The organism is Microbacterium sp. Beta (assembly GCF_005502545.1).
In the GTDB taxonomy this organism is placed as follows: domain Bacteria; phylum Actinomycetota; class Actinomycetes; order Actinomycetales; family Microbacteriaceae; genus Microbacterium; species Microbacterium oxydans.
This window is the reverse complement of record NZ_SCOG01000008.1, coordinates 111,265-166,243: the sequence shown is the minus strand read 5'-3', so window position 1 is coordinate 166,243 and position 54,979 is coordinate 111,265. Positions and strand designations below refer to the sequence as shown.

General features: G+C 68.7%; 59 protein-coding genes (2 of these 59 running past the window's edge). 24 read left to right on the top strand and 35 right to left on the bottom strand.

Annotation, left to right across the window (positions count from 1 at the left end):
- The 5 genes from FFS56_RS10650 to FFS56_RS10630 form a co-directional block, all read left to right on the top strand.
- A protein-coding gene (locus FFS56_RS10650) for an ABC transporter substrate-binding protein (RefSeq protein WP_046747310.1) crosses the window boundary here: on the top strand, nt 1-936 show its 3' portion. Its footprint begins 204 nt before the window's first position; only the last 936 of its 1,140 coding nucleotides appear in the window; its start codon lies off the left edge, out of view; its stop codon occupies nt 934-936.
- Nucleotides 933-1,871 carry an ABC transporter permease gene (locus FFS56_RS10645; protein ID WP_249352974.1) on the top strand — a complete coding sequence of 313 codons (939 nt, stop codon included), beginning with the start codon at nt 933-935 and terminating at the stop codon, nt 1,869-1,871. The genes FFS56_RS10650 and FFS56_RS10645 overlap by 4 nt, the downstream gene beginning before the upstream one ends.
- Nucleotides 1,868-2,662 (top strand): ABC transporter permease subunit, encoded by a 795-nt coding sequence (locus FFS56_RS10640; protein WP_046747309.1) that lies wholly within the window; start codon nt 1,868-1,870, stop codon nt 2,660-2,662. The genes FFS56_RS10645 and FFS56_RS10640 overlap by 4 nt, the downstream gene beginning before the upstream one ends.
- A complete protein-coding gene (locus FFS56_RS10635; RefSeq protein ID WP_046747308.1) occupies nt 2,659-3,750 on the top strand; it encodes an ABC transporter ATP-binding protein in 1,092 nt (363 codons plus the stop codon). The genes FFS56_RS10640 and FFS56_RS10635 overlap by 4 nt, the downstream gene beginning before the upstream one ends.
- A gap of 88 nt (nt 3,751-3,838) precedes the next feature.
- Entirely contained in the window at nt 3,839-4,018 is a 180-nt protein-coding gene (locus tag FFS56_RS10630) for a YegP family protein (RefSeq protein ID WP_021198051.1), read from the top strand.
- A gap of 98 nt (nt 4,019-4,116) precedes the next feature.
- Here the strand turns inward: FFS56_RS10630 and FFS56_RS10625 are convergent, their stop codons facing one another.
- From FFS56_RS10625 to FFS56_RS10585, 9 genes are all read right to left on the bottom strand, one after another.
- Nucleotides 4,117-4,872 carry an amino acid ABC transporter ATP-binding protein gene (locus FFS56_RS10625; RefSeq protein ID WP_046747307.1) on the bottom strand — a complete coding sequence of 252 codons (756 nt, stop codon included), beginning with the start codon at nt 4,870-4,872 and terminating at the stop codon, nt 4,117-4,119.
- The gene (locus tag FFS56_RS10620) at nt 4,869-5,666 is read right to left on the bottom strand and encodes an amino acid ABC transporter permease (protein WP_046747306.1); all 798 of its coding nucleotides are present in this window, start codon (nt 5,664-5,666) and stop codon (nt 4,869-4,871) included. Before FFS56_RS10620 ends, FFS56_RS10625 begins: the two co-directional genes overlap by 4 nt.
- A 34-nt stretch (nt 5,667-5,700) precedes the next feature.
- A complete protein-coding gene (locus tag FFS56_RS10615; protein ID WP_046747305.1) occupies nt 5,701-6,519 on the bottom strand; it encodes a basic amino acid ABC transporter substrate-binding protein in 819 nt (272 codons plus the stop codon).
- A 172-nt stretch (nt 6,520-6,691) separates the two neighbouring features.
- Entirely contained in the window at nt 6,692-6,994 is a 303-nt protein-coding gene (locus FFS56_RS10610; RefSeq protein WP_046747304.1) for a Dabb family protein, read from the bottom strand.
- Complete coding sequence (locus tag FFS56_RS10605) at nt 6,991-7,290, bottom strand: glutaredoxin family protein (RefSeq protein WP_046747303.1); 300 nt, start codon at nt 7,288-7,290, stop codon at nt 6,991-6,993. Before FFS56_RS10605 ends, FFS56_RS10610 begins: the two co-directional genes overlap by 4 nt.
- A complete protein-coding gene (locus FFS56_RS10600) occupies nt 7,287-7,589 on the bottom strand; it encodes a rhodanese-like domain-containing protein (protein ID WP_058630462.1) in 303 nt (100 codons plus the stop codon). Before FFS56_RS10600 ends, FFS56_RS10605 begins: the two co-directional genes overlap by 4 nt.
- Nucleotides 7,590-7,667: 78 nt before the next feature.
- On the bottom strand, nt 7,668-7,766 hold the full coding sequence (locus FFS56_RS10595; protein ID WP_003792170.1) for an AURKAIP1/COX24 domain-containing protein: 99 nt from the start codon (nt 7,764-7,766) through the stop codon (nt 7,668-7,670).
- Between the two features lie 156 nt (nt 7,767-7,922).
- Nucleotides 7,923-8,114 carry a helix-turn-helix domain-containing protein gene (locus tag FFS56_RS10590; RefSeq protein WP_017204627.1) on the bottom strand — a complete coding sequence of 64 codons (192 nt, stop codon included), beginning with the start codon at nt 8,112-8,114 and terminating at the stop codon, nt 7,923-7,925.
- 282 nt (nt 8,115-8,396) lie between these two features.
- Nucleotides 8,397-8,813 carry a metalloregulator ArsR/SmtB family transcription factor gene (locus FFS56_RS10585; protein WP_046747430.1) on the bottom strand — a complete coding sequence of 139 codons (417 nt, stop codon included), beginning with the start codon at nt 8,811-8,813 and terminating at the stop codon, nt 8,397-8,399.
- A gap of 107 nt (nt 8,814-8,920) precedes the next feature.
- Between FFS56_RS10585 and FFS56_RS10580 the strand changes: the two genes are divergently transcribed.
- From FFS56_RS10580 to FFS56_RS10565, 4 genes are all read left to right on the top strand, one after another.
- Nucleotides 8,921-10,351, top strand: a complete 1,431-nt coding sequence (locus FFS56_RS10580; RefSeq protein ID WP_046747301.1) for a potassium transporter TrkG — start codon at nt 8,921-8,923, stop codon at nt 10,349-10,351.
- A complete protein-coding gene (locus FFS56_RS10575) occupies nt 10,344-11,015 on the top strand; it encodes a TrkA family potassium uptake protein (RefSeq protein WP_021198064.1) in 672 nt (223 codons plus the stop codon). Before FFS56_RS10580 ends, FFS56_RS10575 begins: the two co-directional genes overlap by 8 nt.
- Nucleotides 11,016-11,092: 77 nt before the next feature.
- The gene (locus FFS56_RS10570) at nt 11,093-11,869 is read left to right on the top strand and encodes an ABC transporter ATP-binding protein (RefSeq protein WP_046747300.1); all 777 of its coding nucleotides are present in this window, start codon (nt 11,093-11,095) and stop codon (nt 11,867-11,869) included.
- A 47-nt stretch (nt 11,870-11,916) separates the two neighbouring features.
- Complete coding sequence (locus FFS56_RS10565; protein WP_233437385.1) at nt 11,917-13,443, top strand: hypothetical protein; 1,527 nt, start codon at nt 11,917-11,919, stop codon at nt 13,441-13,443.
- A 69-nt stretch (nt 13,444-13,512) separates the two neighbouring features.
- Here the strand turns inward: FFS56_RS10565 and FFS56_RS10560 are convergent, their stop codons facing one another.
- Complete coding sequence (locus tag FFS56_RS10560) at nt 13,513-13,800, bottom strand: DUF1905 domain-containing protein (RefSeq protein ID WP_127011838.1); 288 nt, start codon at nt 13,798-13,800, stop codon at nt 13,513-13,515.
- A gap of 3 nt (nt 13,801-13,803) precedes the next feature.
- A complete protein-coding gene (gene proC / locus FFS56_RS10555) occupies nt 13,804-14,643 on the bottom strand; it encodes a pyrroline-5-carboxylate reductase (RefSeq protein WP_127011837.1) in 840 nt (279 codons plus the stop codon).
- 59 nt (nt 14,644-14,702) lie between these two features.
- Here proC and FFS56_RS10550 point away from each other — a divergent pair, with 59 nt between their 5' ends.
- On the top strand, nt 14,703-15,674 hold the full coding sequence (locus FFS56_RS10550; RefSeq protein ID WP_058630457.1) for a cation diffusion facilitator family transporter: 972 nt from the start codon (nt 14,703-14,705) through the stop codon (nt 15,672-15,674).
- Between the two features lie 28 nt (nt 15,675-15,702).
- Here FFS56_RS10550 and tadA read toward each other — a convergent pair whose 3' ends face one another.
- Entirely contained in the window at nt 15,703-16,158 is a 456-nt protein-coding gene (tadA, locus tag FFS56_RS10545; RefSeq protein WP_046747295.1) for a tRNA adenosine(34) deaminase TadA, read from the bottom strand.
- An 80-nt stretch (nt 16,159-16,238) separates the two neighbouring features.
- On the opposite strand from tadA, the gene upp reads away from it, so the two are divergent.
- A complete protein-coding gene (gene upp / locus FFS56_RS10540; protein ID WP_021198071.1) occupies nt 16,239-16,871 on the top strand; it encodes a uracil phosphoribosyltransferase in 633 nt (210 codons plus the stop codon).
- 216 nt (nt 16,872-17,087) lie between these two features.
- Here the strand turns inward: upp and FFS56_RS10535 are convergent, their stop codons facing one another.
- The 3 genes from FFS56_RS10535 to nadE form a co-directional block, all read right to left on the bottom strand.
- A complete protein-coding gene (locus FFS56_RS10535; RefSeq protein ID WP_233437384.1) occupies nt 17,088-17,684 on the bottom strand; it encodes a hypothetical protein in 597 nt (198 codons plus the stop codon).
- On the bottom strand, nt 17,681-21,151 hold the full coding sequence (locus tag FFS56_RS10530) for a bifunctional RecB family nuclease/DEAD/DEAH box helicase (protein WP_137771921.1): 3,471 nt from the start codon (nt 21,149-21,151) through the stop codon (nt 17,681-17,683). The genes FFS56_RS10535 and FFS56_RS10530 overlap by 4 nt, the downstream gene beginning before the upstream one ends.
- Before the next feature lie 83 nt (nt 21,152-21,234).
- The gene (gene nadE / locus FFS56_RS10525; protein ID WP_061015528.1) at nt 21,235-22,053 is read right to left on the bottom strand and encodes an ammonia-dependent NAD(+) synthetase; all 819 of its coding nucleotides are present in this window, start codon (nt 22,051-22,053) and stop codon (nt 21,235-21,237) included.
- A 107-nt stretch (nt 22,054-22,160) separates the two neighbouring features.
- Here nadE and FFS56_RS10520 point away from each other — a divergent pair, with 107 nt between their 5' ends.
- Nucleotides 22,161-22,718 (top strand): nucleoside phosphorylase, encoded by a 558-nt coding sequence (locus FFS56_RS10520; RefSeq protein WP_046747291.1) that lies wholly within the window; start codon nt 22,161-22,163, stop codon nt 22,716-22,718.
- 30 nt (nt 22,719-22,748) lie between these two features.
- On the opposite strand, the gene FFS56_RS10515 is transcribed toward FFS56_RS10520, so the two are convergent.
- The 4 genes from FFS56_RS10515 to FFS56_RS10500 form a co-directional block, all read right to left on the bottom strand.
- Nucleotides 22,749-25,733 carry an SMC family ATPase gene (locus FFS56_RS10515; RefSeq protein ID WP_127011835.1) on the bottom strand — a complete coding sequence of 995 codons (2,985 nt, stop codon included), beginning with the start codon at nt 25,731-25,733 and terminating at the stop codon, nt 22,749-22,751.
- A complete protein-coding gene (locus FFS56_RS10510; RefSeq protein ID WP_127011834.1) occupies nt 25,734-26,903 on the bottom strand; it encodes an exonuclease SbcCD subunit D in 1,170 nt (389 codons plus the stop codon). It abuts the gene before it with no gap.
- A gap of 255 nt (nt 26,904-27,158) precedes the next feature.
- The gene (locus FFS56_RS10505; protein WP_046747288.1) at nt 27,159-27,641 is read right to left on the bottom strand and encodes a DIP1984 family protein; all 483 of its coding nucleotides are present in this window, start codon (nt 27,639-27,641) and stop codon (nt 27,159-27,161) included.
- Between the two features lie 52 nt (nt 27,642-27,693).
- Nucleotides 27,694-28,002 carry a GNAT family N-acetyltransferase gene (locus tag FFS56_RS10500; RefSeq protein ID WP_127011833.1) on the bottom strand — a complete coding sequence of 103 codons (309 nt, stop codon included), beginning with the start codon at nt 28,000-28,002 and terminating at the stop codon, nt 27,694-27,696.
- A gap of 333 nt (nt 28,003-28,335) precedes the next feature.
- Here FFS56_RS10500 and FFS56_RS10495 point away from each other — a divergent pair, with 333 nt between their 5' ends.
- Genes FFS56_RS10495 through FFS56_RS10485 form a run of 3 tightly spaced genes read left to right on the top strand, consistent with a single transcriptional unit; the run spans nt 28,336 to nt 30,270 of the window.
- The gene (locus tag FFS56_RS10495) at nt 28,336-29,046 is read left to right on the top strand and encodes a winged helix-turn-helix domain-containing protein (protein WP_046747429.1); all 711 of its coding nucleotides are present in this window, start codon (nt 28,336-28,338) and stop codon (nt 29,044-29,046) included.
- Nucleotides 29,047-29,090: 44 nt separating this feature from the next.
- A complete protein-coding gene (locus FFS56_RS10490) occupies nt 29,091-30,050 on the top strand; it encodes a 3-methyladenine DNA glycosylase (RefSeq protein WP_046747286.1) in 960 nt (319 codons plus the stop codon).
- 22 nt (nt 30,051-30,072) lie between these two features.
- Nucleotides 30,073-30,270 (top strand): hypothetical protein, encoded by a 198-nt coding sequence (locus tag FFS56_RS10485; RefSeq protein ID WP_021198082.1) that lies wholly within the window; start codon nt 30,073-30,075, stop codon nt 30,268-30,270.
- Nucleotides 30,271-30,286: 16 nt separating this feature from the next.
- Here the strand turns inward: FFS56_RS10485 and FFS56_RS10480 are convergent, their stop codons facing one another.
- From FFS56_RS10480 to FFS56_RS10465, 4 genes are read right to left on the bottom strand one after another with little or no spacing between them, the layout of a single operon-like run.
- Nucleotides 30,287-31,042: an ATP-binding cassette domain-containing protein gene (locus FFS56_RS10480; RefSeq protein ID WP_046747285.1), complete on the bottom strand. Its 756-nt coding sequence runs from the start codon at nt 31,040-31,042 to the stop codon at nt 30,287-30,289.
- Nucleotides 31,039-32,067 (bottom strand): iron chelate uptake ABC transporter family permease subunit, encoded by a 1,029-nt coding sequence (locus tag FFS56_RS10475; RefSeq protein ID WP_127012933.1) that lies wholly within the window; start codon nt 32,065-32,067, stop codon nt 31,039-31,041. The genes FFS56_RS10480 and FFS56_RS10475 overlap by 4 nt, the downstream gene beginning before the upstream one ends.
- 7 nt (nt 32,068-32,074) lie before the next feature.
- Nucleotides 32,075-33,061: an iron chelate uptake ABC transporter family permease subunit gene (locus tag FFS56_RS10470; RefSeq protein ID WP_046747284.1), complete on the bottom strand. Its 987-nt coding sequence runs from the start codon at nt 33,059-33,061 to the stop codon at nt 32,075-32,077.
- A gap of 48 nt (nt 33,062-33,109) precedes the next feature.
- Nucleotides 33,110-34,105 carry an ABC transporter substrate-binding protein gene (locus tag FFS56_RS10465; RefSeq protein ID WP_127011832.1) on the bottom strand — a complete coding sequence of 332 codons (996 nt, stop codon included), beginning with the start codon at nt 34,103-34,105 and terminating at the stop codon, nt 33,110-33,112.
- A gap of 99 nt (nt 34,106-34,204) precedes the next feature.
- Between FFS56_RS10465 and FFS56_RS10460 the strand changes: the two genes are divergently transcribed.
- From FFS56_RS10460 to FFS56_RS10440, 5 genes are all read left to right on the top strand, one after another.
- Complete coding sequence (locus FFS56_RS10460; RefSeq protein ID WP_046747282.1) at nt 34,205-34,972, top strand: siderophore-interacting protein; 768 nt, start codon at nt 34,205-34,207, stop codon at nt 34,970-34,972.
- A gap of 33 nt (nt 34,973-35,005) precedes the next feature.
- On the top strand, nt 35,006-35,410 hold the full coding sequence (locus FFS56_RS10455) for a VOC family protein (RefSeq protein ID WP_046747281.1): 405 nt from the start codon (nt 35,006-35,008) through the stop codon (nt 35,408-35,410).
- Nucleotides 35,411-35,685: 275 nt separating this feature from the next.
- Complete coding sequence (locus FFS56_RS10450; protein WP_046747280.1) at nt 35,686-36,855, top strand: RtcB family protein; 1,170 nt, start codon at nt 35,686-35,688, stop codon at nt 36,853-36,855.
- A gap of 150 nt (nt 36,856-37,005) precedes the next feature.
- Nucleotides 37,006-37,317 carry a hypothetical protein gene (locus tag FFS56_RS10445; RefSeq protein WP_231589660.1) on the top strand — a complete coding sequence of 104 codons (312 nt, stop codon included), beginning with the start codon at nt 37,006-37,008 and terminating at the stop codon, nt 37,315-37,317.
- A gap of 2 nt (nt 37,318-37,319) precedes the next feature.
- The gene (locus FFS56_RS10440; RefSeq protein WP_137771922.1) at nt 37,320-38,144 is read left to right on the top strand and encodes an acyl-CoA thioester hydrolase/BAAT C-terminal domain-containing protein; all 825 of its coding nucleotides are present in this window, start codon (nt 37,320-37,322) and stop codon (nt 38,142-38,144) included.
- 3 nt (nt 38,145-38,147) lie between these two features.
- On the opposite strand, the gene FFS56_RS10435 is transcribed toward FFS56_RS10440, so the two are convergent.
- On the bottom strand, nt 38,148-39,608 hold the full coding sequence (locus FFS56_RS10435; protein ID WP_046747277.1) for an MFS transporter: 1,461 nt from the start codon (nt 39,606-39,608) through the stop codon (nt 38,148-38,150).
- 55 nt (nt 39,609-39,663) lie between these two features.
- A complete protein-coding gene (locus FFS56_RS10430; RefSeq protein WP_127011830.1) occupies nt 39,664-41,010 on the bottom strand; it encodes a M20/M25/M40 family metallo-hydrolase in 1,347 nt (448 codons plus the stop codon).
- 112 nt (nt 41,011-41,122) lie between these two features.
- On the opposite strand from FFS56_RS10430, the gene FFS56_RS10425 reads away from it, so the two are divergent.
- The 3 genes from FFS56_RS10425 to FFS56_RS10415 all read left to right on the top strand — a co-directional run bounded on the left by FFS56_RS10425 (nt 41,123) and on the right by FFS56_RS10415 (nt 42,714).
- A complete protein-coding gene (locus tag FFS56_RS10425) occupies nt 41,123-41,863 on the top strand; it encodes an SDR family oxidoreductase (RefSeq protein ID WP_127011829.1) in 741 nt (246 codons plus the stop codon).
- Between the two features lie 85 nt (nt 41,864-41,948).
- On the top strand, nt 41,949-42,215 hold the full coding sequence (locus FFS56_RS10420) for a thioredoxin family protein (protein WP_127011828.1): 267 nt from the start codon (nt 41,949-41,951) through the stop codon (nt 42,213-42,215).
- 85 nt (nt 42,216-42,300) lie between these two features.
- The gene (locus FFS56_RS10415; protein WP_127011827.1) at nt 42,301-42,714 is read left to right on the top strand and encodes a VOC family protein; all 414 of its coding nucleotides are present in this window, start codon (nt 42,301-42,303) and stop codon (nt 42,712-42,714) included.
- 12 nt (nt 42,715-42,726) lie between these two features.
- Here FFS56_RS10415 and FFS56_RS10410 read toward each other — a convergent pair whose 3' ends face one another.
- The 8 genes from FFS56_RS10410 to FFS56_RS10375 form a co-directional block, all read right to left on the bottom strand.
- Complete coding sequence (locus tag FFS56_RS10410) at nt 42,727-44,241, bottom strand: helix-turn-helix domain-containing protein (protein ID WP_127011826.1); 1,515 nt, start codon at nt 44,239-44,241, stop codon at nt 42,727-42,729.
- Nucleotides 44,238-45,266 (bottom strand): DUF917 family protein, encoded by a 1,029-nt coding sequence (locus FFS56_RS10405; RefSeq protein WP_127011825.1) that lies wholly within the window; start codon nt 45,264-45,266, stop codon nt 44,238-44,240. Before FFS56_RS10405 ends, FFS56_RS10410 begins: the two co-directional genes overlap by 4 nt.
- Nucleotides 45,267-45,276: 10 nt before the next feature.
- A complete protein-coding gene (locus tag FFS56_RS10400) occupies nt 45,277-46,395 on the bottom strand; it encodes a DUF917 domain-containing protein (protein WP_137771923.1) in 1,119 nt (372 codons plus the stop codon).
- The gene (locus tag FFS56_RS10395; RefSeq protein ID WP_127011824.1) at nt 46,392-47,492 is read right to left on the bottom strand and encodes a DUF917 domain-containing protein; all 1,101 of its coding nucleotides are present in this window, start codon (nt 47,490-47,492) and stop codon (nt 46,392-46,394) included. The genes FFS56_RS10400 and FFS56_RS10395 overlap by 4 nt, the downstream gene beginning before the upstream one ends.
- A 1-nt stretch (nt 47,493) precedes the next feature.
- Nucleotides 47,494-49,041: a hydantoinase/oxoprolinase family protein gene (locus FFS56_RS10390; RefSeq protein WP_137771924.1), complete on the bottom strand. Its 1,548-nt coding sequence runs from the start codon at nt 49,039-49,041 to the stop codon at nt 47,494-47,496.
- A 42-nt stretch (nt 49,042-49,083) separates the two neighbouring features.
- A complete protein-coding gene (locus tag FFS56_RS10385) occupies nt 49,084-50,424 on the bottom strand; it encodes a cytosine permease (RefSeq protein WP_127011822.1) in 1,341 nt (446 codons plus the stop codon).
- A gap of 254 nt (nt 50,425-50,678) precedes the next feature.
- A complete protein-coding gene (gene thrC, locus FFS56_RS10380; protein WP_046747267.1) occupies nt 50,679-52,082 on the bottom strand; it encodes a threonine synthase in 1,404 nt (467 codons plus the stop codon).
- A gap of 88 nt (nt 52,083-52,170) precedes the next feature.
- Nucleotides 52,171-52,677 carry a methylated-DNA--[protein]-cysteine S-methyltransferase gene (locus tag FFS56_RS10375; protein WP_046747266.1) on the bottom strand — a complete coding sequence of 169 codons (507 nt, stop codon included), beginning with the start codon at nt 52,675-52,677 and terminating at the stop codon, nt 52,171-52,173.
- 169 nt (nt 52,678-52,846) lie between these two features.
- On the opposite strand from FFS56_RS10375, the gene FFS56_RS10370 reads away from it, so the two are divergent.
- Complete coding sequence (locus FFS56_RS10370; protein WP_127011821.1) at nt 52,847-53,659, top strand: alpha/beta hydrolase; 813 nt, start codon at nt 52,847-52,849, stop codon at nt 53,657-53,659.
- A gap of 57 nt (nt 53,660-53,716) precedes the next feature.
- On the opposite strand, the gene FFS56_RS10365 is transcribed toward FFS56_RS10370, so the two are convergent.
- Both FFS56_RS10365 and FFS56_RS10360 read right to left on the bottom strand, forming a co-directional pair.
- On the bottom strand, nt 53,717-54,481 hold the full coding sequence (locus FFS56_RS10365) for an rRNA adenine N(6)-methyltransferase family protein (RefSeq protein ID WP_046747264.1): 765 nt from the start codon (nt 54,479-54,481) through the stop codon (nt 53,717-53,719).
- A gap of 226 nt (nt 54,482-54,707) precedes the next feature.
- Nucleotides 54,708-54,979: the final stretch of a response regulator transcription factor gene (locus FFS56_RS10360; RefSeq protein WP_046747263.1), read on the bottom strand. 331 nt of this gene lie beyond the right edge of the window; only the last 272 of its 603 coding nucleotides appear in the window; the start codon falls outside the window, past its right edge; it ends in the stop codon at nt 54,708-54,710.

Genomic DNA, 54,979 nt, shown 5'->3' with positions numbered 1-54,979 from the left:
AACGTCATCGCGCTGCCCCGCGACTGGGCCAACTACGGCGAGATCCTCGACCTCTTCGCCGAGAAGTACCCCGAGATCACGATCAACGAAGCCTCCCCCGATGTCTCCAGCGCCGAGGAGATCCAGGCCGCCAAGACGAACGAGGGTCTCGACACCGCACCCGACGTCTTCGACATCGGCCTCACGGTCGCCCTGCAGAACACCGATGTCTTCGCGCCGTACAAGGTGCAGACGTGGGACGACATCCCCGACGAGCTGAAGGAGCCCACCGGCCTCTTCGTGGGCGACTACGGCGGGTACATGTCGATCGGCTACGACTCGTCGAAGTTCGAGGCTCCCGCCGAGCTCTCCGACCTGCTCTCGGCCGACTACAAGGGCGCCGTCGCGATCAACGGCGACCCGACCCAGGCCGGTGCCGCGTTCGCCGCTGTCGGCCTCGCCACCGTGCAGTCCGACGGCACGCTGGACGACTTCCAGCCGGGCATCGACTTCTTCTCCGAGCTGCAGAAGGCCGGAAACCTGCTCAAGGTCGACGTGACCACCGCGACCATCGCCAGCGGCGAGACCCCTGTCGTCTTCGACTGGGACTACCTCAACGCCTCGCACACGGCGGACAACAAGGACTGGAAGGTCGTCGTGTTCGACGGCACGGGCTACGCCGGGTACTACAACCAGGCCATCAACGCCGACGCCCCGCACCCGGCGGCTGCCCGCCTGTGGCAGGAGTTCCTCTACAGCGACGAGGTGCAGAACCTGTGGCTGAAGGGCGGCGCCCGTCCGGTGCGCATGGAAGCGATGACCGACGCCGGCACGATCGACGCCGACCTCGCCGCCGCGCTCCCCGAGGCTCCGGAGGAGACCGTGGTCCCGACCGAGGAGCAGTCGACGAACGCCGGCACGCTGCTCGGCGAGAAGTGGGCCGCGGCGGTCCAGTGACCACCCTCACCGCAACGGGGGCGGACGCTGCGGCGTCCGCCCCCGCCACCCCCGCCGGGTCCTCGCAGCACGCGAGGGCCCGGCGGTCCGCTCCGTCCCTCGCCTGGCTCGGGCTCGTGCCCTTCGCCGCCTATGTCGTGCTCTTCCTCGCGGTGCCGACGATCCTGGCCATCGGCTCCGGCTTCTTCGCCAAAGACGGCTCCTTCACCTGGACGAACATGTCGGCCCTCGTCGACCCGGTCGTGCTCGACACCTTCGCCAACTCGGCCGGCCTCTCGTTGCTCACCGCCGTGGTCGGGGCGCTCGTCGGCGCCCTCGTCTGCTACGCGCTCCTCGGCATGGACCCCGAAGGCCGCACCCGCTCGGCCGTGGATGCCGCCGCGGGTGTGCTCGCGCAGTTCGGCGGCGTCATGCTCGCCTTCGCCTTCATCGCGACCATCGGCATCCAGGGCGTCGTCACCGTGTTCCTGAAGGACACCTTCGGCATGAACATCTTCGAGAACGGCACCTGGCTCTACGAGCTGCCCGGCCTCGTACTCCCCTACTTCTACTTCCAGATCCCCCTCATGGTCATCACCTTCATGCCGGCCCTCGCGGCCCTCAAGCCGCAGTGGGCCGAAGCCAACCTCACTCTCGGCGGTACCCGCGCGAGCTTCTGGCTCCGCATCGGCATCCCCGTGCTCGCGCCCTCGTTCCTCGCCAGCCTGCTGCTGCTGTTCGCGAACGCGTTCTCGTCGTACGCCACCGCCGCCGCTCTCGCGAGCCAGGGTGCCCAGATCGTGCCGCTGCAGATCCGCACGGCGCTCACGAGCGAGACGGTGCTCGGTCGGGAGAATCTCGCCGGCGCGCTTGCGCTCGGCATGATCGTGATCGTCGGAGTCGTGATGGCCCTGTACTCCCTCGTGCAGCGACGCGCGGCGAGGTGGCAGTCGTGAACCGGCTCGGCCCCTCCCGCACGACCCGGTGGGTGATCGGCGTCCTCGTGGGCGCGTTCTTCGCGGTGCCCCTGGTGTCGACGTTCCTCTTCACGCTGCGCGACCCCGCCGGCGGACTCTCGTTCGCCCGCTGGATCGCGTTGTTCGACCCGGCGGCCGCAGCCACCCTCAAGCCGATCTGGACCGGTCTCGGCAACTCGCTGGTACTCGCCGTGGTGACTGTCGCCATCGTGCTGCTGCTGCTCGCCCCGACCATGATCCTGGTGAACCTGCGCTTCCCGAAGCTCAAGCCCGCCTTCGAGTTCGCGGTGCTGCTGCCCATCTCGATTCCCGCCATCGTGCTCGTGGTCGGCCTCGCGCCGATCTACCTCCAGATCGGGCGGGCCCTCGGCACGGGCACCTGGACTCTCGCCTTCGCCTACGGGATCACCGTGCTGCCGTTCGCGTTCCGCTCCATCCAGGCGTCGATCGATGCGGCCGATCTCCGGACGCTCTCCGAAGCCGCGCGGTCCCTCGGCGCGAGCTGGCCGACCGTGGTGCTGAAGGTGCTCGCCCCGAACCTCCGACAGGGGCTGCTTGCCGCGTCCCTCATCTCCATCGCCGTGGTGCTCGGAGAGTTCACGATCGCCTCGCTCCTGAACCGCCAGGTGTTCCAGACGGCCATGGTCGTGGTGAACAAACAGGACCCCTACGCGCCGGCCATCTTCACGCTGCTCGCGCTGGTGTTCGTCTTCCTCCTGCTCCTCGTCATCGGTCGCGTCGCCCGCGGCACCGGAAAGGCCCGCTCATGACCGTCGACCACGCGCTGCCGCGCACCAAGGACAATCTGCTGCTCGCCCAGGCGGGCGAAGGCACCCGTGTCGAGCTGCAGGGCATCGTCAAGAGCTACGCGGGCAACCGTGTGCTCCACGGGGTCGACCTCGACATCGCCCCCGGCGAGTTCGTCTCACTCCTCGGGCCCTCCGGGTGCGGCAAGACCACGTTGCTGCGTGTGCTCGCCGGTCTCGAAGGCGCGGACGAAGGCGCCGTGCTGCTGGGTGGCGGCGATGTGTCGCGAGTGCCCACGAACAAGCGCGACATCGGCATGGTCTTCCAGTCGTACTCGCTCTTCCCGCACCTACGGGTGGCCGAGAACACGGCATTCGGCTTGCGGCGACGCGGCGTCGGCAAGGCGGAGGCCTCACGGCGCGCGGTCGACGCCCTCGCCCTGGTCGGCCTCGCCGACTTCGCGGATCGGTTCCCCCACCAGCTCTCCGGCGGCCAGCAGCAGCGCGTGGCACTCGCACGAGCGCTGGTGACCGAACCCAAGGTGCTGCTGCTCGACGAACCGCTCTCGGCGCTCGATGCGAAGGTGCGCGTGCAGCTGCGCGACGAGATCCGCCGCATCCAGCTGAGGCTCGGGATCACGACCGTGTTCGTCACGCACGATCAGGAAGAGGCTCTGGCCGTCTCGGATCGGATCGCGGTGATGAACGCCGGCCGCATCGAGCAGATCGGTTCACCGGAGCAGCTGTACACGATGCCCTCCACGGCCGGGGTGGCGGCGTTCGTCGGCCTGTCGAGCGTCGTGTCGGGCGTCGCCGAGGGCGATCACGTCATGGTGTGGGGACAGCGGCTTCCGCTGCAGTCTCCGGCGGACGGACCGGTGGACGTGTACCTGCGCCCGGAGAACGTCTACTTCGCCTCCGAAGCCGACGCCGCAGCCGAGGCCCTGGTCGAGGAGAGCACCTTCCTCGGCAGCATGCGTCGCACGCTCGTGCGCACCGAGTCCGGCGAACTCGTCCGGGTGCAGCATGCGCCAGGAACTCATCCGGCCTTCGGCGACCGGGTGCGCATCGCGATCGCCCCGGAGCCCGTGGCCGTGCATCCGCGCGGCTGACTCACCGCTCTTCCCCTGACATACCCCGGGCGCTAGCGTGAGGGCCGAGGGGCGGGGTTCCCTCCATCCGAGAGAGAAAGGACGCCTCATGGCAGGCAAGTTCGAGCTGTACACCGACAAGTCCGGCGAGTACCGGTTCCGCCTGAAGGCCGGCAACGGCGAGGTCATCGCCATCAGCGAGGGCTACTCGTCGAAGTCCGCCGCTCTGAACGGCATCGACTCCGTGCGCCGCAACGCCGCGGACGCCGAGGTCGTCGAAGCCGACTGAGCTCGAGACCCACGTTTCACGCCGAGACCCCCTGTTGCAGACGTCTGCAACAGGGGGTCTCGGCGATTGCGATGGGTCTCGGCGAACCGGATCTCGTGTCAGAGCACGCGGGAGAGGAAGTCCTTCGTGCGCTGATGCTGCGGGTTGCCGAGCACCTCACGCGGGTCGCCCTCTTCGACGATGTAGCCGCCGTCCATGAAGATGAGCCGGGATCCGACCTCGCGGGCGAAGCCCATCTCGTGCGTGACGACGAGCATCGTCATCCCCTCGTCGGCCAGCGAGCGCATGACCTGCAGCACCTCGCCGACCAGTTCGGGATCGAGTGCCGATGTGGGCTCGTCGAACAGCATCATGTCGGGGTTCATGCACAGCGCCCTGGCGATCGCCACGCGCTGCTGCTGCCCTCCCGAGAGGTGCCCGGGGTAGGCGTCGGCCTTCTCCGCCAGACCGACCCGCGTGAGCATGGCATGGGCGATCAGCTCGGCTTCCTTCTTCGACCGCTTCTTCACGCGCTGCTGAGCGATCGTGAGATTGCCGAGCACGCTGAGGTGCGGGAAGAGGTTGAAGCTCTGGAAGACCATGCCGATGCGGGTGCGCACGCGGTCGATGTCGACGTCGGGGTCGGTGATGTCGATCCCCTCGATGAGCACCTTGCCGCCGGTCGGCTCCTCCAGCAGGTTCACCGAGCGCAGCAGCGTCGACTTCCCCGATCCCGAAGGTCCGATCACGCACACGACCTCTCCCTTGGTGACTGTGAGGTCGATGCCCTTGAGCACCTCGTTGTCGCCGAACGACTTCACGAGCCCCTGCACATCGATCGCGGGGGCGTGGACATCAATCAGGTCGGTGATCATCGCTGCCTCGACATCCGTCGCTCCAGCCACGCGCTGAATCGCGTGAGCGGGATCGTCACGATCAGGTACAGGATCGCCGCCATGATCAACGGCGTTCCGTTCGCGTTCTGCGTGCTCGCATCGCGGGCGAACGTGGTGAGCTCCTTCGACCAGATGAAGGAACCCGCCACGAACAGCAGCGACGTATCCTTCAGCAGCAGCACGAACTCGTTGGTCAGGGGCGGGATGATGATCCGGAACCCTTGCGGCACGATGATCCAGAACGTCGTCTTCATGGGCGACATGCCGAGCGAGCGGGCCGCCTCGGTCTGCCCCTTCGGAACGGCCTGGATACCCGCGCGGATCGTCTCGGCCATGTAGGCCGAGGCGACCAGGACGAGACCGATGAGCCCGAGCACGACCGGCCCACCGAGCTTCGTCCCAGGCACGCCCAGGGCGATCGGCAGGATGAAGGCGATGCCGAAGATCGTGAGGATCGCCGGCAGACCACGGAACAGCTCGATCCAGACCGTCGCGATCCAGCGGAACGGCGCGATGGTCGACAGTTTCATCAGCGCCAGCACGACGCCGAGGACCAGGCCGCCGGCGAAAGCGACGGCCGTGAACCATAGCGTGTTGACCAGGGCCGTAGTGATGATCCCGGGGAACATCTTCGCCGCGACTTCAGGATTGAAGAACAGCGGTCCGATCTTCGCCCAGTCGGTGCTCACGATCGCCCAGACGGCGATCGCGATCAGCACGACGTAGACCGTGTAGCGATACAGCTTGCTCTTGGTGGTACGCCTCAACGCCATCGTCGAGGTCCTCCCGCTCTACCGATCCCGCCGGTCACTTGGCCGCGAGGTACTCGTCGTAGATCTTCTGATAGCCGCCGTCGTCCTGGAGCTCCTTGAGCGCCTTGTTGACCGCATCGCGCAGCTCGTCCTTCTCACCCTTGGCGAAGGCGAAGCCGTACGACTCGTCGGTCGGGTACGTCTCGACGATCTTGTAGTCGGGGTCGTCCTGCTCGTGCACGTAGTTGACGGGCTGGTCCTGCAGGATCGCGTCGATCTGCCCCGCCTGCATGGCGGGCCACAGCTCGCCATCCGAGGGGTACTGCACGAGCTGCGCGCCCGGTGCGTTCTCGCCCGCATAGGTCTCGCCGGTGGTGCCCTGCTGCACGCCGACGTTCTTCCCGTCGAGGTCGTCGATGGACTTGATGTCCGAGTCGGCGCGCACGAGCAGCGACTGCAACGAGTCGACGTACGGGTCGGAGAAGTCGATGTTCGCCTTCCGCTCATCCGTGATCGTCATCGCCGAAGCGCCGATGTCGCACGTGCCCGCCGCGAGAGTCGTGCCCGACTGCAGGGCGTCGAAGCCCACGTCCTGCACGGAGAGCTTCAGGTCGATCTTCTCGGCGATCGCACTGAGCAGGTCGATGTCGAAGCCCGAGTAGCCGGTCTCGCTGGAGGGGTCCTCGACCTCGAACGGCGGGTAGGGGACGTCGGAGCACACGGTGAGCGTTCCGGCCTCGACGAGGCCGTACTTGTCGTCGGCGGCGGGAGCGTCACTGCTGCCCGCGTCGGACGATCCGGTGGCGCAGCCGGCGAGCGCGAGGGTGGCCGTCGCCACGAGGGCGAGACCGGCGATGAGGTTGCGACGAGGCATGTCGGCTCCTGTGAGTCGAGGGCACGGAGGCCCGCTGACGGGTAGGAGTTCATCTAAACATGCGGCTCGTCGCGTGACCAATGACATCCACGTCCGCGCACATTACGTTTGTGTTGCGAGTAGGCCCCGATCACACGTGGAAACCGAGTTTCTGAGCCGGCGCGACGCGGTCTCAGACCTCGAAGTCGACGGCGACTCGGGAGGCGACCACCGAGCGGATGTACGTGGCGACCTCGGCGTGCGCGGGATGCACCTGATACTCGTCGATCGCTTCGACCGACGCGAAGTCCGCGACGAGCGTGACGTCCCAGTTCGCCTCCGGGTAGGCGACGTTGGCCCCTGCCGAGATGGTGAGCAGCTGCGGCACGACGCCGTCGAGCGCGTTGAGGCGGCGGGCGACTTCCGCAGCCTGCGCCGCGCGCTCGGCAGCATCTTCGGAAGCGAGCTTCCAGGTCACGACGTGGCGGATCGTCATAGCGCTTCCTTCACTCCGGTCTTCGCCGCCCCGTCACGGAGAGCGCCCTCGAGCGCCTCACGCAGTCGATCGGGTGCCACGCGCCAGTGCGCATGCAGCTCGCCGTCGATCAGGACCACGGGGATCTTCTCCCACCACAGCTCGTACAGTGCGGGGTCGTCCTGGATCGACGCCTCGACGATCTCGATCTGCTCGGCTGCGGCGTCTGGCAGTTCGGCGACCACCGCGTCGATGACGTCGGAGGCGACGTCGCACAGGTGGCAGTCGGGCTTGCCGATCAGAGTCAGCGTGGTCACGCCGACGGCACCTCGACCGCGCGGCCCTGGGCGATCCACTCGCCGGTCCCGCCCTCGACGTTCGTGGCGTCGTAGCCGCGCGACTCGAGCGCCTCGACCACACGCGCCGATCGACCGCCGGCCTGGCAGATGACGTCGAACGCCTCGCTCGGCAGCTCCTCGAGACGGTTGCCGATCTCCGACATAGGGATGTTGACGGCGCCGGGGACGTGTCCCGCGGCGAACTCGTCCACTTCCCGTACATCGATGAGCGGGGTACCGGTGCGCTCGGCGAGCTCGGTGACGGTGATCGACTTCATGACAACCTCTCGGCAGGACGGAGATGGGGCCGGAGACACAAAGCGCCCGTCCGAAGACAGGCGCTCGTGTCTGGTCGCTTACTTCTTGTTGCGACGCTGGTGGCGAGTCTTGCGAAGCAGCTTGCGGTGCTTCTTCTTCGCCATGCGCTTGCGGCGCTTCTTGATGACAGAACCCACGGAAACCTCACTAAGTCAGTGGCTGGGTGTCTCCGAAATCGGACACCCGGGTACGGGCACGGAAAATGCCTCGGGTCAGTCTAGCAAACCCGAAGGCGTGGGCTGTCACACGCGCCTTCCGCCCGAGGGCGGCCGAGCATGGGACAGCCTGCGACGTCAACCGACGTCGGCTATGGGTCGCTGCAGCGCATCGGCCACAGCGGACTCCGGAACACGATAGCTGCGGCCGAAACGGACGGCGGGCAGCTCCCCAGCATGAACCAGCCGGTACACGGTCATCTTGGACACGCGCATCAGCTCGGCGACCTCAGCAACCGTGAGGAATCGGACGTCAGGAACCTCGGGCATCCCACGTACCCCTTTCTCGATGTGCACACTCTATGTGGTAGCTGGGACACGTGTAAACCTCTGTGACCCGTGTGATCAGTGAGGCATCGCGGGACTCTGTGAGGCGCCCAGCCGGCGCATAGGCATTCTGCGGGCTTCGCTCAATCGCGACTGGCAGAGTCATCGCAGGTCTCGTGCGGCACCGCCGAGTCCGCCCCCCCGGGTGTGGGGACCCGCACCTCTCCCCTGACGGCAAGCCCCCCGTGTCGTCAGGGGAGAGTCGTTGCGGGGATCGCCCGAACGTCAGGCGCCGAGGCGCTTGAGGGCCGACGCGACCACATGCTTCGCGGATGCCGCCGCGCGTCCGACGACCTCGGCCGCGTGGGCGGCGCTGTCGGGAAGCGAGGCACCCGGGTATGCGATGTCGGGCGCACCGTCTCCGAAGGCATCCACCAGGAACGGCACCAGCCAGTCATCGACGACCTCGAGCGGCTCGACCGCGAGGCTGTAGAAGCGACGCTGTCCGTCCTCGCGCACGGTGACGAGTTCGGCATCGCGGAGCACCTTGAGGTGCTTCGACACGGTGGGCTGGCTGATACCCAGATCGGCGACGATCTGGCTGACGCTGGTGCCGGTCTCTCCTTCGGTCGTGCGCCGCAGCAGGAGCTGGAGGATGTCTCGCCTCGTACCGTCTGCGATCACGTCGAAGATGTCCGTCATGAGTTCAGGGTAGTCGTCCCCGGCACGGAGTACCATGACGAAGGCTCGGCGACAGGCGCCGTGCCGCCGCCCGAGGCAGGGCGTGCGACGACACACAGGGGGCAGCGATGTCGGGCATCGTTTCGGCGTCGTCCCCGCGCGAGAGCCTGAAGAGCGCAGCCGGCTGGGTCAAGCACCTCGTGACGTCATCGCCGTCGCGCTTCGCGATCGTGATCTTCGCCCTGCTGATCCTCGTCTTCACGGTGCTGCTCTCCCTGCCCATCGCCTCCGCGTCCGGCAGGGTCACCCCCCTCAGCGATGCGCTGTTCACCGCCGTCTCCACGATCTGCGTGACGGGACTCGCCACCGTCGACATGGCCAACTACTGGTCGCCCTTCGGACACGTGCTGATCTTCCTCGGCGTGAACATCGGCGCGCTGGGGGTGCTGACCCTCGCATCGCTCATGGGAATGCTGATCTCGAAGCGTCTCGGTCTGCGAGCCAAGCTGATGGCGGCAGGCGACACGAACCCGATGCGCGCGCACGGCGGTGTCGTCAACGAGAGCCAGACCGTGCGACTCGGCGAGGTCGGCCAGCTGCTCACCACGGTCGCCGTCTCGGCGCTGATCATCGAGGCGTCGCTCGCGATCCTCCTCTACCCCGCCCTCGTGATGGCCAAGGTCGACCCGATCGCGGCGCTCTGGGAGGCGCCCTACTTCGCGGCGATGGCGTTCACGAACACCGGATTCGCGCCGAACGACGGCGGCGTCGCCGTCTTCGCCGACGACTACCTGGTGCTCTCGCTCCTGATGGTCGGCGTCTTCCTCGGCAGCATCGGCTTCCCGGTCATCTACACCCTCGCCAAGCATGTCTGGCATGTGAAGCGTTGGTCCCTGCACTCCAAGCTCACCATCGTCACCACCGTCCTGCTCTTCATCCTGGGTGCGGCCGTCTTCGTGATCCTCGAGTTCAACAACCCGAAGACCTTCGGCTCGATGGATGCCACCGACACCACGTTCCAAGCCTTCTTCCTGTCGGCGATGACACGCTCCGGCGGCTTCAACGTGATCGAGATGGACGACCTGAACGGCTCGTCCCTGCTCGCGGCGAGCATGCTCATGTTCGTCGGCGGCGGCTCCGCCTCGACCGCGGGCGGGATCAAGGTGACCACCCTCGCCGTCCTCGCCATCGCCGTCTGGTCCGAGGCCAAGGGACGCCAGTCCGTCGAAGCCTTCGGTCGCCGCATCCCCAGCGACGTGCAGCGCGTCGCCCTCAGCGTCGTCGCGTGGGGAGCGACGATCGTCGCGCTGTCGACCATTGTGATCGCGCAGATCACCAAGGCCGATATCAGTCACGTGCTCTTCGATGTGATCTCCGCGTTCGGTACCGTCGGTCTCTCGACAGGCCTCACCGGCGAGCTGCCGGATTCCGCCTCCTACGTCATGGCCGCGACGATCTTCATGGGCCGCGTTGGTACAGTGACTCTCGCCGCGGCGGTCGCCGCGACATCGCGAACGCAGTACTACTCACTGCCCGTGGAAAGGCCGATCGTTGGTTGAAGTCCTCCGGGGCGACGCTCCCGTCCTCGTCATCGGCCTCGGCCGGTTCGGTGCCGCCTGCGCCGGTGAGCTCGACCGCCTCGACCGCGAGGTGCTCGCGATCGACGACAACCTCGAGCTCGTGCAGAAGTGGTCCGACCGCGTCACGCACACCGTCCAGGCCGACGCCAAGAACATCGACGCCCTGCGGCAGATCGGCGCGCAGGACTTCCAGGTGGCCGTCGTGGCCGTCGGCTCCTCCATCGAGGCTTCGGTGCTCATCACGGCGAACCTCGTCGACCTCAAGGTCCCGCAGATCTGGGCCAAGGCGGTCTCGCAGTCGCACGGCAAGATCCTGGCGCGCGTCGGCGCCAACCACGTCATCTACCCCGAGCGCGAGGCCGGCGAGCGCGTCGCGCACCTCGTCTCCGGGCGCATGCTCGATTTCATCCGCTTCGACGATGACTTCGTGCTCGCCAAGATGTACCCGCCGAAGTTCATCCGCGGCGTCGGCCTGAACGAGTCCGGTGTGCGCTCGAAGTACAAGGTGACCGTCGTGGGCGTGAAGAGCCCGGGCAAGCCGTTCCGCTACGCCGAGGCGAACACCATCGTGACCAACCACGACCTGATCATCGTGTCCGGTACGAACAGCGACATCGAGCGGTTCGCCGGCCTCGACCGCTGACGTCTCCCTCCCGCCTTCCGAGCGACTCCCCCTCGCGGCGGATGCGCGACGCCCGGCGGCCGTGGTGGGATGGGGCCATGACCGACCCCACAGCGGCCCCGCCCGTCCTCGCCCTTCGCGGGCTTCGCAAGCAGTTCGGGCAGAAGGTCGCCGTCGACGGTCTGTCCCTCGACGTGCCGCCCGGATCCATGCTGGGCCTGCTCGGGCCGAACGGCGCAGGCAAGACCACGACGCTCGCGATGGCCACCGGGCTGCTCCGCCCCGATGCCGGCACGGCGTGGGTGCTGGGCGCCGACGTGTGGCAGAACCCCGCCGAGGCGAAAGCCCGCATGGGTGTGCTCCCCGACGGCATCCGCATGCTCGATCGTCTCAGTGGAGCAGAGCTGCTGCGATACACCGGACTGCTGCGCGGCATGGCAGAGGCCGACGTCGTCTCGCGGACGGGTGACCTGCTCGAGGCGCTGGGGCTCGCAGAGGCGCGAGACACCCTCGTCGTGGACTACTCCGCCGGCATGCGCAAGAAGATCGGGCTCGCCTGCGCGCTGATCCACGCTCCCCGCCTGCTCATCCTGGATGAGCCGCTGGAGGCCGTCGATCCCGTCTCGGGCGAGACGATCCGCCAGATCCTGCGCTCGTTCGTCGACGGCGGCGGCACCGTGGTGCTGTCGAGCCACGTGATGGAGCTCGTCGAGTCGATGTGCGACCGGGTGGCCATCGTCGCCGAGGGGCGCCTGCTCGCGCACGGTCCGCTCGACGAGGTGCGAGCCGGACTCTCGCTTCAGCAGCGGTTCCTCACGCTCGTCGGGGCGCACGATCTCGGGACGGAGACGCTCGCATGGTTGCGCTCCTCGTAAGCCTGCGCTGGCGGCAGCTGCGGCATCAACTGTCGCGGAACCCGTGGATGATCGTCACCCTGATCATCACGGGGATGATCGCCCTCGGGCTCCTCGCCGGACTCGCTGCGGGTCTGGTCGCTCTGCGCTTCGCCGCACCGGAGGGCGCTGTCACCGCCATCGTGCTCACCGGGTCCGTGCTCGTCCTCGGATGGTGGATCGGCTCCATCCTGGTCAGCGCCGACGACTCCCTCGCCCCCGAGCGCTTCGCCCTGCTGCCGGTGACCGCCCCCTCCCTGTTGCCGGGCTTCGTCGTCGCCGGAGCCACGACCATCGGCGGCATCGGGACCACGGTCGCCCTGCTGCTGATGCTCCTCGGCTGGTCGGTGAGCCTTCCCGCACTGCTCACCGCGGTGATCATGATCCCGGTGGCGGTCGTGACCTGCGTGCTCGGTGCCCGCGTGGTGAGCGGACTGCTCGCCGGATGGCTGGCCCGACGCAGCACCCGCGACCTGGTGCTGACCCTCGGGGTGCTGCTCGCCGCCTCGTCCGGCCTCATCCTCAACCTCGGGATCGGGGCGCTCACCACCGTGACGGACGCCGGGAGTGCCTTCGCCTCGGCTGCCGACATCGCCGCCTGGACGCCGTTCGGCGCCGTGTTCGGGGTGTCGGCATCGGCAGCGCAGGGCGACGTGCTCACCGCGACGCTGCGATTGCTGATCGCCCTCGCGACGGTCGTGGTCCTGTGGTGGGCGTCTCAGCGGCTGCTCGCCGCCCGGCTCGTCTCCCCCATCCAGAGCAGCGGGGGTGGACGGGTGCGCTCCGGCGGTCTGCTCGATCGACTGCTGCCGGCGAACCCGATAGGTGCGATCGCCGCACGATCTCTGCACTACTACCGCCGCGACCCGCGGCAGCTCGTCAACATCGTGATGCTCCTGCTGCTGCCCGCGATCTTCATCGGCATCGCGCTCATGAACGGCCTGCAGGAGGAGTCCCTCGGTTTCGCCCCCGCGATCACACTGATCCCGGCGATCAACGCTCTCCTCGCCGGGACGATCGTGCAGATGTCGATCGCCTATGACAACGATGCCGTCGCGGCGCACATCCTCACGGGTGTGTCCGGGGCGGCGGACCGTGCCGGGCGCCTGCTCGGCTTCGGGATGATCGCAGTGCCGGTGACGCTCGCCCTGTGCGTGGCGACCTGCCTCCTCGCCGGGCGGCCGGATCTGCTCCCCGGCAGCATCGGCGCATCCCTCGGTCTCACGGCGATCGCTGCAGGGGCCGGCGCCTGGGTGGGGAGCTTCCTTCCGGGCCGTGCGCCCGCTCCGGAAGCCAATCCCTTCGGGCGCGGATCATCCGGCGGGGTGCAGTCGCTGCTCGCGATGATCATCATCGGACCCATCACGCTCGTCCTCGGAGCACCCGCATTCGGGTTCGCCATCGCGGCGATCTGGAGTCCCACGCTCGGCTGGATCAGCCTCGCGTGCGGACTCGCGTTCGGCGGCCTCGCGCTCTGGGGAGGGACCGTGCTGGGCGGGAAGATCCTGGATCGCCGCTGGCCCGAGGTGCTCGCCGACGTGTCCAGCGAGAGTTGAGCGCGGACGGATCCCACGCGACACGCAGGCCCCGGGCGCCAGGCCTCCCGCGACATCAGGCCCGACGGGTCAGGCGTCGATGTCGAGGACGACCTCGATCACGTCGTCCACCCCGAGGCCCTCGCCGTCCTGCAGCGTCTTCTTGATCGGCACGATGTAGCCGCCGTCCTTCGGCCACAGCGCCGTGGCCACGGTGGTGGTGCCTACGGAAACCCTGGCCGGGATCATGCCCCAGCCATAGGTCACGACAGAGGCGATCTCGTGGATCATCTCGCTCTCGGCAGGCGGCACGGTGACGAAGTGGAAAGGCGCGGGCCCGCGCCAGTACCAGATGGGTCCCTCGATCCTCAGCCGCATGGTTCAGGCTCCGGCGGCGAGCTCCCTGGCACGCGCGAGTGCGGCGTCCGCAGCCTCCGCGAAGGTGCGATCGAGGCGTGCTTCCTGCAGCACGGCGACCGCCCGCTCCGTCGTCCCCTTCGGGCTCGTGACCCGACGGCGCAGCTCTGCAGGAGCCTCGCCGGAGGCGTCGAGCAGGGCCGTCGCCCCGATGAACGTCTGCTCGACCATGAGCCGCGCATCCGCATCGGTGAAGCCCATGCCGACGGCGGCCTTGGTGAGCTCCTCGATCAGCAGGTACACGTAGGCCGGTCCCGATCCCGAGATCGTGGACAGCGCGTCGATCTGCGACTCGGGAACCTCGACGACGGCGCCGACGGTCTCGAACAGACGACGGACGAGGGCGATGTCTTCGGCGGGAACCGCGGCACCGGCGGCGAGCCCCGTCACTCCCTTGCGCACCGTCGACGGCGTGTTCGGCATCGAGCGGATCACCCTCGCCTCCGAACCCAGCACATCGGCGAAGGTCTGCAGCGTGACCCCGGCGGCGACGCTCACCACGATCGCATCAGCGGCGAGGTGCGGGGCGATCTCGCGGAGCAGGTCCGGCACCATCGCCGGCTTCACGCCGACGAGCACGATCCGCGCACCGGCAGCCGCCTCGACGTTGCCCTCCGGCCGATCGGCGAGCGCGATGCTGGTGACCTCGTCGAGGCCGGCGAACGCCTCTGCCTTCTCCGCCGTGCGGTTGGTCGCGGTGATCCCGCCATCGATGCGGACGCCCGAGGCGACCACTCCGCGGAGGATCGCACCGCCCATCGAGCCGGCACCGAGGAAAGCGAGCGAAGGAAGCGAGTCAGACATGTCGTCATCCTACGGCGGGCACTCCGACATCCCCGGGCGGGCGGTTCTAGACTCGTCCCATGAGTGCATCCGGAGGCAACAAGGCCATCGTCGCGGCGTTCCTGGCGAACATGGGAATCGCCCTCGCGAAGTTCATCGCCTGGGCACTCTCCGGCTCCGCCTCGATGCTCGCCGAGGCCATCCACTCCGTCGCGGACTCCGGCAACCAGCTGCTCCTGATGCTGGGCGGACGCAAGGCTCGGCGCGAGGCCGACCGCGCGCACCCGTTCGGCTACGGTCGCGAGCGCTACGTCTACGCATTCGTCGTGTCGATCATCCTGTTCTCGGTCGGCGGTCTCTTCGCGATCTACGAGGGCGTCGAGAAGCTCACGAATCCGCATGAGCTCGACAAGACGTGGTGGTGGCTCCCGCTCGTGGTGCTCGTCATCGCGATCGGGCTCGAGTCGTTCTCGTTGCGCACAGCCGTGCGGGAGAGCAACCTCGTGCGGGAGAAGGGGCAGTCGTGGGTGTCGTTCGTGCGCCGCTCCAAGGCACCCGAGCTCCCCGTCGTGCTGCTGGAGGACGTGGGCGCCCTGACCGGCCTCACGTTCGCCCTACTCGGCGTCGGCCTCACGCTGCTCACCGGCAATCCGATGTTCGACGCACTCGGCACCGTGATGATCGGTGTGCTGCTGGTGCTGATCGCGATCGTGCTGGGTGTCGAGACGAAGAGCCTCCTGGTCGGCGAGGGCGCGACCCAGGCCGACCACGACCGCATCGTGGATGCGATCAACGCCGGCGACGAGATCGAGAAGATCATCCACATGAAGACCCTCTACCTCGGCCCGGACGAGCTGATGGTGGCGGCGAAGATCGCCCTCAACGCGGACAAGCCGCTGCGGGAGGCCGCCGACGACATCGACGCGATCGAGGCTCGGATCAGGGAGGCCGTGCCTGTCGCGCGGGTCGTCTACATCGAGCCCGACGTCTACCGCCCCGCGATCGACCCGGAGCCCTCGACCGACGTCTTCGTGCTGAAGTCGTCGGACTGAACGTCGTCGGACTGAACGGGGACCGCGTTCAGCGCCGCTGCTCGAAGAACGAACGCAGCAGCGCGGTCGCAGCCTCAGCCTCGACGCCGCCGACCACCTCGGCACGATAGGGCAACCGTCGATCGCGCAGCACGTCGTACATCGATCCGGCAGCACCGGCCTTGTCGTCCCATGCTCCGAACACCACACGACTGATGCGTGCCTGCAGGACGGCGCCGGCGCACATGATGCAGGGTTCGAGGGTCACCACGAGTGTGTGCTGCTCGAGATTCCAGGACCCGACCACTGCCGCCGCGCGACGGAGCGCCTCGACCTCGGCGTGCCCCGTCGGGTCATGGGTCTCCTCGCGAGTGTTGCGTCCCTCCGCGATGACCCGGCCTTCGGGATCGAGGACCACCGCTCCGACCGGGATCTCGGATGCCATGGCCGCTTCGGTGGCGAGCTCGAGGGCACGCGTCATCGCGCGTCGGTCGGCTGCGGTCATGCGTCGAGCCTACGACAGCCGTCGAGCCCGGCCCGAGTCCCGATGTCGTGCCTGACCGCGTGGCGCATTACCCTGTATTCATGCGTGTTCACGTGGCCGACCACCCTCTCATCACTCACAAGCTCTCGGTGCTGCGCGATGCGCGCACGCCCTCACCGGTGTTCCGGCAGCTCACGGAGGAGCTCGTGACACTGCTCGCGTACGAGGCGACCCGCAACGTGAAGGTCAGCCCGATCGAGATCACGACTCCGGTGACCACCACGACGGGTGTGAAGATCTCGGAGCCCCGCCCCATCGTGGTGCCGATCCTGCGCGCCGGTCTCGGCATGCTCGAAGGCCTCGTGAAGCTGCTTCCGACGGCTGAGGTCGGCTTCCTCGGCATGGTGCGCGATGAGACCACCTTCGAGCCGACCACCTACGCCGAGCGGTTGCCCGACGACCTGAGCGACCGCCAGTGCTTCGCGATCGACCCCATGCTGGCGACCGGTGGTTCGCTCGCCGCCGCGATCCAGTTCCTGTTCGACCGCGGCGCCAAGGATGTCACGGCCATCTGCCTGCTCGGCACTCCCGAAGGCGTCGCCGCGATCGAGGCGATGGCCGGCGACCGCGACGTGACCCTCGTGCTCGGCGCGCTCGACGAGCGTCTCGACGAGAAGGGCTACATCGTGCCCGGCCTCGGCGACGCGGGCGACCGGCTCTACGGCACGGTCTGATCCTCGGCAGCGTACGACCTCTTCGGTGCGTCTTCCGCCTCAGATGGTCAGGCGGTAGGCGCGCTCATCTCCGTGGTGCGTGAAGCCCGCGCGGGCGAGGATGGGCGCTGACGTCGAGACGCGACCCTTCACCAGGGCCGTCTTCGCTCCCCAAGCCGCACCCTGCCGCAGTCTCTCGGCCAGCACTGCGCGGTAGGCGCCGCGACCGCGGTGGCTCTACAGTGTGGATGCGCCCCAGAGCCGCACGAACCCGTCCTCGATCGTGCATCCTCCGGTGCTGAAGGCGCGTCCATCGATGCGCGCGAGCACACGGAACCCGGTCTGCGCCTCGAGCGCCGCGGACACCTCGTCGAGTTCTGCCCGCAGACCCTCCTCATCGAGGGGCTGCTGGTGCCACACGGGCACATTGACGCCGTCGAGGTCGCGTACCTGATCGAGGGTACGCACGATCTCGGTGGACACGTCGGACGGCACCTCGACCTCCACCTCGTCGACGGGTCGTGCGAACACCGCCACCGTATCGATGTGCTCTGCCCCGCGTCGCCGAAGCTCGTCCTCGACGTCGGGCCGGTCGGAAGGATTCGTCCAGAACGTGAACTGCGAGGCGCCCCATGCTCTCGTCCGCGCCAGTGCGCCATCCACCACGTCGACGGCCGACAGTGCGGAGTCGACCTGCGAACCTCGCACTCCCCCGCCGAACCGTGCAGGATCCCGCACGAGGAGCAGATGCTCGCGCTCGTGCTCACTGTCGCGGGGGAACCACACCCACGCTGCCGCGGCGCGCATGATCTGGTCAGTGGTGTGGGCGCTCACTCGGCCGCTCCGACGAGCCGGGCGAACGCGCTGAGCCTGGTGACGCCCTCAGGCGTATAAGGCAGGTCGTCGAGCAGCGCGGGCGAGTGGATCAGGTAGGCGACGACCTGTGCTCGGGAGATCGCGACGTTGAGGCGGTTCTGGAGCAGCAGGAACTCCGGCCCGCGCGGCGCATCCCGACCGCTCGACGCCGCGAGCGAGGTGATGGAGACCACTGCCTCCTTGCCCTGGAAGTTGTCGACCGTGCCGACAGGGACGTCGGGGAAGCCGGCGTCGGCGAGCGCGTCGAGCACCAGCTGACGCTGCGCGTTGTAGGGCGTGACCACGATGATGTCGGACTGCGCGAGTGGTCGCGTCGACGCCTCGGGGTCGTTGTCGGTGAAGACCCGGCCGACCAGATCGGCGACCAGGCGGACGACCTCCGCCGCTTCCTCGGGCGATTGCGTCGCGTTTCCGCGGTGGCGCAGCGGGACGACGTGGAGACCCGCGTCGACACCCTCGAGCGACCGGAGTTCGGTTCCGGGTGCCGAGGCGAGCTGTCCCGCGTAGGCGAGCTTCGACACCGGAGCGGCCACGAAGGGGTGCATCCGCCACGACCGAGCGAGGAAGTAGCCGTACTCGGGCCGCACGACCGGATCGCCGTCCATCACCCAGCCGAGAGCGGACGTGTCCACCGGTTCGGGGTGGGCGCCCTGGCTCACCTGCGGGAGCTGCTGCGGGTCGCCGAGGAGCAGCAACCGTTTCGCTCCGGCCGCGACCGCGATCGTCGAGGCGAGCGAGAACTGCCCCGCCTCGTCGATCACGAGGAGATCGAGCCCGGCCCGTTCGACGCGCTGGGTGTTGCTGAAGTCCCAGGCCGTACCGCCCACGACCGCGCCCTCACCGGAGTGCTCGGCGAGGAAGGAGGCCATGCCGTTCTTCGGGATCACGGTGTATGACGGGGCCGCATCGGGATCCTTCGGCGCCTTCGCCACCTGGGCGGGCGAGACGCCGTCGGCGACGATCCGCTCGAGAAGCGTGTCGATGATGGCGTGCGACTGCGCCACGACGCCGACCTTGAAGCCGTGCTCGTTGACCAGACGCGCGATCGCGCGCGAACCCGTGTAGGTCTTCCCCGTCCCCGGAGGGCCCTGCACGGCGAGGTAGCTGTGATCGAGGTCGAGCACTCCCCGCACGATCGCATCGATCGTGTCATCACCTGCTTCCGGGAGCGCGCCGCCCGAGAAGGTGCGCGGGGGCAGTCGGCGCAGGATGTCGGTGGCCGCATCCTGGGGGAAGCCCGGCGCGGCCAGGTGCACCGCGTCGGCCCACTCGTCGATCGCGCCCTGCAGCGACACCACCCGAGGCGGAGCCGCCGGAGTGAGCGCAAGCGGCAGCTCATCCCAGGTCTGTCCCTGCACAGCCGCTTCTGTGACGAGGTAGCCGTCGTCGAGCACCTCGGCGATCGTGACCGTGTGCGGTACGTGGACGGCGCGTGAGGGCACCTCGGTGTCGAACGGGGCTGGCACCTCGTACAGCGCGAACGGCTGGGCACCGGGTCCGAGCGTGGTGCCGGGTGACACCTCGCCGCGGATCTCGATGTCCCTGGACATCACTCTCCGTCCCTCGATGATGCTCCACTCCCGGACGACCGATGACGACGGACGGTCTACCCGCACCACATCACGCGTGCCGTCCCACATCGTGACCGGTTCGCGCAGCCTCTGGAAGTGCGACACCCAGAAGCTCTTCGCTTCACGGGGGAAGTAGTCGATGGCCGCGGCCGCGATGCGGTGCACCTGTCCGTCGCCGCCTGCCTCCACGGCGCGCTCCGCATCGGCGAGGAGCGCGGCCGATCGGGGAGACGGCTCATAGATGACCTCGTCCGCGTCGTCGGGCGGCGCCGGCGTGACGCCCTTCTCCCTCGCGATGTCGATCAGCCAGTTGCGCAGGCGCCGTGTCGAGACGCAGTCGTAGCGGTTGTAGTCGGCGAGGTCGGCGAGGACCGCGTCTGCTTCGGACCGCTGCCCGGCCGCGGCGAGCTCGCGGGCCGCGACGTACTGCACGATCGAGTCGTCACCCTTCTGCACGTCGCTCGTCCGGACGTCGTCGCCCATGTAGAGCGGCTCGAGCTTCTTGATCGAGTACGACCGGGAGCCCACCCTGACCGTCCGCAGCACGAGCGGATACAGATCGACGAACACTCCTTCACGGAGCAGCCGATCGACCTCGCCCTCGCGCACTCCGTGCCGCGCTGCCATGGCCACGAGATGCGAGGTCTCGTACGGGGCATAGTGATAGATGTGCATTCCCGGATGTGCCGCTCTGCGGGCATTGACGAAGTCGAGGAACGTCTCTAGCGCCCGCTTCTCTTCGGCGAACGTATGCGCCCACAGTGCCGAGTACTGGTCGGCGTTGTCCACCCAGCCGAAGAGGTAGTCGATCCCCCAGTGCGCCTCACCGTCAGGAGCAGGCTCGGTGTACAGCGGGTCGCCCTCGAAATCGAAGAAGATGTCGCCGTGGCTGGGGAGCGGGAGGGTGTGGATGGCCTGCGCGTAGTGCACGTCGAAGGTCGGCACACCCTCGCTGTCAGCCCGCAGCTGCAGACGGGCCTGGGCACGGAGCGTCTCGAACGTATCGGCGTTCATCCCCGTCGGCGCCTCGATCGCACCGGCCAGGGCGTCGATCGTCTCGATGCCTGCAGCCCGGAGCCGAGCTCGCTGCACCGGACGCATCCGCGCCACCATCAGCAGGTCCCGGTGTGCGAGCACCTGCTCCTCGCAGGTCGCGCAGCGCCCGCAGGCGACCACCTGGAGGTCACCGCGATCGTCGCCCCAGGCCAGAGGAGCGCCCGCGGCGCCGTCGGCGATGCGGCGATCCGCGATGAGGGCGCGCAACCTTGCCCTGCGCACCTGGAACAACGGGAGCAGATCGTCGACGGCGTGCGTGCTGAGCGTGCCGTCTCCGAGGATCAGGTCTACCTCGTCGGAACGGGGGATCCGCAGGCGGTCGAGCTGGTCGACATATGCCGCGAGCTGCATGAGAGCTGTCACACGGGCTTTGCGGGCGAGCTTCGAGTCCTGCACACGCCAGCGCCCCTCATCGTCTTTGCGCAGGAAGTCCGCGAACCCGACGAACTCGTCCGTCGCGAAAGCCGCCTGGAACACGACGAGCGCATCCGAGCGCAGTGCAGCCACCGTCTCGTCGACTGCTGCAGCGAGCGCTTCCGCGTCGACCGAGGACACCTTCTCGATGCGGTGCACGTTCTCGTCACCGAGATCGTGGATGTACCGGTCGAGAACGTTCTGCTCGTGCACGTCGCCGAGCTCGGCCGCGCGCTTCAGAGTCGCATCCTCCGGCTCTTCGACGGCGGGGACGCGCCCCAGCTTCGCGTCGATCGCCCGGGCCCACGCGAACTCGCACTCGGCGGCCGCCTTGAGGTCGCTCGCGCTCCAGATGACGCGTTGCGCCTGAGTGTCGATCCGCACGATGCTCCCGTTCTGTCGGATGCTTCGACACTATCCGCGGCATCGGACACAGGCGAAAGCGGGCGGCTCCTCGACGCGCGGGTTCAGCGCCACCAGGTGTCGTCGGGCGTCACCGGGAGGTGTCGCTTGTGCTGCGTCGCGAGATACCTGGCCTCGATGCGACCGGCGACCTCAGGATCGACCTCGCGCCCCTCGAGGAAGTCGTCGATCTGCTCGTACGTGAGGCCGAGTTCGTCCTCGTCGGCGCGTCCGGGCTGGCCGTCCAAGAGATCGGCCGTCGGCACCTTGAAGGCGAGTCGGTCCGGAGCGTCGAGGAACTGCAGCAGCGAGCGTCCCTGCCGCTTGCTGAGCCCGGACAACGGGAGGATGTCGGCAGCGCCGTCACCGAACTTCGTGTAGAAGCCGGTCACCGCCTCCGCCGCATGGTCGGTGCCGATCACCAGCAGTCCGTCGTGACCGGCGAGCGCATACTGCGTGACCATGCGGACGCGAGCCTTGATGTTGCCGCGGTTGAAGTCGCTGATGTCGCTCGTGACCGCGAACTCGATGTCCTCCTCCACTCCGTCGACACCGTTCTGGATGTTGACCTCGACGGAGGAGTCGGGCGCGATGAACGCCAGCGCGGCTTCCGCATCTTCGGCATCGTGCTGAACCCGATAGGGCAGACGCACCGCGAGGAACTTCGCCTCGCCGCCCTCGGCGCGCACGCGCTCCACCGCGAGCTGTGCCAGACGGCCGGCCAACGTGGAGTCCTGCCCGCCCGAGATCCCGAGCACGAACCCCTTCGCTCCGGTGGCACGCAGGTAGTCGGCGAGGAAACCGATCCGACGATCGGTCTCGGCCTCAGGATCGATCTCGGGCCTGACGCCGAGGTCTTCAGAGATCTGCTTCTGCAACGACATGTCATCCTCCGTCTTGTCCTCGACCAGTATCGCCCCTGCGTGTTACGTCCGGGTGACGCCGCGGCGTTCGCATGCTCCTGCCAGCGAAGGCCTGAGAGAATGGACCGGTGAAGCTCCTCGTCGCTGCCCTCGATTCCGAACTGTCCGCATTCCCGGAGGAGCTCGACGGCTTCGACCGACTCGTGACCGGCGCCGGAAAGCTGCCGGCCACGTACGGCCTGACCCGCGCACTCGATGCCAAGGTCTACGACGAGATCGTGGTGGTCGGAACAGCCGGAGCCATCGAGCCCGGCCTCGAGGCGACCGTCCACGAGGTCGGCAGCGCGTTCCAGCACGACGTCACCGACCTCGACGGCGTTCGCGGGCAGCACGTCTCACTGCCTGCACGCGTCTCCACCGGACGCGACGGCGTGTTGATCGCGACCGGTGACCACTTCGTCGAGGACGCCGAGGTCACCGCCGTGATCCGCCCCTCCGGTGCTGCACTGGTCGACATGGAGACCTACGCCTTCATCTGGGTCGCCGAGCAGTTCGGTGTTCCGATCCGCGTGTTGCGTGCGGTGTCCGACCAGGCGGAAGACGGCGCGCTGACAGACTGGCGCGAGGCCGTCGCCCGCTGCAGCGTGCAGCTGCGCGACGTCATCCGCAGCGAATACGGCGTCTGACGCACGACAGGCGGATCGCACTGGCCCGCGTCAGCGGGCGTCGATGATGCTGGGGCCGTTGGGCAGCGCTCGCACCGTGAGCTGCGCGGGGATCTGCTCCTGCATGGCCTCGACATGGCTGATCACGCCGACGGTCCTGCCGCCCTGCCGCAACTCATCGAGTGTGCGCATGGCCACGTCGAGAGTGTCACCGTCGAGGGAACCGAACCCCTCGTCGATGAAGAGTGTGTCCAAGCGGATGCCGCCCGCGCGTGCCGTCACGACCTCTGCCAATCCCAGCGCCAACGCGAGTGACGTGAGGAAGGTCTCACCTCCCGACAACGACTGCGGTGGTCGGGTCTGGCCGGTGAACGCGTCGAACACCACGATGCCGAGTCCGGAAGCCGCACCGCGGGCCGCGAGCGCGTCGGAGTGCCGCAGCTGATACCGCCCGGTGGACATCTCGTGCAGCCGACGGTTGGCCGCCTCGACGATCTCCTCGAGCTCTGCCGCGAGGACGAACGTCTCCAAAGTCATCTTGCGGGTGTTGACGCCCCTGCCCGCGATCGTGTCCGCGAGGTTCTGCAGCACCTCGAACTCCGCGGCCTCGTTGGCGCTGCGAGCCTGCTCGATCGCGGCAGAATCGATCAGCCCGCCGAGCCGTTCCGCGGCGCCGGCGGCCTTGGCTGCCTCGTCGACCGCCGTGGTCCAGAGGCTACGAGCTTCCGCTGATGCTCGTTCGGCCGGTGCCAGGTCGATGGGCTCTTCCGGCAGGGTGCGGAGTTCGAGGTCGAACAGCACGGCCCGCTCCTTCTCCCGTTGCACCGCGTGCTGCGTGATCCGCGCGTCCAGCGCTTCCTGGACTGAGAGCGGGCGCAGCGCCTCTACCGCTGCTACCTCGTCAGCGAACACGGAGTCCGCGAGACCGGCGTCGCGCTGTGCCTGGGCGCCGACGAGGGCCTCGGCCCTGCGCACGCGCTCGGAGATCGCCTGGCTCAGCGCACGCGCAGCCGCGACCTTGGCCTCGTTGTCCGCCAGCCGTTCGGCGACCGTGGGGAATGCAGCCCGCGCCGCGGCGATCAGCTCCCGTGCCTCCGTGCGACGTTGACGCAGGACGGCATGCTGTTCGCGTGCCTCGGCCAAAGCCCTCGCGTCGTCTTCTCGTTCGGTGTCGAGATGCTCGAGCCGCGTCACGAGGTCCGCGAGCTGCGTGTCGAGCGCGGTCAGCGTCTCGACAGCCGCTCGGCTGTCCGCGAGAGCCGCAGCGGCCTCCTCGTACTCGGTCTCGGCACGTTCGACGTCGCGCCCGTCGGCGCGAGCGGTGGCGGCCGCGAGTTCGGCGCGGAGCGCAGAGGATCTGGATGCCAGCTCGCCTTCCCGCCGGGCCGCGGAGTCGCGCGCTTCTTCCGCGACGGCGATGTCCTCCGGCGAGACGGGATCGGCGTGCGTGGCCGGCGCAGGGTGCTCGAGCGAGCCGCAGACCGGACAGGGCTGTTCGTGTCGGAGCGTCGACGCGAGTTCTCCCGCCATGCCGTCCGTGCGGCGCCGGCGCAGCTCGGCCAGCGTGGACTGAGCCGCCGCATGCAACGCCGTCGCCTGCGTGAGCTCGACGTCTACCGAGAGCTCCGCTGTCCGCAGCCTCTCCGCCTCCCGCGCCGCCACGCGACGTGCGTCTGCGGTCTCCTGTGCCGCCCGCCTGTCCTCCACCCGATCTGCCAGGCTCCGCGCCGCGTCGCGCGATGCGTTGAGTGCGGTGACCTCTTCCGGGAGCGCGGCCCGCTTCGCATCGGCGGCCTGGATGCGTGCGGTGACGACCGCGACCGCCTCCTCGGCGGCGCGCACCTCGGCGTCCAGAGCCGGTGCGCTCTCTTCGAGTTCCCGCGCCCGCTGCCAGGCGCCGATCTCCCTGGTGCGCTCCTGCGCCCACGCCTCGAGGTCGTCGTCGACGGGAAGCCCCATCGCCTGCCCGGTCACGCGGGCGTTCTGCTCCTCCAGGCCGGCAGCCTCGAGCGCTCCAGCCGCTCGCGCAGCGGCGGCGATTATCGGACGAAGCGACTCGGCGGCGCGCGACGCGGCGAGCTCGGCACGGGCGTGCTCGATCGACGGCGCCTCGGCATCGAGGCGTTCGAGGGCGGATCTGGCTCGATCGCGTTCCTGCTGCGCGCGTCGTTCCTCTCGGGCGATGGCGAGTTCGGCGTCGGCAGCGGTCGACTGTTGCTCGGCATCGGCGCGATCGGAGGCACGACGCTCCGCACGGTAGTCGGCGCGAGCCTTCGCCCGCCGGAGGGCCTCCAGCCGCTCGTCGATCGACGCGGGAGCCTGCGACGTCTCCGCCACGGTGTCATCGCCGTCTCCCGACAGCCCGCCGGCGACCACGAGGTTCTCGGCCTCGTCGATACGCGCCTCGACGGCGGCGAGACGACTGCCGAGCACTTGTTCGGCCGCACGGCGACGATCGTCGAACCGCGCCTGCACGTCTTCGAATCGTTGCGTTCCGAACAGCCGCCGCAGCAGTGCCTGGCGATCGCGGCTGCCCGCGAGCAGGAACTCCGAGAACCGGTTCTGTGCGAGCAGGATCACCTGCAGGAACTGCTCCCGACTGAGCTGAAGGATCTCATCGAGCTCGCCGGCGACGTCGACCGCCCGCGCGGCACGGCCGATCCATCCACTGTCCGTCCACTCGTCGAGCGACACGGCGGCCGCCTGCTTGGTCATGCCACCACCGCGCTTGGCCGGGCGCAGGTACTCGGGCGAGCGCGTGACGCGGTATCGACCGGCCGGCGTGCTGAACTCGACGACCACCTCTGAGGGATCGTCAGGCTCGCAGTGATCGCTTCGGAGGCGTTTCTCGCCGCCCTCGTATCGAGGCACCCCGCCGTACAGGCCGAAGCACACCGCATCGAGGATGCTCGACTTGCCCGCCCCGGTCCGTCCGGCGATCAGGAAGATGCCGTCGTCGGCGAAGGCGTCGAAGTCAACGGTCTGTCGCGACCGGAACGGGCCGAAGCCTTCGACCTCCAGACGATGAAGACGCATCTAGACGAGCGCCTCGGCACGCACCCGCTCGTCGAGCACCGCGCGGATCAGCTCGCTCTCGGCCTCTGTGGGTCCGTGCCCGGCCCGCACGTGCTCGAGGAAGGCATCGATGCGGTCGGCATCGGTGACAGCGGTGCGCAGCCGTTGCACATAGGAGCGCTCGTCGACCTCGGCGGTCACCTCCGGCTGGTGCTGCACCATGGCGCAGTACGGGAAGCTCTCGCGAAGACGCCGCATGGGCTCGCGCTGCGGCACCGCATCGGTGTAGACGGTGCAGACCCAGGCATCCGCGTGCTGCGCGACCAACTCGGTGGACAGGATCTCCTCGAGCGGGCCGGTGAGGGTGACAAGCCGCCGAGGCACCGGCAGTTCCATCCACTCCACGCCGGCGAGTCCTTCGGCGTCGATGTCGACGAGCCAGCAACCACGGGGCTTGTGCTGCTCTCCGAAGCTGTAGTGCAGAGGCGCGCCCGCGTAGCGCACGCGGTCGCTGAGCTGCTGGCGTCCGTGGATATGGCCGAGCGCCACGTAGTCGGGTCCGTCGAACACGCTCAGCGGCACGACGTCGAGACCGCCCTGTCGCACCTCGCGCTCGAGCCCGGCGGTCGCGTCGACACCCGCGGCGAAGCAGTGCGCGATCGCCACCGCTCGGCCTCCGTGCTGGTCCATGCCGGCGCGGACCAGGTCCATCGCATGCGCCATGGTCTGCGCCTGGGTGCGCAGCTGACGCCCGGATGCATCGCCCTCGGGCCAGTGCTGACGCACGATGGCCGGCTCGAGGTAGGGGATGCCGTAGAAATGCACCGGTCCGTGGTCATCGGCGATGGTCACCGGCACACCCACCGCGAGGGGGTCTGTGAGCACGTGGATGCCCTCGCGGAGAAGGCGCGCCTGGAACCCGAGTCGTGCGGCGGAGTCGTGGTTGCCGCTCGTGACGATGACGCGGGCGCCCGTCTCGTGCAGCGCCACCAGCGCATCGCCCAGCAGCGTGTATGCCGCGCCGGACGGGGTGGCGGAATCGAAGACGTCTCCCGCGACGACGACCACGTCGACCGCATTGTCGCGAACCTGCGCGGTGAGCGCCTTGAGCACCTCGGCGAGAGCGTCCATGGTCGAATTGCCATGGAACGTCCGGCCGATGTGCCAGTCCGAGGTGTGCAGGATCCGCATACTCACACGGTACGAACCCCCTCCGACATTCCGTCCGAGGCGTGCCGTGCGCGGCCCGCACCCGGCGCGGAGGAGGGAGCGGAAGGTCCCCTGACCCACCCTCGCCACGACGATCGGCACGCGGTGATGCGAGATGCGCTGTGCACCTTCACCTGTGCGGAGTGCAGGGCTGCGCGATGCGAGATCAGGGCTGCCCTCCGCCCGACAGGTGCCGGCTTGCCCCGCCGGCTGAGGGTTGTGCCCGCTTCGTCGTGACTACCGACTCCCGCTCTCCTCCTCGAGATCGTTCGACCAGTTCGCCTGCTGGATCCTGTTGTCGAGCTCACGCAGCTCCTGCGCGACGGCGTCGGCGCGCGAGCGCAGCTGTGAGACGGGGAGCGCGGAGACCTGACGCAGCTCCGAACGCATCTGGCGGAGGAACTGGTCGTTGGCCCCCGAAGCGGCGGCTGCCGCATCCGTCAGCACGGAGTGCCGAAGACGGAGCACGTCGCGGGAAGCCAGCGCATCGGTCATGGTGCCGTCCGCACCCAGATGCAGTCGCGCGTTGGTGGCGTTGATGCGGCGGATGAGGTCGCGCAGTTGCGTCAACGCCGCGTCGACCTCGACGATCAGGGCGGCGGCATCCTCCGCCGGTTCCTCGCCCTCCTGGTAGCGGGCGTTCGCGACGATGCGCGCCCGCAGCTGCTCGATCCGGCGCTGCAGGTCGGCGCGTGCGGTGAGGGCCTCGGCGAGTTTCATGACGTCATCCTCGCAGGGGCGCGGCGTAACAGTTCGTCATACGGTCGGAGAGTCAGCGAGTACGCAGCAGGCCGGCGCGCTCCGGGTGGGCGGCGAACCAGTCGGCCACGTACCAGCACACGGCGTCGACCTTGCGATCGCCGCGCTGCTCGATGTCGGCCACCGCACCTTCGACGACCTTCCCCGCATAGCCGTTCCCGCGGAAAGTCGGGATCGTGAAGGCTCGGGTGAGGGCGATCGTGTGGCCGTCGTCGCGGTAGTCGAGCACGCTCACGAGCTTGCCGTCACGCATGAGCGTGTAACGCGAGGCGTCCTTCTCGTCGGTCAGGATGAAGCCGCCGACGGTGTGCGAGATCGTCATTGGAACCACGTTACGCCCGTCAGGGACGCCCGGGCGTTTTGACATGAGACGTCACGATCGGACATAATCCCCCCATGACTACCAACGCAAGCCCCTCGTCCGCCCAGGAGGCGAACAGGACTGCCGGGATGATGATGCCCGGTCGCGTTGGCATGTGTTGCCGAATGTGTCGCTGAACGAACAGCCACCCCGCCTGACCTGAACCCCTCGCCATCTGCGAGGTCAGTGTCACCGAGCATCCACCCTTTGCTCGATTCCCGGCTCCGCCGGTCATTCATGCAACGCATCAGAGCCCCTTTCGGTCCGGGCTCACGTCCTGAGGACTTCATCATCATGTCGAACACCGCACTTCTCGAGCGTCCCGCCACCACCACCGCCGCCGTCCGCACGCAGCCCGAGACCGCCGCGCCGCTCTCTCCTGCCGGAGCCGACCTCCCCGCCGTGCGCTCGCCCCGTGGCTTCGCCCTCTACGTGGGCCTGGACGAGATCAAGGCCGCAGAGGCCGGAGTCAGCCTCCCCCTGCTCGTCGATGCCCTGCGTCGCACGCTCGCCGAGCTCGCGCCGGGAGCCGAGACCCACGCCACCGTCGCCCTCGCGCCCCACGGTTCGGGAGGGCGCGACCTCGACGTCGTGCGCCTCGCACTGCAGGAGCCGGGCGCGATCGCCCGCACCAAGGCCGCCGCCGAGGAGGAGACCACCGACGAGGAGAGCGGCGTCACGGTCGACATCTCCCGCAAGCGTGTGCTGATCGACGGCGAGTCCGCAGCCTTCACTTACAAGGAGTTCGAGCTGCTGCAGTACCTGGTGCTGCGCGAGGGACGCACGATCGAGCGCAGCGAACTGGTGTCAGCGCTCTGGCAGGCACAGGACGACGAGACGCCGGGCGAGCGCACGATCGACGTGCACGTGCGCCGCCTCCGGGCGAAGCTGGGTCGCTACGAGGACATCGTGCGCACCGTGCGCGGAATCGGCTACCGCTTCGATCGGCACGCCGACGTCGTGATCCGCTACGGTCACGGCACGCCCTCGCCCGACCGGTTCTGAGCACCCAGGACTCCGGTGTCAGGACCGGAGCGTAGGGTGGGCGCATGACTCTGACGGCCGACCCCGCTGCGGCAGGAGCCGCTCGCTCGGAGGCCCCTCGAGAGACGGTCTACCGACCGCCGCACGAGCTCGATCTGCGCAGCACCGTGGGTATGCTCCGACGCGGTGGCAACGACCCCACGATGGTCATAGACGGCCCCGTCATCTGGCGGGCGATGCGCACGCCGCTCGGACCGGCCACCCTGGCGCTGCGAATGATCGGCGGCGAGGTGCGCGCGACGGCGTGGGGCCCCGGATCGGGTCCGGCCCTCGAGCTCGTCCCCGCCCTGTGCGGGGCGCACGACGACGCCGGGGACTTCGACGCGTCGCATCACCCCCTCATCGCCGATTCCGCGCGGCGGCATCCGGGACTGCGCCTGACCCGCACCGACGAGGTGTTCGACGCGCTCGCGTGCGCGATCATCGAGCAGAAGGTGACCGGCATGCAGGCCTTCGGCGCGTGGCGCTGGCTGGTCAGCCGCTTCGGAACGCGCGCGCCGGGACCGACGCCGCGCCCGATGTTCACCGCGCCAGCACCTGAGCAGTGGCACCGGATCCCTTCCTGGGCCTGGCACAGAGCCGGAGTCGAGCCACCGCAGTCTCGCACCATCGTGCGTGCGGCTGAACGCGGAGACCGCATCGCCCGCGCCGTACGCACGGCCTCCACGGGGGCTGATCGCGATCGGGTGCTCACGAGCCTTCCCGGCGTGGGGGTGTGGACATCGGCGGAGACCCGCATCCGCTCGCTCGGCGACCCCGACGCGGTGAGCGTCGGCGACTACCACCTCGCCCACCAGGTCGGCTACGCCCTGACCGGCACTCGCACCGATGACGACGGGATGATCGAACTCCTCTCCCCCTGGTCCGGGCAGCGGCAACGCGTCGTGCGCCTCATCCACGCCAGCGGTGTGCAGGAACCGCGACGGGGTCCTCGCCTCGCACCGGAGGACCATCGCCGCCGCTGACACCGGCACCTATGCTGGTGCCATGTCCCGTTCCATGCTGCGCATCCTCGTCACCGTCGGCCTTCTGATCGTCGGCGTCGTGATCGGGCTGATCTTCCAGAACGTCTGGCTCGGTGTGCTGCTCGCCGCGATCGTGTGGCTGGGCTGGTTCCTCGGGTACGAATCGCGGCGCGGCAACAACGCCGGCGTCAACGACGAGGACCACGGCATCGAGCTCTGATCCTCGGGACGACGGGTCAGTAGTAGACGGCGAGCGGCCCTGACGGACCGTCGACAACGCGCACGGGAGTGTCGAAGACCCGCGTGAGGACGTCGTCCGTCATGATCGCGGCCGGCGCCCCGAACTCCACGACGGCTCCGTCCTTCATGGCGCAGATGTGGTCGGCGTAGTGGCTCGCGAAGTTGATGTCGTGCAGCACGATGACGATCGTGCGTCCGAGCTCCTCCGACGCGCGTCGCAGGTGCTTCATCATCTGCACCGCATGCCGCATGTCGAGGTTGTTGAGCGGCTCGTCCAGCAGCACGAACTCGGTGTCCTGCGCGAGGACCATCGCGACGTAGGCGCGCTGGCGCTGCCCACCGGAGAGCTCGTCGAGATACCTGCCCTCCAGCGCGCCGAGGTCGAGGAAGTCGATGGCTCGACTGATGATCTCCTCATCCGCGCGGTTCAGCCGACCCTTCGAATGCGGGAAGCGCCCGAAGCCGACCAGTTGACGCACGGTGAGGCGCGTGACGAAGTGGTTCTCCTGGCGCAGGATCGACACGACCTTCGCCAGGTCCTTCGACTTCGTGGACGCCACATCGAGTCCGGCGATCTCGATGGCTCCGGCGTCCATCCCGCTGAGACGCCCGATCATCGTGAGCAGAGTCGACTTGCCTGCACCGTTCGGACCGATGAGAGCGGTGATGCCGCCGGCGGGGATCTCGAGGTCGACGGGGCCGATCGCGACCTCGCTGCTGTAGTCCCGGCGGACGCCGTCGAGTGCGATCACAGCCTGCCCTTTCTGAGGATGACGATGAGGAACACGATGCCGCCCACGAGCTCGATCAGGATCGACACCATGCCCTGCGCGTAGAAGATGTTCTTCATCACGAAATACGCCCCGGCCAGGATGGTGAAGGCCGTGAGCACGGCGACCGGGAAGATCAGCCGGTGATCATGGGTATCGGCGAACTGGTACGCGAGCGTCGCGACCAGGAAGCCGAGGAAGGTCATCGGCCCCACCAACGCGGTCGAGGTCGCCATGAGCACGGCGACGAGGAACAGCACGATGAACAGCTCGCGCCGATGATCGACGCCGAGTGAGCGCGCGGCATCCGGACCGAGTGCCATCAGGTTGAGTCGGCGCGAGCGCAGCCACAGCAGCCCCGAGGCCGCGACCACCAGCGGGATCGCCAGCGGCAGGTACGAGGGATCGGCGTTCGACACGTTGCCGAACAGACGCGCGGCGAGCACGTCGAACTCGCTGGGGGTGAGCAGACGCTGCATGAAGGTGGCGATCGCGCCGAGACCGCCTCCGATCACGATGCCGACGAGGAGCATGATCTGCAGGTTGCCGTAACGACCCGAGAGCAGCCAGCCGTAGAGCGCCACCGCGAGGCCGACCATGATCGCCACCTGGATCGCGAACTGCCCCACGCCCTGGATGGCCACGATGCCCGCCACGCCGAACAGATACACGGTCGAGGTCTGCACCACCCGGTACAGCGACTCGAAGCCCATGATCGACGGCGTGATGATGCGGTTGTTCGTCACGGTCTGGAAGCTCACCGTGGCGACGGCCTGAGCGACGGCGACGAGCGCCATCACGGTCACGTCTGTCGCCCGGTGCTGAGCGATGCGCCAGAAGCCCGCGGAGCCGACGGGCATGGGATTCGCCCACGCGAGCAGACCGAAACCGGAACCTGCGGCGAGGACGATGAGGATGCCGAGCACGAGGAAGTACCGACGCCGCGCCTGCGGGGTCGTGAAGGAGCCCGCCGAACGGAGCCCTCCGGCAGTTGCCGCGTCGCGCATCATGCCGCTAGCCACGTCGACGCTGCCTGAGCAGGAGGAGCACGAAGACCACGGCGCCGACGACCCCGAGGATCAGCGAGACCGGGACCTCGAAGGGCATGATGATCGTGCGCCCGATGATGTCGCAGACCGTGACGATCCCGATCCCCAGCAGACACACCCAGGGCAGGTTGCTGCGCAGATCGTCGCCGCGCACCATCGAGACGATGTTCGGCACGATCAATCCGAGGAAGGGGAGATTCCCCACGACGACGGTGACCACGCCGGTGGTGACCGCGATCAGGACGGTGCCGAGCAGGATGATCCGGTTGTAGTTCACCCCGACGTTGGTCGCGATCTCTTCGCCGAGTCCGGCGATGGTGAGTCGATCGGCGACGATGAAGACGATCACGCCGATGATGGCCACGATCCAGAGCATCTCGTACTGGCCGCGCATCACCGAGGTGAAGCTGCCGGCGAACCAGACGCCGATGATCTGCAGCGAGTTCGTGGCCAGAGCGAGGTAGGTCGAGAGAGCACCCACCACGGCACCGAGCATGATGCCGACGATCGGGACGATCAGGGATGATCTGAGCGCCACCCGCCGCAGGAACGCGAAGAACACCATGGTGCCCACGAAGGCTGCCAGTACCGCACCGGCCATCCGCAGCGGGAGGGACGGCTGCGGCACGAGGATCATGACGGCGAGGAGGCCGAGCCCTGCCCACTCCGTGGTACCCGTCGTGGTCGGCTCGACGAAGCGGTTCTGGGTGAGCAGCTGCATCACCAGTCCCGCCATGGCCATCGAGGCGCCGGCCAAGACGAGGGCGACCGTGCGCGGGATACGTGTGATCTGGAACATCTGCGCGCCGTCGTCCGCGCCGGCGATGTCGTACACACCCGTGAAGAGCGAGATCACGAGCAGGGCGGCGACGACGAGCACGCCGATGAGCAGCTTCACGTCGAAGAGCCGCCCGGCGTTGCGGGGCGGCGAAGCGATGTCTGTGGAGACCATGGTGGTGCGGCGGCGGCATCCGGATCACCCGGATGCCGCCGCGTCAGCTCAGTTCTTCGCGCTCTTCTCGAGGGCGTCGGCGAGGTCGTTCAAGAACGTGGTGTAGGTCTGGATGCCCTCGTTCAGGTAGGTGTCTGTCGGCATGTAGACGAGCTGCTTCTCCTTCACGGCGGTGACCGAGGCGAGGGCTTCGGTGCTCTCGAGGATCTCGGCCGCCTGCACGTAGTCGGGGGTCTCGGCGGCGAACACCGCATCGCGGTCGAGCACGAGGATCCAGTCCGGGTTCGAGGAGGCGATGGCTTCGACGGAGATCTCGTCGCCCTGGTGGTCGTCACTCGCATCGTCCACCTCGAGAGCGGGCCTGAGTCCGAGGATGTCGTAGATCGGTCCCAGCGATCGGCCGACGGTCGGCGCGAGGTAGCCGATCTGGCCTCCCGACGTGTTGACGGCCATCACGGTGTCGGCGTCGTCGTATGCGGCCTTCGCGCGCTCGACGGCGGCATCGAAGTCGTCCACGAGCGTCTTCGCCTCGTCCTGCTTGCCGAAGATCTCGCCGAGCACCGTGACCTGGCGCTTGAGCTCCTCGTCGAAGGGCTCGCCGTCACGCGGCTCGAGGTCGACGATGGTGGCGTCGGGGACGAGGTCCGCGATCGCCGCGTTGTGCTGCGTGAAACGCTGGCCGCTGATGATCAGGTCGGGCTCGACGGCGACGACGGCTTCGAGGTTCGGCTCGCTGTGCAGGCCGATGTCGACGATCCCGTCGTCCTTCACATACGACACGGTCTCCGGCATGAGTGCCACGGCCCCGGCGGAGAGCTCGACGCCCCAGTCGGAGAGCGTCTGGAAGGTGCGGTTGTCGAGGGCGACCACCGATGCGGGTGGGGTGGCGATCTCCTTCGTGCCCGTGTTGTCCTCGATCGTGACGGTGGCTGCTGCCGGTTCGGTCTTCTCCGCTTCCTCCGAGCCTCCGGAGGTGCACCCGGCGAGGGCGAGGAGGCCGACGAGAGCGGCGCTCGTAGCGGTGAGGGTTCTGGGCACGGACATGGAGAGACTCCTGTTCTGCGGGATCGGTGCGCACACGATGGGCGCCGGGGCGACGCACGGGGATCACCCGCGCCGTCCCATTTAGGTTAGCCTTACTTTATGAGCGATACGAAATCCGGTTTCTCGATCGAGCGTCGCGGCCTCGAGCTGCGCTTCCGCAACGTCACACTGAGCACGCGTGAATGGCTGGCGCCGGACTTCGTGCGGGTGCGACTGACCGGCTCGGATCTCGCCGGCTTCGATTCGCCCGGTTCCGACGACCACATGCGCCTGTTCTTCCCCGCGGGCCCGACGGATTCCGTCGAGGAGCTGCGCGCCTCCCCCAGCCGCGAGTACACGCCGCTCGCCTGGGGCGACGACTGGCTCGACGTCGAGTTCGCGGTGCACGGCGACCAGGGAGTCGCCGCCCCCTGGGCGGCGAACGCGCCCCTCGGATCCACGATCGGCGTCGGCGGCCCCCGCGGGGCGGCCGTGCTGGTCGGCGAGCCCGGATCGTGGCTGCTGGTCGGCGACGAGACGGCGATCCCCGCGATCCGACGGTTCGCCGCGCTCATCCCCGACGGCGCTCCTGCACGCATCGTGATCGAGACGGTGAACCCCGGCCGAGAGGTCGAGGTCGAGGCCCCGGTCGAGGTCGAGTGGCTGCACCGGGGAGAGAAGCCCTCCGGCTCCGCCCTCATCGCCTTCCTCGAGGGGCTGACGGCCGATGACACGGTCGGCCTCGACCCGTTCGTCTTCGTCGCCGCCGAGCAGTCGATCGTCAAGCCGGGCAGGGCACTGCTCGAACGGTGGGGCGTCGACAGTGCGAAAGCAGTCGTGAAGGGGTACTGGAAACGCGGCGAGGCGGAGTACCACGCGCCGCACTAGTGCGACGTCGGCCGTTGCTGGGAGACTCGGCACATGGCACTTCTGGATCACCTCGGCATCACCGTGACCGACCTCGAACGCGGCAGGGCGCAGTTCCATCCCGTGCTCTCCGCCCTCGGGTATGTCAGCGGCGGAGCGAACGATCATTCGATCTCGTGGAACAACGGCGACGAGACCGAGATCATCCTCTACACCTGGGATGACGACGCCACTCCGCACCGGCACGGCCGCGTGGGCTGGCAGCACATCGCGTTCGCGGTGCCTTCGCGCGACGACGTCGAACGCCTGCACGCGATCGCGGTGGATTCCGGCTGGACGGCCGTGCGCGAGCCCAAGGAGTACCCCCGCTATTCGGAGCGCTACTTCGCCTCCTTCGTCGAAGACCCCGACGGCATCCGGATCGAGTTCATGCACAACCCTCCTCGCGAGGCGAGTTGACTCCCGGGCGCGTCGCCCCCTAGGGTGGCAAAGCTGTGCCGATCGGTGCAGCACACCAGCCGAGGAGTCGACGGATGACCGCGCAGCGGAACCTCCCCATCGCCGCGGTCTTGCAGCTTCAGCACAAGCGCAATGACCGCTACGAGTCGTACCCTCCGGCACGCGTCGTGTGACAGCATCCGCTCTCGCAACGCCCCGTACCGTCAGGTCCGGGGCGTTCTTCCGTTGGAGACTCCCCTGACCTGTGGCTGAACACCACCACAAGGAAAGGAATCATGGAGAGGCTCTCCGCACGGCTGCTGTCGTGGGCGTCACTGATCGACGAGAAGACACTCGCTCAGGCGCACACCACGGCCCGCATGCCGTTCATCCACCCGCACCTGGCGCTGATGCCGGATGCGCACCTCGGCAAGGGGGCGACGGTCGGCTCGGTCATCCCGACGCTCGGCGCGATCATCCCCGCCGCCGTCGGCGTCGACATCGGCTGCGGCATGATCGCCGTCCGCACGCAGTTCACGAGGAGCGACCTCGACGGCCGCGAACTCGCCGAGCTCCGGGAGCAGATCGAACGTGCCATCCCGCTGTCGGCCGGCCGGTACAACCGCAAGGTCGTGGCCACAGCCGAGCCGCGCATCGCCGAGCTCGAGCAGCTGGCAGAGAAGAACGGTTTCGACCCCGCACAGTACGCCGGGAACTGGCGCCTGCAGCTGGGCACATTGGGATCCGGGAACCACTTCATCGAGGTGTCGGTGGATGAGCTCGACCGGGTGTGGCTGTTCCTGCACTCGGGGTCGCGAGGCGTCGGCAACAAGATCGCCGGCCACCACATCGGTGTCGCGCAGCGGCTCGCGAAGCAGTGGTGGATCGACCTCCCCGACCCCGACCTGGCCTATCTCGTCGAAGGCACACCGGAGTTCACCCGATACATCCGGGAGCTGCGGTGGGCACAGCACTTCGCCCTGCTGAACCGGGAGGAGATGATGGATCGGGTCATCCGCCAGGTGTCGGAGTTCCTCGGCACTCCGGTCGAGGAGCAGGAGCGGATCAACTGCCACCACAACTTCACAGAGTCGGAGAAGCACTACGGAAAGCAGGTGTGGGTGTCCCGGAAGGGCGCCATCCAGGCGGACGCCGGTCGTCCGGGGCTGATCCCCGGATCGATGGGCACCGCCTCGTACGTGGTGGAAGGGCTCGGTGACCCGCAGTCGCTGAACTCCTCGCCGCACGGCGCCGGCCGGGAGTACTCGCGGTCCGCGGCGCGACGGACTTTCACTCACGAGCAGCTACGTGTGGCGATGGCCGGCATCGAGTTCCGTGACACCGACGCGTTCATCGACGAGATCCCCCAGGCGTACAAGCCGATCGACCGGGTGATGGCGGATGCCGCGAGCCTCGTGTCGATCCGGCACACGCTGCGGCAGGTCGTCAACGTGAAGGGCGATTGACTGGGACTGGGCGGGGCCTCCCCCGCCCAGTCCTTCCTGCACCGACGCGACGGAGAGCGTGTCATCCACGGATCGTGGGCAACCGATATCTTCGGCTCCTGCGCTCTGGCAGGCTTGCCGGATCGATGCGACGATGAGGGAGTGGGAGTCATGAACGACGCGCAGATCTGGACGATGATCGGGTCGTTCACCGTGCTGATGTTCAGCACGCTCACCGTCGTCTCGACATTGTTCGTCCGCATCCTCCGCAGCGAGATCGGGGGCCTGCGTACGGAGATGAACGGCCAGATCGGTGGACTGCGCACCGAGATGAACGGCCAGATCGATGGGCTGCGCACCGAGATGAATGCCCGCTTCGATTCCGTGAACACCCGCTTCGATTCCGTGAACACCCGCATCGACGGTCTCGACCGCGACGTGCAGGCGCTCGTCAAACGCACGTTCGGCCTCGACCGCGAGTGACGATGACGCCTCGACACAGCATCGGGGTGCACCCGGCCGACCGCCACGATGCCTTCCCGGAGAACCCGTGCGGCACGGCTGTCCTGCTCCTCGCCGGATCCAGCGGGCGTGTGGAGGTCGAGCGGGCGGAGATGCTGGCACGGCACGGCGCCCGTGTGAGGGCCATCCGCTGGTTCGGCGGCATCAGCCAGCGCCCTGCCCCGCACGAAGTGCCGATCGAGACCTTTGTCGAAGAGGTGGAGTTGCTGCGTCGTGACGCCGATCGCGTGGCGATCTTCGGAACATCGTTCGGAGCGGAGGCGGCGCTGGTGACCGCGTCCCTGCACCCGATCGATGCGACGGTCGCCGTCGCCCCGTCCTCTGTCGTCTGGGCTGGCAACTCAGAGGGGACCTGGTCGTCGCACTGGACCCGTCGGGGTACCCCGATGCCGTTCGTCCCGTTCGCTCCGTCGTGGACGCCGTCGACCGACCCGCCCGAGTATCGTGCTCTGTACGAGTCGAGCGTCGATCGTGACCCTTCGGCCGCCGCAGCCGCCGCGATCCGGGCGGAGGACATCGACGGTGTCGTCGTGCTCGTCGCCGGCGGCGACGACCGGGTCTGGCCCAGCACCCGATTCGCCCGCGAGCTCGTCGAACGCCGCACGGCGAAGGGTCTGGACACGACGGTGATCACTCACCCGGACGCGGGGCACCGACTGCTGCTCCCCGGCGAATCGGCCGTGACCGCAGGAGTGACGATGGCGCGGGGAGGCTCTCCCGCCGCCGACGCGGAGCTCGGCGCCCTCGCATGGCCGCGGATCGTGAACGCGCTCCACCTGCGGGCCTGACGCTCAGAGCGCCGGCGCGACCTCGACCTCCGGGGCACGATCGGTGAATGCGGTCTTCGGGACGAACACGAGGATCACGGCGGCGACGAGCGCCGTCACCCCGCAGACGATCCACACCGTGAAGTACCCGGCGAGCGAACCGGCGGTGGCATCCGTCGCGCCGGCGGTGCTCGCGACGCCGTGCAGGAGTGCGATGCCGAAGACGCACGACGCGATCGCTCCGCCCACGGTCTTCACCGAATTCGTCAGGCCCGTCGCGACGCCGGTCTGCGTGGCCGGGGCCGCGGAGGCCGCCGCCGCGGGGAGCGCCGCGACCAGTGCCCCGGACCCGACCCCCACGACCACCATGTTCGTGATGACCTGCGCATAGGATCCGTGGAACGGCAGGAAGAGGAGGAAGCCGATGCCGACCAGCATCGACGCTCCCATCAGCGTCACCCGCGGTGTGGCACGCCGCGCCACCGTCGGGAACAGCAGCGCCCCCGTGATCATGGCGATGAGGTAGACGCCGATGATCAACGAGGTGGCGAAGCCGGTCGTGCCCAGACCGTAGCCGTACACCGATGGGTCGGTGCGCGCGAACGTCGACAGCGGGGCCTGCGCGCCGAGCACGCTGACGCCGAAGAGCCCGGCCGTGAGGAACACCGGTCCGAGCGCGGGCGAGCGGAACATGCGCACGTCGATCAGCGGGTCTGCGCAGCGCAGCTCCCAGAGCACGAACGGGACCACGAGCAGCACGCCGAGGATCACCACCGCCCAGGACCACGGGTTGGTCAGACCGCCCTCCAGGCGGAGCAGGCTGAGCCCGCCGGTGAAGCAGACGAGGGCGAGAGAGATGAGCACGAGGCCGACCGTGTCGAAGACACCGCCGGTGGGCTCCGGCGATTCCTTGACCCCGAGGAGGATCACGAAGAAGCACACCACGATGAGCACGGCCGGGACCAGCAGCACGATGGTGAGGGGAAGCACGTCGATGAGCGCACCGCCGACCAGGGCGCCGATGATCGCGCCGCCCTCGAGAGCGGCGACGAGCAGCCCCGCGGCCTTGGCGGTGATCGACGAACGGCCCTCCATGCGGCGCGAACGCGACCAGATCAGGGCGATCTCGAGTGGAAGCCAGACGACGTAGAAGCCCATCAGCGCCCACGCGGCGAGGAACACCGGGAACGAATCGGTGAAGGGCAGCACCAGCGCCGCAGCCGCCGTGACCGCGGTGGAGATGAGCAGCATGCGCTTGTGCCCGACCATGTCGCCCAGCTTGGCGAAGGCCGGGACGACGAGTGCCGACAGCATCAGCTGCGTGCCCTCGAGCCAGTTCACGTCGGCGTCGTGGATGCCCAGATGGCGGGCGATGTCCGTGAGCATCGGGGTGTAGTACCCCTGCAGCACACCGCTCGTGAACTCCACGAAGGCGAGGAAGCCGACCACGACGGCGAGGGTGCCCAGGGTGCGGGTGCGCGTCATCGCGTCTCCTGCTTCTGCTTCGGGTCCCCCGGCAGGCTCCGAGGGGAGGGTGAGATCACCCTAGCCGTTCGAGCAGCGCCCTGTGGAACCGCTCTCCCCGTTCCAGCGCGGCGATCTCCACGCTCTCGTCGACGCCGTGGATCGACGCGCGCTGCGCATTCGACATGTCCAGCGGCGCGAACCGATAGACCGCGGGTGAGAAGCGATGGAAGTGTCGCGAGTCGGTGGCCGCCATCATCACATACGGGACGGCAGGCACGCCGGGGAACGCGACCTCGAGCGCGTCGGCCAGCAGAGCGAATTGAGCGTTATCGGTCGATGATTCCGGCGACGGTTCGCTCGCTTCGACGACCTCGACCGCGACGAGCGGATCGCGGCCCCGCCGGCGCACCCGGAACGCCGTCTGCTGCGTGGTCTCCCCGAGCGCGATGCGCAGGTTGACGGTAGCCGAAGCCTGCGACGGCAGCACGTTCGCCGCGGTTCCTCCGGACTGCATCGTCGGCGCGACGGTCGTGCGCACGAGAGCGGCCGGTTCACCACCCAGCGCGGCGAAGATCTGCGCGGTCAGCAGCGGCGCAGAGCCGAGGAACCGCAGCAGGTGGCGAGCCGTGCCCGGCGTCTGCGCGGCCAACTGCGACAGCATCCGGAGGATCGCCTTCGAGGCACGGGGGCGGAAGGTCGTCGGGCCGAGTCGGTCGACAGCCCTGGCGATGCGGCGGACCGCCGTGAGGGTCGGCGGGGCCGAGGCGTGGCCGCCTTCGCCCCGTGCAGAGAGCCGCAGGGTCATCACACCCTTCTCGCCGACACCGATCATCGCGGCCCGTCCGGGAACGAACGGCAAGGGCGCATCGACGACGGCACCGCCCTCGTCGACGACGAGCCAGGGGACGATTCCCCGGTCGCGCAGCACCCGCGCGATCTCCTCGGCGGCGCGTCCGTACGTCTCCTCATTGCCGCCGAAGGAGAGGTACACGTCGCGGGGCGGGACGAACTCGTCGGCGAGCAGATTCTCGACCGCCTCCAGGATCACGATCAGCGGCCCCTTGTCGTCGAGAGCACCTCGACCGTAGACCGATCCGCCGGCGATCACGCCCGCGAAGGGCGGGTGCGTCCAGGCGTCGCTCTCGTCGACGGGGACGACGTCGTAGTGCGCCATCAGCACGACGGGCCCCTCGTCCGCCGCAGCGCTCCCGCTCCCTTTCCAGTGGAACAGCAGGCCGAATTCGGTGTGCCGTTCCAGACGCAGCCTCTCGTGCGTCAACGGGTAGAGCTCGGCGATCAGCGCGACGAACTCCTCGAACGGAGCCGAGCCGCGTTCATCGAGTTCGGCCGACACCGTCGGGATCCGGATCATCTGCGAAAGCCTCTCGGCGATGCCGGGGCGCACGGTCGATGTGGTCACAGCGCCATCGTACCCAGCGGCGGATCCGCTCATCGCGAGCCTTCCGACTGCGTTCGCGCTCGTCCGGCTCGGCGAAAAAGACGAGGATGGACCGAGACGAAGGAGAACGCACATGAGGATCGCCGTCGCAGGAGGAACCGGGACCGTCGGTCGACACACGGTCGAGGCGCTGCAATCGGCCGGCCACGACGCCGTCGTCCTCAGCCGATCCCGAGGAGTGGACCTCGTGACCGGGCAGGGCGTGGGTGAGGCACTCGCCGACGCGGATGCGGTGATCGATGTCGTGAGCGTCGAGACCCTCAAGGCGAGCACGGCGATCGAGTTCTTCACCGCGGCGGCCGGGAACCTGTCCGCTGCGGCTGCCGACGCGGGTGTCGGACATCTCGTGCTGCTGTCGATCGTCGGGATCGACCGCATCCCGTACGACTACTACGCCGGCAAGATCGCCCAGGAGAAGATCGTCGAGGGATCCCGCGTGCCGTCGACGATTCTGCGAGCGACGCAGTTCCACGAGTTCGCCGGGCAGATGTTCGAGCGGGCGAAGCTCGGACCACTCCACCTCGCCCCGAACGCCCGCACCCAGCCTGTGGCAGCCCGTGAGGTGGGCGCGCGTCTCGCGGCACTGGCAGGGGCGGAACCGCAGGGCCGGGTACGCGACCTCGCCGGACCCCGCGAGGAGCAGCTGTCCGACATGGTCCGCGCTTTCGCTCGACGTCGCGGATACCGCGGCTGGGTGCCCACCGTGAACGTGCCGGGGCCGCAGATGGCGGGGATGAGGGCGGGCCATGCGCTCCCCGGCCCCGACGCCGACCTCGGGCACCAGGGCTTCGCCGAGTGGCTCGCCGCGCAATAGTGTCCTGGAGCCGGTCGGGGAACACGACGAACCGGGCGGAGGTTGCACCTGTGGTGATGACGCGAGAGCGTCCGAGGAGGTGCGGATGGAACTGACCCTGGTGTCGTCGTCGTTCTGCGGCGCGTGTGCACGGACCAGGACCGTGCTGGCCGAGGCGGCACGCTTCCTTCCCGACACGACCATCACGGAGATCGACGTCGCGCGAGACCCGGATACCGCCGAGAGACTCGACATCGTGGTCACACCGACGGTGATCATCCGCGACGCCAGTGGCCTCGAAGTGTTCCGCGCCGCCGGCGTCCCGACCGTGCCGCAGGTACTCACCGCCGCGGTCAGAGCGCTCCCGGCCTGAACCTCTTGCGGGCACGACGACCGCGGCGCAGACTGAGCCTCAGCGGCGCCGGCCGTGTCGTCCGTGTCAGCCTCCTGGAGTTCTCATGCCCGCTCTCAACCCGTACCTGTCCTTCCGCACCGAGGCCCGCGCGGCGATGGAGTTCTATCAGCGCGTCCTCGGGGGCGACCTCGTGGTGAACACGTTCGGGGAGTTCCCCGACATGGTGCAGGATCCGAGCCAGCGGGACCTCATCATGCATGCGCAGCTGGACACTCCGGACGGTCTGGTGCTGATGGCCTCGGACACCCCCGACGGCATGCCCTACGAGAAGCCGCAGGGGTTCTCGGTCTCGCTGAGCGGGAACTCGCAGGAGACCACCCGCGCCGTGTGGGACGGGCTCTCGGACGGGGCGACGATCACCATGCCGCTCGACGTGCCCCCATGGGGCGGCCTGTTCGGGATGCTCGTGGACCGGTTCGGCATCCCGTGGATGCTGCACGGCGACCCGGAGGAATGAAGACTCCCCGGCTCAACGCGGCTGCACGGCACGACACGCGAGGTGCAGGGCGAGGCGCGCCTCCGGGTCGGTCAGATCGATCCCGAGAAGCTCCTGCACGCGTCTGATCCGCATGGTCACGGTGTTGCGGTGCAGGCCCAGCGCAGCCGCGGTCGCGGCGATGCCCGATTCGTGGTCGAGGTAGGCCGAGAGCGTGACGAGCAGTTCGCCGCCTCCCTCCCGCAGCGGAGCCAACAGCGATTCCGCCGCGGGAACGAACGTGTCGTTGCCGGTCCACGCGAGAAGGAGCTGCTCCAGTCCGAGACTGTCCACCCGTACGAACCATCCCGTCGCTGACCGCGATGCCGCGATGCGCGCCGCGTCGCCCGCCTCGTCGAGCGTCGTTGCGAGGCCTTCCGAACCGCCCTGGAGCGAGCCGACCCCGGTGGCGACGGCGAAATCGCGCAGCACCCCGAGATGCAGGTCCCGCAGAGCGGCGACTGCCCGCTCCACCTGATCCGGATCCGGCGACTCGGCGAAGGTCAGCCACCCGCTCAGTCCACGACCGGCCGTCGTCGCATGCGCCTCGCCGTCGATGGCGCTGAGGCCGGCGCTGACCGTACGCAGCAGCGAGAAGGAGTCGAGGCGGCCCCGTGCCACCATCCGGAAGCCGAGGTGATGTCCGCTGGTGCGCCACCCGCGCTCGAGCATCCGTCGTTCGACGTCGGCATCCGCCGCACCGTGCAGGTCGACGAAGTCCCGCAGCAGTCCGGACGACACCGCGACGTCGTTCACGGCCGCCACCTCGTCGATCAGGATGCGTGCGGCGACGGCGGGCATCGCGACCTCGGCCGCGACGGACAGCGACTGCACCTGCGCCTCGCCGAGCCCCCGACCGAACAGCACGAGCCGCAGACCGCTGCGCCCCGGGCTGTCCACGCGCACCGATGCGGCCGCAGCATCCCCGATGCTCGTCCGATCCAGCCAGGATTCGAAGCCGATCGCGGCGTGCAGCCGCTCGTCCAGGTGAGCACCCGCCTCCTGGAGCACGCCGGACGAGTCGATCAGCGCAGCTCCGACGCCGAGGTTCGCGGCGATGTGGCCGAGCAGGTCGGCCAGGTCATCGGCGGCGTACTCGAAGGACTGGGCGACCTTGCGCACCTGACTGAGCGTCAACGCATCCCGCGCCTCGATCAGCATCCAGCAGGCCCTCGCGAGCTGGATCGGTCGCTCGACATCGAGCAGGCAGAGGCCGATACGGTCTGCGAGGCGGAACGCGCCCGCGTCGAACGAGGCGGCTCCGGGGAGGGCGAGCCCCGAGTACCCGCGATCACGCAGGCGGCGCAGCAGTGCATCCTGCTGCCAGGTCGATGTCGGCGCTGCCGCCGTGATGATCGCGAGTCGGCCGGTGCCGGCTTCGACCAGCTCCGCCTCACTCGCCCCCACCGCGACGGCATCCCACAGTGCATCCACGGGTCCGGCGACACGCCTGAGGGCGCCGTTCTCGGAGTGGGCGAGCAGCGCGCTCAGTTGCAGTCTCTCGTTCACGCGGCGTCCATACCTTCGAGGCCGTACGCCGAGGGCAGCACCTTCGCGCGTCGGTCCGCTCTGGCGTTCCACCAGGGAGGCGCCGGGATCGCGAGCACCGCCACCGTGCGCGCGAGCCGGAGCTCGGTCACCTCGAGGATCTCGCGCGATATCGCGTCGACGACCACGATGATCTCCGGCGCCGACGCCACGAGACGGCCATCCGTGAGCACCGCGAGGGTCTCGGAGCGGCTGACCACGCGATGGACTGCGCCGGTGAGACCGCTGATCTCCACCGCGTTCACGTGTGGATCGTGCACCCAGGGCGATACCGAGATGATGCGACCCTCGGCGAGCAGTTCCGCCCCGAGGACGTCCGCGAGCAGAGGGAGGGGTGCTGCCGAGGCTGCGAGGTAGGCCCGGCCCAGTTCGAGCGCGTAGGCGAGGTGTCCACCGATCGCGTGCTCCGTCAGATCGCCGACCGTGAACCCGCCGAGCACGGCACATCCGACCCCGCCCGCCTGGACGATCGCCGACCGCACCACCCTCTCGGCGTCGATCGCGCGGTGCGCCTCGACGAGCGCGACGCCGTCGGACCCCGTGTCGCACGCGAACACGAGACCGGGCACCTGATCCACGAACAGCGACATCTGGTCGAGGCCGGGCACTGCGCGACCGGTGCAGTCCGCGTCGACGATCACGTGTGAACCTGCGAGCGTCAGCGGAGCGAGGCCGTTCATGCCCCCGCCCTCGAGAGAGCAGACGGCCGGCACCGGATGGCCGATCCAGCGTTCGACCGCGCCCAGCAGCCGGGCGAACGGGTTCGCCCCGGGGAGCCGCTCACCGAGCAGCATCGTGGAGCCGACGAAGGCGACACCCAGGCATGGCGTTGCCGGGTCCAGCGCCGCGACCGGTGAGACCTCGATCGGCCAGCCCTCGGCTCCGGCGAGCATCAGCTCGAGCATGGTCGTCGAGCCACCGCCGCCGGAGCCGAGGAGCGCATAGCCGCGGGCGAGCGCCGTGAGGTCGTCGCGCTGCAGCATCATGCGCTCCAGCCTAGGGAGAAACGCCCTCACCCGCGGCCAGCGCTTCGATCGGAGCGAACTCCACTGCGAGGCCGAACGCCGAAGGTCCGAAGGCGGCGAGGGCATCGGGCGTGCGCATCATCTCCGGAGTGGAGATACCCATTACCCGGACGCGCTGACCGTACCGGAGCCCTTCCGTCGTGATGGGCTCGGCCGTCTCGTGATCGACCACGCAGATCAGGTCGGGGACGATCGCGACGAGCGTCTCGCCGCGGTGCGCGATGAGGTTCTCGTTCTGGAACGAGATCTCGAACGTGTCGCCCTCGTCCGCGCCCAGCGGTGCGATGACGGCTCGCCCCTTCGCGAATCCCTCGGTCGTGCGGCGTTCGACGTCGACGACCTTGCCGACGCAGAGTTCGCGCAGGTGCGGGTACAGGGTGGTCGAGAGCGTGCGGGCGATCGCCTCGAACGGCGAGCGATGCTCCTCGCGCGCGAGGCGGATAGCGCGACCGAGCGCGAGCGCCATCGAGATCGTGCGCGGCACGGCCGTCCTCCGCACGTCGGCTCCGGTCATCGCGTACTCGGCGATGTGCCCGACGCCGCCGAGACGGATGGTGATCCCACGGGCGAGCCACTCCATCTGCCGGTCGTCGTCGCCCGTGTCGATCACGACCTTCTCGCCCCGTTCGCCGGCGAGGGCGAGAGGCGATCCGTGCACGCCGTACACGGCGAAGGTCTCCATCGACAGCTCGGGAAACGCCCGTCCCATGCCGTCGGCGTCGACCACGGGAAGCCCGGTCTCCGCGGCGACGATGAGCGGGATCATGGAGTTGATGCCACCGCATTCGATCGGCATCGTCGCATCGGCCTTGCGCCCCAGGTGCTCTTCGAGCGTGCGCAGAGCCAGCGTGGGCTCCGTGCCCGCGGGGATCTTCTCGATCATCACGGTCGGCGCCCCCATCTGCGCGGTCGGGATCACGAACAGATCGTCGGGGAGCTCGTCCGGGTCGAGGATCGTGATGCTGCCCTCGCCGAGAACGCGCTCGACGAGCATCTTGCCGATGTACGGATCGCCTCCCCCACCGGTACCGAGCAGCGTCGCGCCCCTGGCGAGGTCGGGCAGGTCGGCGGCCGTGAGCTGCCAGCTCATACGGCGGCTCCCGCCGCAGCGGTTCCGACGGAGACGCTGCCGTCGAAGCGGTGCGCATCCATGTCGTACCCGAAGTACCCGGGGCCGACCATCGCGAGCGCCGCCTGCGAATGCCAGCGCTCGTCGGCCGGAGCCGCGATCACCCGCACCCGCTGTCCGTAGCGCAGCGCCTCGGTCGTGATCGGCTCACCCGACTCGCCGTCGAGCACCATGATCAGGTCGGGCGTGGTCGCGAGGACGACGCCGTCGGCTTCCGCCACCAGATGCTCGTTCTGGAACTGCAGGGTCAGCGTCGCCCCGCCGTCGCCGTCGATGCGCGCGCGTCCCCGGGCGAAGCCGGTCGTGGTGGCCCGGTGCACGTCGACCACCTTGCCGTCGAACAGCTCACGCCCGCCGAGCAGATCGACGACGCCCTCGACCGGGTCCGTCTTCGCGTCCCGCGCCGCCGTGATGCGCTCGCCGATCTCGATGCATCGGGAGAGCGAGCCCGCCACCAGCGACTCACGTGCGGCGGAACCCGACATCGAGAACCCGGAGATCATGACCGAGCAGCCCATCTCCACGCAGGCCACGCGGGCGATGCGCTCCGTCCAGGAGTTGTCGACCGTCTGCAGCACGCCGGTGTTGCCCTTCTCGTCGCTGAACGCGAGAGGGGAGGCGGTCACCCCGTAGAGGGTAGGGAGCACCATCTGCAGCTCGGGGAAGGCCCGTCCCATCCCGTCGGCGTCGACGAGCGGCAGACCGAGTGCTGCGGCGGCCGCGATCGGGATGGTCGAGTTGACTCCGCCGACCTCGGCGCACGCGATGTGGGTGATCGGACGGCCGAGATGGATGCTGAGCGCCTTGACCGGCTCGACGACCTCGGCGAGACTCGGCAGCTTCTCCACCATGACGGTCGGTGCGCCCATCATCGCGACGAACAGCACGAGAGCGTCGTCCGGCACCTCGTCGAGGCCCACGACCGTGACCTCACCGGCGGCCAGCGCCTGACGGGCGAGGAGTGCTCCGATGTAGGGGTCTCCTCCCCCACCCGTGCCGAGGACGGCAGCACCGCGGGCGAGTCCGTCGATGTGCGCAGACGTGATGGTCCAGCTCATGTCACGCCCCCATGTCGAGGTCGCCGACGGCCTTCACGCGGATGCGCGTGGCGTTGCCGGGGAGGTACGGGATCGGAACCTCGTCGAAGTCGATGATCGATACCGTCGAGGGTTTCGCACCCGCCGCGATCGCCTTGTCGACAGCTTCCGCGCGGACTTCGGCGATCGTCTCATCGCGACGACCGGGCTCGATCGCATAGACCTTGTCGATCTCGCCGCCGACCTGGGCGATCGATGCGCCGATGGCGTTCGCGACCGCGTAGTTCTCCGGTCGGTGCACGGTGCCGAACAGGGGCAGCTCGTCGGGGAGCAGGATGGATCCGCCGCCGACGGCCACCACGGCGATGGGCTCCGGCGAGGTGCGCATGCGGTCGACTGCTTCGGAAACGCGCTCGGCGATGCGGGCGAGCACTCGCTGCACGAACACGGGGTCGAGGTGTGCGACCCTGCTCGCATCGCCCACCTGGGCGCGACCCGCGGCCACCGCGATGTCCGTGGCGGTGAGCGTGGAACCGCCGAAGACCAGGGCCTCGGTGGTCAGCCGGTACCCCACCGATGCCGGTCCGACCTCCGCGCTCTCCTCATCGACGATGCTGCCGCCGCCGATGCCGAGGGAGAGCACGTCCGGCATCCGGAAGTTGGTGCGGATGCCGGCGACCTTCACCTCGTTCGCCGTCTCCCGGGGGAAGCCGTTGATCAGCAGTCCGATGTCGGCGGTCGTGCCGCCGACATCGATCACGGCACAGTCGTCGAGACCGCTGGTGGCCGCTGCTCCGCGCATCGAGTTCGTCGGTCCGGAGGCGAAGGTGGCGACCGGGTAGCGGCGCACGTACTCCTCGTCCATGAGCGTGCCGTCGTTCTGGCTGAGGAAGATCGGCGCCTCGATGCCCTGGGCACGCACCGCCGAGGTGAGCCCGTCGACGATCTCGGAGGCGAGCTCACGGAGCGCGGCGTTGATGATCGTCGCGTTCTCGCGCTCCAGCAGCCCGATCCGTCCGATCTCGTGCGACAACGAGATGGCGGCATCATCCCCCAGCACCGACGCGACGATCTCGGCGGCCTGCACTTCGAGGTCGTGGTTGACTGGGCTGAAGACCGAGGAGATGGCGACCGAGCGGATGCCGTGCGCCTTCATATCCTCGGCGTGCGCGCGGATCTCCTCGGGGTCGAGGGGCGAGATCGGCCTGCCGTCGAACTCGTAGCCACCGTGCGCGAGGTAGCTGCGGGCCTGGGTCGCCTCGACCAGCACCTCCGGCCAGTCGACCAGCGGCGGCAGTGCGCGCGTCGCCGGAAGTCCGAGGCGCAGGGCGGCGACGGGCGCGAGACGGCTGGCCTGCACCAGGGCGTTGATGAAGTGCGTCGTGCCGATCATCACGGCGTCGATGTCCGCACCGGCGAAGGCGTGTCCGACCCGCAGATCCTCGATCGCCTGGATGATGCCGCTCGTCACATCGGGTGTGGTCGAGTGCTTCACCCCCGCCAGGGTGCGGGTGCCGTCCATGAGGACGGCATCGGTGTTGGTGCCGCCGACGTCGATGCCGATGTGCATGATTCTCGCTTTCCGGTGAGGGGATGTCTGTCTCGGGGCCGGTCAGGCCGCTGCTGCCGCTTCTTCGATCGGGGCCGCCTGTCGCGTCGTGGCGACTCCGACCCCGCGCACCCAGCCGAGCTTGCCCGCCACGATGTACAGCACCATGGAGAGGAAGAGACTGAGCAGGGACGGGATGCCCCACGTGACGAAGTATCCGACGAGTGCCGAGACGAGCCAGACGACGATGGTCGCGGGCACGATGCGCGGTGCCGTCGCCGGCAATGTGCCGGCTTCTCGGGTGGCGTCGAGCTCGGGGCGCCACCGACGCACGACGTAGTACTCGGCGACCATGATCCCGGCGATCGGCGGGAATGCGACGCTGAGCACGATCAGGAACTCGGTGAACTGGCCGAGGATGCCGACTGCGGCGAGCACGGACCCGACGACGCCCAGCACGATCGTCGTCGTGACGCGGTGCAGGTTCTTGCCGAACGCGGTCGAGATGAAGTTCACCAGTCCCAGCGTGGAGGAGTACAGGTTCCAGTCGTTGATCTTCAGGGTGCCGGTGAGCACGATGAACAGACCGATGAAGCCGACCGACGAGGTCACGATCGCGACGATGTCGCCGCTGGCGGCCGCGTGGGCGAGCAGCACGCCGGCGAGGCCGATCACGAACTCGCCGAGCGAGACGCCGACCACGGTCTGCTTGATGACGTCGGCGCGGGAGCGGTTGAAGCGGGTCATGTCACCGGTGATGATCGCACCGACGATGAGACCGCCGGCGACGATGCCGGTCCCGGCCCAGACGCTCATGGTCGGACCAGGGGCAGGACCGGTGAGCAGCTCGCCGATGTCGTGGCGGGTGAGCTCGGAGATGACCGACCAGCCGACCAGGATGAGGAACAGCGGCACGGTGATGTTCGCGAGCCACTGCATCCCCACGAACCCGAAGGCCACGATCGCGGTGACGGCGAGACCGAAGATGAGGCTCCAGGCCCACACCGGCAGGGCACCGGGCATGAGCGCGTCGAGAGACTGGGCGGAGATGGCCGACTGGATGCCGAACCAGCCGATCAGGCTGATGCCGATCGCGAGGCCGACCAGCGAGGCGCCGATCTCGCCGAAGCCGGTCCAGCGGGCGAGGAGTGCGGTGTTCAGGCCTTCGCGCTGGCCGATGAAGCCGACCACGCACATGATCACCTCGAGGATGAGCGAGCCGAACAGGAAGGCGAGGACGGCCTCGCCGAAGGTCATGCTGTAGCCGAGGGTCGCGCCGAGGAGGAACTGCGAGAGGGCCGAGACCTGTCCGAATCGCTGCACGGCGATTCCGAACCAGGGTTTGCGGGCCTCCGGAGTCACTCGGGAGAGCGCGAAGTCGTCTGCGTGCGCCGTGCGTGCCATGAGGATCCTTCGGGAGGAGGAGGACGGGTTGTGCGCCACAGTAGCGACGCTTCCCACGGCCCCGACATGTGCATATCGCACGAGAATCACGCGAGGATGTGCAGGTCGCACACCTCAGGTTTCTCGCCTCGCTTATCCCACCTGCCTCAACGCCGAGACCCACGCTCGACGCCGAGACCCACTCCTGCCGACGCGGGCAGGAGTGGGTCTCGGCGCCAGGCGTGGGTCTCGAGGACGGCCTGGGGCGCGTGGAGTCAGTGCAGCGCGTTGGTCTCGATGAAGGTGCGCAGGGCCTGTTCGTCGTCGCCCATCTCGGTGACGTGCTGAGGCGCGTCGAGCATCTCCTGCAGCTCCGGCGCGTAGCCGAGCTCGACACCGATGGCCTCGTGGATCGTCTCTGCGAACTTCTCGGGCTTCGCGGTCTCGAGCACGAGCATCGGCACGCCGGGCTCGACATACTCGCGGGCGACCTTGACACCGTCGGCCGTGTGCGGGTCGATGACCTCGCCGGTCGCCTCGTACACCGCGCGGATGGTCGCCAGTCGATCCGCGTGCGTAGACGTGCCGCTGACGATGCCGAACTCTTCGAGGAAGCGCTCCTTGTCGGCGGAGAAGTCGAAGTGGCCCTGCGCCTCCAGATCGTCCCAGGCGCCGACGACGCGAGCGGGGTCGCGGCCGACGAGCTCGAAGATGAAGCGCTCCAGGTTGGACGCCTTCGAGATGTCCATCGAGGGACTCGACGTGGCGAGGGTCTGGGCGGCGCTGCGCGGTCGGTAGACGCCCGTGCGGAAGAACTCGTCCAGCACGTTGTTCTCGTTCGCGGCGAGCACGAGGCGACGGATCGGGAGTCCCATCTGCTTCGCGAAGAAACCGGACAGGATGTTGCCGAAGTTCCCGGAGGGCACTGTGAACGACAGCTCTGTCCAGCCTCCGGCATCGGTCGCCCGCAGCCAGGCCCAGAAGTAGTAGACGGTCTGCGCCGTGATGCGTGCGAGGTTGATGGAGTTCACCGCGCCCAGGTGCTGGGCGCGCTTGAAGTCGAGGTCGCCCGCGAGCTTCTTCACGAGGTTCTGGCAGTCGTCGAAGACGCCCTCGACCGCGATGTTGTGCACATTCGCGTCATCGAGCGAGAACATCTGCGCCCGCTGGAACGCGCTCATGCGGCCCTGCGGCGACAGCATGAACACGGCGACGCGCTCCTTGCCACGCAGCGCGTGCTCCGCCGCCGAGCCGGTGTCTCCCGAGGTGGCGCCGAGGATGTTGAGCACCGCGTCGTTGCGCTCCAGCGTGTACTCGAGCACCTGGCCGAGGAACTGCATGGCCATGTCCTTGAACGCGAGCGTCGGGCCTTCGGAGAGCCCGACGAGCGTCAGGTCGTCGTCGATCGCGCGCAGCGGCACCACACCGTCGGGGAAGTCGGCGTACGCGGCATCCGTCATCCTGGCCAGGTCTGCACGGGGGATGTCGGTGGCGAACAGCCCGAGCACCTCGGTCGCGAGTTGCGGATACGTCAGCGCACGCCAGCGCTCGAGCGTCTCGCCATCGACAGTCGGCATGACCTCGGGCACCGCCAGTCCGCCGTCGGGCGCGAGGCCCTCCAGAAGCGTCTCGCTGAACGACTGCGGCTGCATGCCGCCGCGGGTGGAGATGAACTGCACGTTGGCTCCTCGGCTCGGGACTCGGCCCGTCCATTCTCGCAGGGTGTTCCCCGTCGAGTTGACGCGATGACGGAGGCGGGCGCTGCACTCAGAACAGCGAGGTGGGCAGTGCCCCTTCGTGCTCCAGCAGCCAACGCTTGGTCTCGAGCCCGCGACCGACGTCGCCGCCCGAATAGCCGCCGAGTCCGTCGCCGGCGACGACCCGGTGGCAGGGGACGATCAAGGGCACGGGGTTGGCTCCCATGATCGAGCCGATCCCCCTGGCGGGCACCGCGGTTCCGCTGCGTGCGGCCAAGCCCCCGTACGTGATCGTCTCACCCTGCGCGACGGTCTCGTGCAGGGCAAGGAGCACAGCTCTGGTCGCCGCGGTCTGCACGCCGAGGTCGACCGGCACGTCGAAGCACCGCAGCCTGCCGTCGAAATAGGCTCGGAGTTGCGCGAGAGCTTCCGTGAGCAGCGGATCGGCGCCCGGCTCGGACACCACCACACTCCCGTCGGGCGGAGTCGACCGCCACGTGACGCGGGTGATCGCCCCATCGTCGCTGACGACTCCGACGACGCCGACCGGAGTCGCGAGCGTTCCGAAAGCCGACATGCGTCGAGAGTACCGCCCGTTCCGGACACGCAGACCGGCCGAACGATCACGGCGCGGATGAGCGATCTCGCGGGGAGAGGGTATGGCGCCCCGCCGCTTCCGGCGCGACCCTGGATGGTGGCATCCCCTTACCGGGCACGATCACCATCTCGCTGACGAGGAGCACCCCATGAACACCACCACGGCCGCCCTCGACCTCGCCGACGTCCGTCTGCACTACGAGCTCCGCGGCGAGGGACCGCTGCTCGTCCTGATCGGCGCGCCGATGGATGCCGACGCCTTCGCTCCCTTCGCCGACGAGCTCGCCACCGATCACACCGTCCTCACCACCGACCCGCGCGGAGTCAAACGGAGTATCCTGCACGACCGCTCGCAGGGCTCCAGCCCCGAGCAGCGCGCCGAAGATCTCGCGGCGCTCATCGAGCACGTCGATCGCGGACCAGCGACCGTCTTCGGCTCCAGCGGCGGCGCCGTGACCAGCCTGGCGGTCCTGCAGGCGCACGGCGACCTCGTATCCGTCGTCATCACCCACGAACCCCCACTCCTGGAGCTGCTGCCCGACCGCGTCGAACAGCGCCGCCTCACCGACGAACTCCGGTCGGCGGCGCTCTCCGGCGACCGCGTCGGCGCCTGGAGGCTCTTCTTCGCGCAGGCGAACATCCCGATGCCCGAGGAGGCGCTCGTCCAGTGGTTCGGCGGCGAGGTCGATCCGCAGCACCACGCCGACGAACAGTTCTGGTTCCGTCACGAGCTTCCGGCCAGCGTGCGCTGGGAACCCGACCTGGCGGCACTGCGAGCGCGCACGGCCGACCTCGTGCTCGGAATCGGCCGGGAGTCGGTCGGCCAGCTGTGCGAACGCACGACGACTGCCCTCGGGGAACGGCTCGGAGTCGAGCCGACCCGGTTCCCCGGCGACCACACCGGATTCGTCGATCACCCCGGGGAGTTCGCCGCGCGTCTTCGTGAGGTGCTCGACCGCTGAGGAACGCCCGCCGATCGAGGCCATCGAGCGCACGACCAGCTCGACGGCCTCGACACGTCAACCGCGGCAGAGCTGATGCCAGAGCGCTGCCCAGTGCTCCGGGCGCAGCTCACGGGGAAGGCGACACTCCCTCGCCCCGGCTGCCGCCACTGCCCGCCGGGCCTTGCCCATGGGGATGCGTGCGGCGGCGGCCACGACCGCGGCGAGGCTCCCCCCTCGGCCCGTGAACATCGCGCGGACGAACGCCTCGTACCGCTGCCGATCCGATACCGCGACGAGAGGCGACCCCCGACGGGTGATGGCGAGCAGACCGCCGTCGACACTCGGCTGCGGTGAGAAACCCCACGCGGGGACGCGCCCTTCCAGGGCGAACTCGAACCACGGCGCGGACTGCGCCGTCATCATGGTCGCGCCGCCCACACCGGCGCGCTTGCGCGCCACCTCCCATTGCGTGAGCAGCACCGCCTCGTTCCAGCGGTCGCCCGAGAGCAGGCGCCGCAGGATGGGCGTCGTCACGTGGAAGGGGATGTTGCCGACCACGGTGTCCGCATCGAGCGGGTGCCGTGTGGCGTCGGCGATCTCGATGCGCACACCGGGCAACGCCCTGCGCAATCGGTGCACGCGGTGCTCGTCGACGTCGATCGCGGTGAGCGGTCTGCCCAGATCCGCGAGCACGCGAGTGAGCGCTCCGTCGCCGCAGCCGAGTTCGAGGATCGAGCCCGAGGTCCGACCGACGAGGGCGGAGATGCGGGTCAGGGTCGGGCGGTGGGTGAGGAAGTTCTGGCCGAGTTCGTGACGGCCGCCATGGATTGAACGAGGCATGAGTGCGCTCCAGAAGAAGAATCGGAGCACCTCGGAGGAGGGAGACGACGCGAAGAGGCGTCAGTGAGGACTGCCCGTCCCGAGGTGCGGTGACATCTCGGTGGACGGCGCGCAGATGCGTGCGGAGAGCGAGCGCGCCGTCAGGCGCGGCGGTCGCGGAACACGAGAGTGCGCCCCATCACGGGCGCTGCGCATATTGTTCCCATGCCTGCCAGCATATCCGCCCTCAGATCCAGCCGCGCTCCTCGGCCATCAGCACGGCCTGCTGACGGGTTCCGACCGAGAGCTTCCCGAGGATGACGGAGATATGGTTGCGCACCGTCCCCGGGGCGAGTGAGAGCGCCCGTGCGATCTGGCCGGTCGTCTCCCCACGCCGACCGGCACGCAGCACGTCGAGCTCGCGGTCCGTGAGCGGTGAGCGCTCGTCGCTCAGCGCATCGGCGGCGATCTCCGGATCGACATAGCGAGCCCCCGCCGCGACCCGGCGGATGACAGCGG

What these genes read in the sequence shown, in the direction of transcription:
- FFS56_RS10635 (WP_046747308.1), top strand. Translation starts at nt 2,659, where the DNA reads ATGACCGTCGACCACGCGCTGCCGCGCACCAAGGACAATCTGCTGCTC.
- FFS56_RS10630 (WP_021198051.1), top strand. Translation starts at nt 3,839, where the DNA reads ATGGCAGGCAAGTTCGAGCTGTACACCGACAAGTCCGGCGAGTACCGG.
- FFS56_RS10625 (WP_046747307.1), bottom strand. Translation starts at nt 4,872, where the DNA reads ATGATCACCGACCTGATTGATGTCCACGCCCCCGCGATCGATGTGCAG.
- FFS56_RS10620 (WP_046747306.1), bottom strand. Translation starts at nt 5,666, where the DNA reads ATGGCGTTGAGGCGTACCACCAAGAGCAAGCTGTATCGCTACACGGTC.
- FFS56_RS10615 (WP_046747305.1), bottom strand. Translation starts at nt 6,519, where the DNA reads ATGCCTCGTCGCAACCTCATCGCCGGTCTCGCCCTCGTGGCGACGGCC.
- FFS56_RS10610 (WP_046747304.1), bottom strand. Translation starts at nt 6,994, where the DNA reads ATGACGATCCGCCACGTCGTGACCTGGAAGCTCGCTTCCGAAGATGCT.
- FFS56_RS10600 (WP_058630462.1), bottom strand. Translation starts at nt 7,589, where the DNA reads ATGAAGTCGATCACCGTCACCGAGCTCGCCGAGCGCACCGGTACCCCG.
- FFS56_RS10590 (WP_017204627.1), bottom strand. Translation starts at nt 8,114, where the DNA reads ATGCCCGAGGTTCCTGACGTCCGATTCCTCACGGTTGCTGAGGTCGCC.
- FFS56_RS10585 (WP_046747430.1), bottom strand. Translation starts at nt 8,813, where the DNA reads ATGACGGACATCTTCGACGTGATCGCAGACGGTACGAGGCGAGACATC.
- FFS56_RS10580 (WP_046747301.1), top strand. Translation starts at nt 8,921, where the DNA reads ATGTCGGGCATCGTTTCGGCGTCGTCCCCGCGCGAGAGCCTGAAGAGC.
- FFS56_RS10570 (WP_046747300.1), top strand. Translation starts at nt 11,093, where the DNA reads ATGACCGACCCCACAGCGGCCCCGCCCGTCCTCGCCCTTCGCGGGCTT.
- FFS56_RS10565 (WP_233437385.1), top strand. Translation starts at nt 11,917, where the DNA reads ATGATCGTCACCCTGATCATCACGGGGATGATCGCCCTCGGGCTCCTC.
- FFS56_RS10560 (WP_127011838.1), bottom strand. Translation starts at nt 13,800, where the DNA reads ATGCGGCTGAGGATCGAGGGACCCATCTGGTACTGGCGCGGGCCCGCG.
- proC (WP_127011837.1), bottom strand. Translation starts at nt 14,643, where the DNA reads ATGTCTGACTCGCTTCCTTCGCTCGCTTTCCTCGGTGCCGGCTCGATG.
- FFS56_RS10550 (WP_058630457.1), top strand. Translation starts at nt 14,703, where the DNA reads ATGAGTGCATCCGGAGGCAACAAGGCCATCGTCGCGGCGTTCCTGGCG.
- tadA (WP_046747295.1), bottom strand. Translation starts at nt 16,158, where the DNA reads ATGACCGCAGCCGACCGACGCGCGATGACGCGTGCCCTCGAGCTCGCC.
- upp (WP_021198071.1), top strand. Translation starts at nt 16,239, where the DNA reads ATGCGTGTTCACGTGGCCGACCACCCTCTCATCACTCACAAGCTCTCG.
- nadE (WP_061015528.1), bottom strand. Translation starts at nt 22,053, where the DNA reads ATGTCGTTGCAGAAGCAGATCTCTGAAGACCTCGGCGTCAGGCCCGAG.
- FFS56_RS10515 (WP_127011835.1), bottom strand. Translation starts at nt 25,733, where the DNA reads ATGCGTCTTCATCGTCTGGAGGTCGAAGGCTTCGGCCCGTTCCGGTCG.
- FFS56_RS10510 (WP_127011834.1), bottom strand. Translation starts at nt 26,903, where the DNA reads ATGCGGATCCTGCACACCTCGGACTGGCACATCGGCCGGACGTTCCAT.
- FFS56_RS10505 (WP_046747288.1), bottom strand. Translation starts at nt 27,641, where the DNA reads ATGAAACTCGCCGAGGCCCTCACCGCACGCGCCGACCTGCAGCGCCGG.
- FFS56_RS10500 (WP_127011833.1), bottom strand. Translation starts at nt 28,002, where the DNA reads ATGACGATCTCGCACACCGTCGGCGGCTTCATCCTGACCGACGAGAAG.
- FFS56_RS10495 (WP_046747429.1), top strand. Translation starts at nt 28,336, where the DNA reads ATGTCGAACACCGCACTTCTCGAGCGTCCCGCCACCACCACCGCCGCC.
- FFS56_RS10490 (WP_046747286.1), top strand. Translation starts at nt 29,091, where the DNA reads ATGACTCTGACGGCCGACCCCGCTGCGGCAGGAGCCGCTCGCTCGGAG.
- FFS56_RS10485 (WP_021198082.1), top strand. Translation starts at nt 30,073, where the DNA reads ATGTCCCGTTCCATGCTGCGCATCCTCGTCACCGTCGGCCTTCTGATC.
- FFS56_RS10475 (WP_127012933.1), bottom strand. Translation starts at nt 32,067, where the DNA reads ATGCGCGACGCGGCAACTGCCGGAGGGCTCCGTTCGGCGGGCTCCTTC.
- FFS56_RS10470 (WP_046747284.1), bottom strand. Translation starts at nt 33,061, where the DNA reads ATGGTCTCCACAGACATCGCTTCGCCGCCCCGCAACGCCGGGCGGCTC.
- FFS56_RS10465 (WP_127011832.1), bottom strand. Translation starts at nt 34,105, where the DNA reads ATGTCCGTGCCCAGAACCCTCACCGCTACGAGCGCCGCTCTCGTCGGC.
- FFS56_RS10460 (WP_046747282.1), top strand. Translation starts at nt 34,205, where the DNA reads ATGAGCGATACGAAATCCGGTTTCTCGATCGAGCGTCGCGGCCTCGAG.
- FFS56_RS10455 (WP_046747281.1), top strand. Translation starts at nt 35,006, where the DNA reads ATGGCACTTCTGGATCACCTCGGCATCACCGTGACCGACCTCGAACGC.
- FFS56_RS10450 (WP_046747280.1), top strand. Translation starts at nt 35,686, where the DNA reads ATGGAGAGGCTCTCCGCACGGCTGCTGTCGTGGGCGTCACTGATCGAC.
- FFS56_RS10445 (WP_231589660.1), top strand. Translation starts at nt 37,006, where the DNA reads ATGAACGACGCGCAGATCTGGACGATGATCGGGTCGTTCACCGTGCTG.
- FFS56_RS10440 (WP_137771922.1), top strand. Translation starts at nt 37,320, where the DNA reads ATGACGCCTCGACACAGCATCGGGGTGCACCCGGCCGACCGCCACGAT.
- FFS56_RS10435 (WP_046747277.1), bottom strand. Translation starts at nt 39,608, where the DNA reads ATGACGCGCACCCGCACCCTGGGCACCCTCGCCGTCGTGGTCGGCTTC.
- FFS56_RS10425 (WP_127011829.1), top strand. Translation starts at nt 41,123, where the DNA reads ATGAGGATCGCCGTCGCAGGAGGAACCGGGACCGTCGGTCGACACACG.
- FFS56_RS10420 (WP_127011828.1), top strand. Translation starts at nt 41,949, where the DNA reads ATGGAACTGACCCTGGTGTCGTCGTCGTTCTGCGGCGCGTGTGCACGG.
- FFS56_RS10415 (WP_127011827.1), top strand. Translation starts at nt 42,301, where the DNA reads ATGCCCGCTCTCAACCCGTACCTGTCCTTCCGCACCGAGGCCCGCGCG.
- FFS56_RS10405 (WP_127011825.1), bottom strand. Translation starts at nt 45,266, where the DNA reads ATGATGCTGCAGCGCGACGACCTCACGGCGCTCGCCCGCGGCTATGCG.
- FFS56_RS10400 (WP_137771923.1), bottom strand. Translation starts at nt 46,395, where the DNA reads ATGAGCTGGCAGCTCACGGCCGCCGACCTGCCCGACCTCGCCAGGGGC.
- FFS56_RS10395 (WP_127011824.1), bottom strand. Translation starts at nt 47,492, where the DNA reads ATGAGCTGGACCATCACGTCTGCGCACATCGACGGACTCGCCCGCGGT.
- FFS56_RS10390 (WP_137771924.1), bottom strand. Translation starts at nt 49,041, where the DNA reads ATGCACATCGGCATCGACGTCGGCGGCACCAACACCGATGCCGTCCTC.
- FFS56_RS10385 (WP_127011822.1), bottom strand. Translation starts at nt 50,424, where the DNA reads ATGGCACGCACGGCGCACGCAGACGACTTCGCGCTCTCCCGAGTGACT.
- FFS56_RS10375 (WP_046747266.1), bottom strand. Translation starts at nt 52,677, where the DNA reads ATGTCGGCTTTCGGAACGCTCGCGACTCCGGTCGGCGTCGTCGGAGTC.
- FFS56_RS10370 (WP_127011821.1), top strand. Translation starts at nt 52,847, where the DNA reads ATGAACACCACCACGGCCGCCCTCGACCTCGCCGACGTCCGTCTGCAC.
- FFS56_RS10365 (WP_046747264.1), bottom strand. Translation starts at nt 54,481, where the DNA reads ATGCCTCGTTCAATCCATGGCGGCCGTCACGAACTCGGCCAGAACTTC.